The organism is Streptomyces sp. NPDC051051, assembly GCF_040682975.1.
Lineage (GTDB): Bacteria > Actinomycetota > Actinomycetes > Streptomycetales > Streptomycetaceae > Streptomyces.
In genome coordinates, this window is sequence record NZ_JBFBCB010000008.1 from 56,885 (window position 1) to 113,674 (window position 56,790).

Here is a 56,790-nt window from a genome sequence, read left to right on the forward strand (position 1 = left end):
TCGACCCCCCACACCCCGGCCACGTGCCGGCGGGCCGCCGGGTCGTCCAGCTTGCGGTAGCCGGGCAACTGGTCGGCCTTCTGGCCGTGTTCGCGCCCGCCCTGCCCGTTGCCCTGACCGGTGAGACAGCCGTACCCGGACAGCGGGCGCCCCGCCCGGCCGGTCGCCAGGCACAGGTTGATCCACGCGCCGACCGTGTCGGTGCCCTTGGACTGCTGCTCGGGCCCGCGTGCGGTGAGCACCATCGCGGCCTCCGGCTCGCAGAACATCCGCACGGTCTCCCGGAGCTGCGGAACGGACACCCCCGTGATCCGTTCCACGTGCTCCGGCCAGTGCGCCATCGCCGCCGCCCGCGCCTCCTCCCAGCCGGACGTCCGCTCCCGCACGTACTCCTCGTCGACCCGTCCCTCGGCGACGACCAGGTGCAGCAGTCCGAGCGCCAGCGCGAGATCGGTGCCGGGCCGGGGCATCAGGTGCAGGTCGGCCTGCTCGGCGGTCTTCGTGCGGCGCGGGTCGACGACGATCAACGTGCCGCCGTTCTCCCGCAGTTCGCTGAAGAAGCGCAGCGACGGCGGCATGGTCTCCGCGAGGTTGGACCCGACGAGGATCACGCAGCCGGTCCTCGGGATGTCCTCCAGCGGAAACGGCAGCCCCCGGTCCAGGCCGAAGGCCTTGATACCGCCGGCCGCGGCGGACGACATGCAGAAGCGGCCGTTGTAGTCGATCTGCGAGGTGCCGAGCACCACCCGCGCGAACTTGCCGAGGGCGTACGCCTTCTCGTTCGTCAACCCGCCCCCGCCGAACACCCCGAGCGCGTCGGGACCGTGCTCCGCCCGGATCCTGCCCAGCTCACCGGCGATCCGGTCGAGTGCCTCGTCCCAGGTGGCGGGCACGAGCGTGCCGCCGGAGCGCACCAGCGGCGAGGTCAGCCGCACCCGGGACGAGAGCACCGCCGGCGCCGTGCGGCCCTTGCCGCACAGCGCCCCCCGGTTCACGGGGAAGTCCGCGCGCTCGGTCACCTCGACGCCCCCCTCCGGCGTGGGCGACAGGTTCATCCCGCACTGCAGGGCGCAGTACGGGCAGTGGGTGGGCGTCGAGGTGGTCTCCATGCGGTTCAGCGTGCTTCGGCCGTGTTACGCGCCGTGCGGCGTCCTGTTACGGCGGTGTGGTGGTGCCCTCCCGGCGGACGCCCGTCCGGCGTGAGGCGGCACACCCGGCAGGCCGGGGACGTGCGGGCGCGGGGGCAGGCGCGTGGGCCCGCACCGGTATCGGAGCCGTCATCCGCCCTGTCCGGCCGACGCCAGCGCCCGGGTCACCCCGGGCTCCTCGGGCCCGAGGAACCGCGGATCCGGCTCGAACACCGCGTCCAGCGCCGCCTTGCCGGCCGCGAGGATCTCCCGCGCGCCCCCGTAGTACCAGGTCACGTCGTGCTCGGCGGCGACGCCGACGCCGTACGAATCGACCCCCGCCGCCTCGCACAGCGCGACCGCCCGCCGGATGTGGAAGCCCTGGCTGATCAGGACCGCCCGGTCGACCCCGAAGATCTTCTTGGCGCGCACGCAGGAGTCCCAGGTGTCGAACCCGGCGTAGTCGCTGACGATCCGCGCGTCCGGGACGCCGTGCTTCGTCAGGTAGGTGCGCATGGCGTCGGGCTCGTCGTAGTCCTCACGGCTGTTGTCCCCGGTGACCAGCACCACCCTGACGCGCCCCTCCCGGTACAGCGCCGCCGCCGCGTCCAGCCGGTGCGCGAGGTACGGCGACGGCTCCCCGGCCCACAGCCCGGCACCGAACACCACCGCGACGTCCGTGCGCGGCGCCTCGGCCGTCGTGCCCAGCCGGTCCGCGGTGGAGACGTACAGCCAGGTGGCCGGAAGCAGCCCGAGCACACAGGCGGCCATCACCCCCTGCACCAGCCGCCGCCACCCGGTACGGGTGCGCGGCAGCCGCGGTCGGCGGATCTTCATGCGGTGCCCCCTGCCGGCCGTCCGGACCGTCCTTCCGGCTTCGACCGGGTAAGACGCGACCGGCCGGGATCCGGTTCGGCCCGCCGCGCGTCGCGCCGGTCACACCGCCCGCCGCTCACACCGCACCTCGCCGCACCGCGCACCGCACCTCACACCGCGGCCGCGCGCGCCGTGAACCCCCGGAAAACACTCGTGACGGCCGTGCAACGGGGGTGCAACCTCGTGCCGCCACGATCGGTCCATGACGGCGTCGCCCCCGTGTATGACGAGATGTACGAAGAGACGCACGACGAGTCCCACCACCGCCCCGGCAGCCCGCTGCCCGGTGGCGCCCACCTCGACAGTACGGCGCACACCATGAACCTGATCAGTTCCCAGCCCGCCGGCCGGCCCGGCCCCGTCCCGCTCGACGGTCGCCGGCGCCCCTGCCCGCCCGCGCTGGTGGTCGTCGCCCACGGCAGCCGCGACCCGCGCGCCCTGAGGACCGTCGGCACGCTCCTGGACGGCGTCCGCGACCTGCGCCCGGGCCTGCCCGTGCACCTCGGGCACATCGAGCTGAACGAGCCGCTGCTGTCGGACACCCTCGCCGGCCTCGACGCGGCGGACACGGCGCACGCCGAGGGCGCCGTCCTCGTACCGCTGCTCCTGAGCCGCGGCTACCACGTGCGCCGGGACATCCCCGAGACGGCCGCCGCGGCGCGGGTCCACACGCGCGTGGCCGCACCGCTCGGCCCGCACCCCCTCCTCGTGGAGACGCTGCACGCGCGTCTCGTCGAGGCCGGCTGGCGCACCCGGATGACGGACGCCGAGCGCCGCACCAGTGCGGTGGTCCTCGCGGCGGCGGGCTCCCGCGACCCGGACTCGGCCGTCGACACCGGCCGTACGGCCCGGCTCCTCGCGGACCGCCTCGGCGTCCCCGTGGTCCCGGCGTACGCCTCCACGGCCGCACCCACCGTCCCCGCCGCCGTCCGCGCGCTCGCCGCCAGGGGCCGCCACCGGGTGGCCGTCGCCTCCTGCTTCACCGCTCCCGGCCGTTTCGCCACCGAGTGCGCGCAGGCCGCGCCCTGGATCGCCTCGGCCCCCCTCGGCACCCACGAGGCGATGGCCCGCCTGGTCCTGCACCGCTACGACCAGGCACGCGCGGCGACCGTCGGCAGCAACGCCGCCTGAGGCGGTGCGCGACGGTGACGCCACGCACCTCCACGGGACCCGGCAGCCGCGTGGCGCCCCGATTGTCACCGCCGCCGCTTACTGTCGAGACATGCCCTACGACGAGCCGTCAACAGAACGCTGGGCGGCGGAGCCCGACAAGCGCCCCGGCCGCACCGCCTTCCAGCGCGACCGCGCCCGTGTCCTGCACTCCTCGGCGCTCAGAAGGCTCGCCGGCAAGACCCAGGTGGTGACCCCGGGCACCCGCACCGAGGTTTGGGACGCCACCCCCCGCACGCGCCTCACCCACTCCCTGGAGTGCGCCCAGGTCGGCCGGGAGCTGGGCGCGGCCCTCGGCTGCGACCCCGACCTGGTCGAGGCGGCCTGCCTCTCCCACGACCTCGGCCACCCCCCGTTCGGGCACAACGGCGAACAGGCGCTGAACGACTTCGCCCGCGACTGCGGCGGCTTCGAGGGCAACGCCCAGTCGCTGCGCCTCCTCACCCGCATCGAGCCCAAGCGCTTCACCCCCGAGGGCTCCGTCGGCCTCAACCTCACCCGCGCCGCCCTCGACGCCGCCACCAAGTACCCCTGGCCGCGCGGCGCCCACCCCACCGACCCGGCGTCCCCCAAGTTCGGTGTCTACGACGACGACCGCCCCGTCTTCGACTGGGTCCGCAAGGAGGCCCCCGGCACGCGCACGTGCTTCGAGGCGCAGGTCATGGACTGGTCGGACGACGTCGCCTACTCGGTGCACGACGTGGAGGACGGCCTGCACGCCGGCCACATCGACCCGAACTGCCTGCACGCCGAACCGGAGCGCGCGGAGGTCTTCCGCGTCGCCGTCGGCCGCTACGTGCCCGCGGACACCGACCCGGCGGAACTCGACGCCGCCCTCGACCGCCTCCAGGACCAGCAGTGGTGGCCGCACGGCTACGACGGCACGGCCGTCGCCCAGGCCCGCCTGAAGGACGCCACCAGCCAGCTCATCGGCCGCTTCTGCCTGGCCGCCGAGGCCGCCACGCGCGCGCGGTGGGGCACCGGGCGCCTCACCCGCTACGGCGCCGAACTCGTCGTACCGCGCGAGACGCGCCTGGAGTGCGCGGTCCTCAAGGCCGTCGCCGACTGGTACGTCATGCAGCGCGCCGAGCAGGAGCTGCTGCGCGCCGACCAGCGCGTGGTCATCGGCGAGCTGGCCGAGGCGCTCACCGCCCGCGCCCCCGACGGGCTGGAGCCCCAGTTCCGCGCCCTGTTCGACCGGGCCGGGGACGACCGCGCCCGCAAGCGGGTGATCGTCGACCAGATCGCCTCGCTCACCGACGCCTCGGCCCGCTCGCTGCACGCCCGCCTGACCACCGGGCCGTGAACCGGACGGGCGGGGCGGCCGGACGGGCCCGAAGGTGACACTCCGTGGCCTGATCGGGTCACCCCCCCTTCCCCCGGCCTGCCGCGTGCGGGACGCTCGGGTGGCGGCACTGTTACGAGGAGGCATCACGTGGTCGACGCGGATCAGACATTCGTCATCGTCGGAGGAGGCCTGGCCGGCGCCAAGGCGGCCGAGACGCTCAGAGCCGAGGGCTTCACCGGCCGCGTGATACTGATCTGCGACGAACGGGACCACCCCTACGAGCGCCCGCCGCTCTCCAAAGGCTTCCTGCTCGGCAAGGAGAGCCGCGACAGCGTCTTCGTGCACGAGCCCGCCTGGTACGCGCGCAACGACGTCGAGCTGCACCTGGGCCAGACCGTCGACGCCATCGACCGCACGGCCAGGACCGTCCGCTTCGGCGACGACGGCACCCTCGTCCACTACGACAAGCTGCTGCTGGCCACCGGCTCCGAACCCCGCCGCCTCGACATCCCCGGCACGGACCTCGCGGGCGTCCACCACCTGCGCCGCCTCGCGCACGCCGAGCGCCTCAAGGGCGTCCTCGCCGCACTCGGCCGTGACAACGGCCACATCGTGATCGCCGGCGCCGGCTGGATCGGCCTGGAGATCGCGGCGGCGGCCCGCGAGTACGGGGCGGAGGTCACCGTCGTCGAACCGGAGCCGACCCCGCTGTACGGCGTCCTCGGCCCCGAGCTGGGCAACGTCTTCGCCGAACTGCACCGCGAGCACGGCGTCCGCTTCCACTTCGGCGTCCGGCTCACCGAGATCGTCGGCCAGGACGGCATGGTCCTAGCCGCCCGCACCGACGACGGCGAGGAACACCCGGCGCACGACGTGCTCGCCGCGATCGGCGCCGCCCCGCGGACCGCCCTCGCCGAGGCCGCCGGACTGGAGCTGGCCGACCGTGTCCACGGCGGCGGCATCGCGGTGGACACCCGGCTGCGCACCTCCGACCCCGACATCCACGCCGCCGGCGACGTGGCGTCCTTCCCGCACGGCCTGTTCGACACCACCCTGCGCGTCGAGCACTGGGCCAACGCCCTGAACGGCGGACCGACCGCCGCCCGCGCCATGCTCGGCAGGGACGCCACCTACGACCGGGTGCCCTACTTCTTCTCCGACCAGTACGACCTGGGGATGGAGTACAGCGGGTGGGCGCCGCCGGGGACGTACGACGAGGTGGTGATCCGCGGGGACGCGGGGAAGCGGGAGTTCATCGCGTTCTGGGTGAAGGAGGGACGGGTGCTGGCGGGAATGAACGTGAACGTGTGGGACGTCACAGAGCAGATCCAGCGGCTCGTCCGCTCACGCGTGCGGGTCGATACGGAGGCGCTGGCCGATCCGCGCGTGCCCTTGGACACTCTCGGCTAGGGCGTGTTTCGAAAGTAGCGTCGTCTGCCCGAAGGGCAGACGGGACTTTCGAAACACGCCCTAGGCCCGTCGTCCCGCGGCGTCGTTCACGCGGCTGCCGGGTTCCGCGGCTTCACGCGCGCTGTGGTCCCCGGCCGCCCGTGCGGTGCCGGGCGCCCGGGGTTGTCGGCGCACCCCCGTAGAATCAGCACGTGGCAGGACGGATCAACGACGAGGACGTGAAGGCGGTTCGGGACGCGGTTCCGATCGACGCCGTGGTGTCCGAGTACCTCCAGCTGCGAGGCGCGGGCGGCGGCAACCTCAAGGGTCTGTGCCCCTTCCACGACGAGAAGTCACCGTCCTTCCAGGTCAGCCCCAGCAAGGGCCTCTTCCACTGCTTCGGCTGCCAGGAGGGCGGCGACACCATCACGTTCGTGATGAAGGTCGACCACCTCACCTTCTCCGAGGCCGTCGAGCGCCTCGCCGCCCAGGCAGGCATCACCCTGCGCTACGAGGAGGGCGGCTACAACCCCTCCCACCAGCGCGGCGAACGCATCCGCCTGGTCGAGGCCCACAAGATCGCCGCCGAGTGGTACGCCGAACAGCTCGCCGTCAGCCCCGAGGCCGACGCCGGCCGGATCTTCCTCGCCGAGCGCGGCTTCGACCAGGCCGCCGCCGTCCACTTCGGCGTCGGCTACAGCCCCCAGGGCTGGGACCACCTCACCCGCTTCCTGCGCGGCAAGGGCTTCAGCGACAAGGAACTGATCCTCTCCGGCCTCGCCCAGGACGGCCGCCGCGGCCCCATCGACCGCTTCCGCGGCCGGCTGATGTGGCCCATCCGCGACATCGGCGGCGAGGTCGTCGGCTTCGGCGCCCGCAAGCTCTACGAGACCGACAACGGCCCCAAGTACCTCAACACGCCCGACACGGCCATCTACCGCAAGTCACAGGTCCTCTACGGCATCGACCTCGCCAAGAAGGACATCGCCAAGTCCTCCCGCGCGGTCGTCGTCGAGGGCTACACCGACGTCATGGCCTGCCACCTGGCCGGCGTCACCACCGCCATCGCGACCTGCGGCACGGCCTTCGGCACCGACCACATCAAGATCCTCCGCCGGCTGCTGATGGACAACGGCTCCGCGCGCGTGATCTTCACCTTCGACGGCGACGCGGCCGGCCAGAAGGCGGCCCTGCGCGCCTTCGAGGACGACCAGAAGTTCGCCGCCGAGACGTACATCGCCATCGCGCCGGACAACATGGACCCCTGCGACCTGCGGCTGGCCAAGGGCGACGAGGCGGTCGCCGACCTCGTCGAACCCCGCACCCCGCTGTTCGAGTTCGCCCTGCGCCAGATCGTCGCGCGCTACGACCTGGAGACCCCGGGCGGGCGGGCCGCCGCCCTCGACGAGGCCGCCCCGGTCGTCGCCCGCATCAAGAACAGCGGCGCCCAGCACGAGGTCGCCGTCCAGCTGGCCGGCATGCTCGGCATCCTCGACACCCAGTTCGTCGTCAAACGCGTGGCACAGCTGGCCCGTTGGGCCCGCGACCGCGGCGGCAGGGGCCCGGCGCCGGCCCGCGGCGGCTCCGCCCCGTCCTACGAGGCCGCCCCGCGCCCCGCCGTCACCGGTCCCGCCCTCACCCTGCGCAATCCCGTCTACGCCACCGAGCGCGAGCTGCTCAAACTCGCCCTCCAGCGCCCCGAGCTGGTCTCCCCGGCCTTCGACGCGTACGGCGTCGACGAGTTCACCGCCGCCCCCTACGCCGCCGTCCGCGCGGCGATCCAGGACGCGGGCGGCGCCGAGTACGGCACGCAGGACCCGCAGGACTACCTCGTCCGCGTCCGCGAGGCCGCCCCCGACGACACCGTCCGCGCGATGGTGACGGAGCTGGCGGTCGAGGCGATCCTGCGCAAGACGGTGGACGAGGTGTACGCCGGTGCCCAGCTGGTCACCGTCCGCCGCCGCGCCGTCGAACGGCGCATCCGCGACGTCCAGTCCCAGCTGGCCCGGCTGTCCGCCGGCGGCGACCCGGCCCAACTGGCCGCAGTCCAGAACGAACTGTGGGTCCTTCAGCAGTACGACCAGGCACTGCGCGGACACGGAGCCGCGGCTCTGTGAGCACATCCTGACCTCCGCGGTCAGCAGGCGGTCACGGCCCGGACGCAAAAAGTCATCGCACGCCCCTCGTGGCGGTGATGTGTCGTACCCCACACTGGGTGGCGGTGCCTGAGCCCTCGGAGCGTGGCCGATCCGTCCCCGGCGGGTCCCACACCCCCGCGGTTCCGCTCATCGCGTACGGGACGGACAGCGGCGAGGCCGCCGACTCCGCCCTCGAAGCAGCGCTGCCGCGCCTCTCGGCAGCGATCACCCTGGAGGTCGCCCCCGTGCAGACCCGGACCCTCACCCAGACCGACACGCGCACCCACGGCCCGGAACCGGACGGCGGGACGGGCGTCCTGGTCGCGGTCCCGCCGCAGAACCGTGTCGTGCGCCCCCCGGAGACGGCCATGGAAGCGGAGCCCGAGCCGGCCGACCCGGCACCCGAGGACCCGCCCGCCGGGGCGCTCACCGAGCCCCCCGAGCAGGCACTCGACCAGGCCCTCGAACCCGTCGAGACGCCCGCTCCGCGCTTCGTCGACACCTCCGGCCCCTCCTCGGACCTGTTCCGCCAGTACCTGCGCGAGATCGGCCGGATCCCGCTGCTCACCGCCGCCGAGGAGGTCGAACTGGCCCGCCGGGTGGAGGCCGGCCTGTTCGCCGAGGCGAAGCTGAGCGGCACCCCCGACGTGGACGGCGACCTCGCCCTCGACCTGGACCGGCTGGTCGTCATGGGCCGGATGGCCAAGCGCCGCCTCATCGAGTCGAACCTGCGCCTCGTCGTGTCGGTCGCCAAGCGCTACGTCGGCCGCGGCCTGACCATGCTGGACCTCGTCCAGGAGGGAAACCTGGGTCTGATCAGGGCGGTCGAGAAGTTCGACTACGCCCGCGGCTACAAGTTCTCCACGTACGCCACCTGGTGGATCCGCCAGGCCATGTCCCGCGCGCTCGCCGACCAGGCCCGCACCATACGCGTCCCCGTGCACGTGGTGGAGCTGATCAACCGCGTGGTCCGCGTCCAGCGCCGGCTGCTGCAGGAACGCGGCTACGAGCCCACCGCCGAGGAGGTCGCCGTCCAGCTCGACCTCGCCCCCGAGCGGGTCGGGGAGGTGCTGCGACTGGCCCAGGAACCGGTCTCCCTGCACGCCCCGGTGGGCGAGGAGGACGATGTGGCCCTCGGCGACCTCATCGAGGACGGCGACGCCGCCAGCCCCGTGGAGTCGGCGGCGTTCCTGCTGCTCAGGGAGCACCTGGAGGCGGTGCTGTCGACGCTCGGCGAGCGCGAGCGCAAGGTCGTCCAGCTCCGCTACGGCCTGGCCGACGGCCGTCCCCGCACCCTGGAGGAGATAGGCCGCATCTTCGGCGTCACCCGGGAGCGGATCCGCCAGATCGAGTCCAAGACCCTCGGCAGACTCCGCGACCACGCCTTCGCGGACCAGCTCAGGGGCTACCTGGACTGAGAGGGGGGCCGCCCGCCGGGCGGCCCCCCTCCTGCCTTCGGCGGACCCTAGTCCACCTCCGCGACCGCCTCGGCGAACTGCGCCTTGTACAGCCGCGCGTACGCCCCGTCCACCGCCAGCAGATCCGTGTGCGTGCCCTGCTCGACGATCGCCCCGTTCTCCATCACCAGGATGGTGTCGGCGTCCCGGATCGTCGACAGCCGGTGCGCGATGACGAACGACGTCCGCCCGTGCGCCAGCTTCGCCATCGCCTTCTGGATCAGCACCTCGGTACGCGTGTCGACGGAACTCGTCGCCTCGTCGAGCACCAGGATCACCGGGTCGGACAGGAACGCCCGGGCGATGGTGATCAGCTGCTTCTCGCCGGCGCTGACCCCGCTGCCCTCACCGTCGATCACCGTGTCGTAGCCGTCGGGGAGCGTGCGGATGAACCGGTCGGCGTGGGCCGCCCGCGCCGCCTCCTCGATCTCCCCGCGCGTGACCTCGCGCGAGGCGCCGTACGCGATGTTCTCCGCGATGGTGCCGCCGAACAGCCAGGTGTCCTGGAGCACCATGCCGATCCCGGCGCGCAGTTCGTCGCGGGACATCCGCGTGATGTCGACGCCGTCGAGGGTGATGCGCCCGCCGGTGACGTCGTAGAACCGCATGAGGAGGTTGACCAGGGTGGTCTTGCCGGCGCCGGTGGGACCGACGATGGCGACCGTGTGTCCGGGTTCGACGACCAGCGAGAGGTCCTCGATCAGCGGCTTGTCGGGGTCGTAGCGGAAGGACACGTGCTCCAGCGCCACCCGCCCGCGCAGTACCTCGGGCCGCACGCCCGGCACCGGATCGGCCTGCTGCTCCTCCGCGTCCAGCAGTTCGAAGATCCGCTCGGCCGAGGCGACGCCCGACTGGATCAGGTTCGCCATCGACGCGACCTGCGTCAGCGGCATCGAGAACTGGCGCGAGTACTGGATGAACGCCTGCACGTCACCGATCGACAGGGAGCCGGTGGCGACCCGCAGCCCGCCGACCACGGCCACCAGCACGTAGTTGAGGTTCGACACGAAGAACATCAGCGGCTGCATGATCCCGCTGTTGAACTGCGCCTTGAACCCGGCCTCGTACAGCGCCTCGTTCTGCTCGGCGAACTGCCGCGCCGACTCCTCCTGCCGGCCGAACACCTTCACCAGCGTGTGGCCGGTGTACATCTCCTCGACGTGCGCGTTCAGCCGGCCCGTGGTGCGCCACTGCTGCACGAAGTGCGGCTGCGACCGCTTGCCCACGCGCGCGGCGACGACCGCCGACAGCGGCACGGTGACCAGCGCGACCAGGGCGAGGATCCACGACACCCAGAACATCATCGCCAGCACACCGACGATGGTGAGCAGCGAGTTCACGAGCTGGCCCAGCGACTGCTGGAGCGTCTGCCCCATGTTGTCGATGTCGTTGGTCGCCCGGGACAGCACCTCGCCGCGCTGCCGCTTGTCGAAGTACGACAGCGGAAGCCGCGCCAGCTTCGTCTGCACGTCCTCGCGCATCCGGTACACCGTGCGGTTGACCGCCCGGTTGACCAGCCGTGTCGCCACCGCCATCAGCAGGCCGGCGACCGCGAACACCGCGAGCGCGAACAGCAGCACCCGGCCGACGGCGTCGAAGTCGATGCCCTGGCCGGGGGTGAAGTCGGTGCCGCGCAGCATGTCGGCGACATCGCCGTCACCGCGCTCGCGCATCGAGTCGAGGACCTCGTCCTTCGACGCCCCGGCCGGCATCTGCCGCCCGACGATGCCGGCGAAGACCAGGTCGGTGGCCCGGCCGAGGATCTTCGGCCCGACCACGCTGAGGCCCACGCTCAGCACGACGCAGCACAGCATCGCGTAGAGGGTGAGCCGCTCCGGCTTGAAGTGGGCGAGCAGCCGCCGGCCGGACGCCTTGAAGTCCAGCGTGCGGCTCTCCGGTCCCGTCCCGGCCATCATGCGCCCCATGGGCCCGGCCATCAGGCAGCCTCCGCTTCCGTGAGCTGGGAGAGCACGATCTCCCGGTAGGTCTCGTTGTCCGCCATCAGTTCCTGATGGGTGCCCTCGCCGACGACCCGGCCCTCGTCCAGCACGATGATCCGGTCGGCGTCACGGATGGTGGCCACCCGCTGGGCGACGATGACGACGGTCGCCTCGGCGGTCTCCCGGCCGAGGGCCGCCCGCAGCGCCGCGTCGGTGGCGTAGTCGAGGGCGGAGAAGGAGTCGTCGAAGAGGTAGATCTCCGGGCGCTGCACGAGCGTGCGGGCGATGGCGAGCCGCTGCCGCTGACCGCCGGACACGTTGGTCCCGCCCTGCGCGACGGGGGCGTTCAGCCCGCCGCCCAGCTCGCGCACGAACGCCGCGGCCTGGGCCACCTCCAGCGCGTGCCACAGCTCCTCGTCCGTCGCGTCCGGGTTGCCGTACCTGAGGTTGGTCGCGACCGTGCCGGCGAACAGGTACGGCTTCTGCGGCACCAGCCCGACCGTCCTGGCGAGCAGCGCCGCGTCCAGGTCCGCGACCTCGACGCCGTCGACGAGGACCTGCCCGTCGGTGGCGTCGAACAGCCGGGGGACCAGCCCGAGCAGCGTGGACTTGCCGCTGCCCGTCGAGCCGATGACGGCGGTGGTCTCCCCGGGCCGCGCCACCAGGTCGACGCCCTTGAGCACGGGCTCCTCGGCGCCGGGGTAGCCGAAGCCGGCGCCCCGGATCTCCAGGTGGCCGTGGCGCCGCAGGTCACGCACCGGCGCCTTCGGCAGGACGACGCTGGACTCGGTGTCCAGGACCTCCTGCACGCGCTCGGCGCACACCTCGGCGCGCGGCACCATCATGAACATGAAGGTGGCCATCATCACGGACATGACGATCTGCAGGAGATAGGCGAGGAAGGCGGTCAGATCACCGATCTGCATCCCGCCGCTGTCGATCCGGTGGGCGCCGAACCACACCACCGCGATCGACGACAGGTTCACCGTGGTCATGACCACCGGGAACATCAGCGCGAGCAGGTTGCCGGCCTTCAGCGAGATGCCGGTGAGGTCGGCGTTGGCCTTGCGGAAACGCTGCTCCTCGTAGTCGTCGCGGACGAAGGCGCGGATGACGCGGTTGCCGGTGATCTGCTCGCGCAGCACCCGGTTCACCGTGTCCAGCCGCGTCTGCATGGACCGGAACAGCGGCCTGAGCCGCCGCACGATCAGCGTCACGCAGATGCCCAGCAGCGGCACCACGGCGACCAGGATCGCCGACAGCGGCACGTCCAGGCCGAGGGCCATGACGATGCCGCCCACGCACATGATCGGCGCGGACACCATCAGCGTGAACGACATCAGGACCAGCATCTGGATCTGCTGGACGTCGTTCGTGGTCCGGGTGATCAGGGAGGGCGCGCCGAACTGGCCGAGTTCGCGGGCGGAGAAGGCCTGCACCCGGTCGAAGACGGCGGCCCGCACGTCCCGCCCGAGCGCCGACGCCGTCCGCGCGCCGTAGTACACGGCACCGATGTTGCAGACCACCTGCACCAGCGAGACGCCGATCATCAGGGCGCCGTAGGAAAGGATGTAATCGGTGTCGCCGTTGACCACGCCGTCGTCGATGATGTCGGCGTTGAGCGTGGGCAGGTAGAGCGTGGCGCAGGTCTGGAGGAACTGGAGCAGCACCAGCAGGACGATGGGTTTCTTGTAGGGCCTGAGATAGGTCCGCAGAAGTCGTATGAGCACGCTACGTCTCTCGGAGTCGGCGGGGCGCGGGGCACTGGTTGCCCCTGGCCCCTATCGTCCGGCACTCCACCGGTGTTACCTCAACCGATTAAGCCGACAGCGTTGTGCTATGAGGCCGCCCCGGTCCCGGCCCTACGAGCGGAACGCGGTGGGATGCGTCTGCTCCCGCACCGACACGTACTGCTGCCGCACGGCCTGCCCCACGGCCAGTTCCTCGCCCGGGTCCAGCACCTGCGCCGCCGGACCGGGCCAGGCCGGCGGAGTGCGCGGATCGAGCGTGCCCTGCGACACCCCGAGCGCCCAGGCGGCCTGCCGCGCCGCCCCGATCGCCGCGTAGTCCGCGGGCTGCGGTACGACGACCTGCGCCCCGAAGAGTGCGGGCGCCGCCGCCTGCACGGCCGGCAGCTCGGCCGCCGCACCGAGCAGGAAGACCCGCCGCACCTCGACGCCCCGGCCGCGCAGCACGTCCAGCGCGTCCGCGAGCCCGCACAGCATGCCCTCGAACGCCGCCCGCGCGAAGTGCTCCGGCTTCATCGACTCGCGCCGCAGACCCGTCAGGGTGCCCGCGGCGTGCGGCAGGCTCGGCGTCCGCTCACCCTCCAGGTAGGGCAGCAGCACCAGCCCGTGCGATCCCGGGGTCGACTTCATCGCCAGATCGGACAGCGTCTCCAGATCGGCCACGCCGAGCAGCTCGGTGGCCCCGCGCAGGGTCCGTACGGCGTTCAGGGTGGTGACGACCGGCAGGTGCATGCCGGTGGCGTCCGCCAGCGAGGTGATCATGCCGCTCTGGTCGACGAGGGCCGCGGGGTGCACGGCCATCACGGACCCGGAGGCGCCCAGCGACACGACCGCGTCCCCGAGGCCGATGCCCAGCCCGAACGCGGCGGCCATGGTCTCGCCGGTGCCGGCCGAGATCAGCAGGCCCTCCGGGGTCGTGCCCGCCGCGTCGGAGGGGCCGATCACCTCGGGCAGCATGGCCTGGTGACCGAGCGCCAGCTCCACCAGCTCGGGCCGGTAGCCGCCGATGGCCGCCGACCAGTACCCGGTCCCGGAGGCACCGCCGCGGTCGGTGGTGCGGCGCACCGGCCGCCCGAGGAGCTGCCACACGAGCCAGTCGTGCGCCTGGAGCAGCACGGCGGTGCGCAGCGCGGCGTCCGGCTCGTTCTTCGCCAGCCAGCGCAGTTTGGTCACCGGCTGCGCGGCCTGCGGCACGCAGCCGACCGCCTGCGCCCACGCCTCCCGGCCGCCGAGCGCGTCGATCAGATCGGCCGCCGCGACCTGCGCGCGCTTGTCGCCGCCGACCATCGCCGGACGCACGGTGCCGCCCTGCGCGTCGAGCGGCACGACCGCGTTCTGCTGCGCGGACACGCCGATCGCCTGCACGCCCTCGAGCAGCCCGCCGCCGGCCGCCTCCCCGAGGGAGAGCAGCCAGGCCTGCGGATCGACGTCGGAGGGACGGCCGGCACCGTCGGGACCCTCCACCGGGTGCGGTGCGTAGCCCTGCCTGAGCACGGCCCCTGTGTCCGCGTCGCAGACGACGATGCGAGTGAAATCGGGCGAACTGTCCAACCCGGCGACTATCCCCATGCGCAAAATTCTGCCGCACCGCGGGGGGTGACCGCGTCGGCTCGACACGCACGGGGGACTTTCGTCCGGCCGGGGCCCGCGAGCCCCGGCCGGTCCGAACGGGAGGCCCTAGGGATGACTGGTGCCCCAGTCGTCCGATCCGTCACTGTGCGCGTTCCGGTCCCGCAGGGAACGGACCCGGCCCGCGACCGACTCGGGCATCCGGTCCCCGACCTTGTCGCTGACCGCGTGGTACGCCTTGCCCGCGAACTGGCGGCCCTGCTGGGCCGCCGACTCCGCCGTGTTGCGCACGGCGGGGTTCTGCGCGACCTGCCGCGCGGACTTCTTCAGCTGTTCGTAGCGCTCCCGCCCGGCCTTCGTGCCGAGCACGTAACCCAGGGCGAGTCCGACGACGAACGTGAGCCGGTAGCGCATGACGGCCACCCTTTCCTCGTGTAGGTCTGCGGTGCGACATCGGTGCCGGAGGGAACCGATTGGCGGAGCACCCCCCTGCTTGCGCTAATGTATGTGTCGCAGCGAGCGTCCGCCCCCTGGCGAATACCCAGGTAGGGGCGTTCGATGCGAACGAGGCATTCCTCCGTAGCTCAATTGGCAGAGCAGCCGGCTGTTAACCGGCAGGTTACTGGTTCGAGTCCAGTCGGGGGAGCTCGGTCCTCCGTAGCTCAATTGGCAGAGCAGCCGGCTGTTAACCGGCAGGTTACTGGTTCGAGTCCAGTCGGGGGAGCATCGTGATCGAGGACCCTTAGGGGTCCTTTTTCATGTCGCCGGGAACCGGGCAGGTGACAGCGCGGCCCTCATGGTCATGCGGCATCGGACCAGGCGGAGCGTGAGATCGTATGAGCGGCTATGCTGCGGCAGACGGCGCGCACACGTGTACGCGACACGCCGCCATGGGGCGGTAGCTCAGCCGGTTAGAGCAGCGGACTCATAATCCGCCGGCCGTGGGTTCGAGTCCCACCCGCCCCACCATGCACTCCTGTGACCTGCGGAAACGTCTCATCTGGGGTGCGGATTCAGGGCGTTGGTCCACGGGGCTGAATCCGTTGCTCGTGAGTTCGACTCCGTTGCCATCGGCGTTAGTTGAGGTCACTCTGACCTGCGCAGACGTATCGGCCCATGGCTGGAGGATGGCGTCGTGGGTGGGCTGTGCGAGCGTCTGGACGTCGGATTCTGGACGCTGGCTGGACACGAGGATCCGGAAGTGCTGCCCAGGGACCTTCGAGTGGGCGGCCTGCCGGGCCGGCGGGGCACGGACGCAGCCCGAATGGGGTGCGGTCCGAGTTGGGACGCGAAAGCAGCCCGTACTGGAAACGGCCCAGAGAGGACCGACAGCGGGGCGGGAGCGGCCGGGCTGGGCGGCTCCCGTACATACAGCCGCCGGTCTTCTTGCTCATACCGCTGCTCCCGGGGCAGCGACGCCTACCGCTGAGGCGGCACGCGGTCCGCTGCCCAGGGCCGCCGAGCGCGTGCTGCGGGTGATCGCCGACGACGTGACGTGGCTCGACGAGGCCGACGCGGCCGTCCTCGGGTTCGTCGTACGGCGCGTCGCGGACGCTCCGATGTCGAGCACGACCTTGCCCGACAGTGCGGCGGCGGGAAAGCTCCCGGTAGGGAGCCAGCGGGATGCTCATCACGACCCGGTCACTGGCGCGGGCCGCCTTCTCGGGTGTCTCGGCGCGGGCTCGCTGGACGAGCTCGGCGGCCGTCTCTGCCAGGGTCTGGGTACCGCGGGATTTGGACAGGAGGACGTCGGCCGACCGCGATCGCGAGCCGGGCGAGGCTCGTGACGAACGACGGCCTGCTGTGCCCCGATCTCACCGCCGAGGTCTGGTTCTGTTCAGCAGCTCCCTGAGCCAGGCCGCCCTGACGACCGGTGAGAGCTATCCGGGCCAGGGGCGCCGCCTCCTGCGCATCTCCCTCGACCGCCTCAGCAGCCGCAACACCGCACCCCTACGGGTCTCGGTGGCAGGGAGTACAGGTCTCACCGCAGCGGGCGCTGTTCGCGCGAAGACGTCGGATCAAGAAGAAGAGACCGACCTCTTGCGGGAGGTCAGGGCTGGCCCGTTGGCCAACGATCCGGCCGTCGGCCATGTAGGAGAAGCTCATGGCCTGCACCGAGATCTTGTTGCCGAAGTGTCACCTGATGACCACCGGGTGACCGCCACCCGCCGGGCGTTTTGCCGGATCCCTGGAAACGATGGGAGACGTCACCGCGAGCAACCAGCCCCGAAGCATCGCGCGAACACCCGAACCGCGCTGGAAGGACGTGCAATGACCGCTACCGCTCCCAAGGCTCCGACTGCACCAGGGGTGCGGTCCTGGTGGGGGATCCCATACGCCACCGCCGAGCGGTATCGCCGCCCCGTGGTCGCGGACTTCGATCCAGACCGACCCTATGACCGCAAGGGCGTCGTCTCTGTCCAGCCTGACAGCGGCGACTGGCTCGAAGCGGACAGCGGGATGGGCGAGGACTGCCTGAACCTGAACGTGTGGGCCCCTGAGCAGCCGGCCGACAAGGCGCTCCCGGTGACCGTGTACATCCACGGCGGCGGATTCGAGTACGGCGCGAACACCCAGATCACCTCCAACGCCTCCGGTCTCGCCGCGACGGGGCGAGTGGTGGGCGTGTCGGTCAACTACCGGCTCGCCGAAGCCAGCAACCTCTGTCTGCAGGACGTCATCGCCGCGCTGACCTGGATCAAGCAGAACATCGCCCACTTCGGCGGCGACCCCGACAACGTCACCGTCTACGGCCACAGCGGCGGCGCCTATGCCACCTTCGGGCTCCCCGCAGCCCGCGGCGCCCTGGCGCACACCGCGGCGGGCGGCAACGCCCATCTCCTTCTGATCGGGCCCGCCGAGGGCGCGCCCGCCGTGCACGGCACCGAGATGGACGCCCTGGTCGGCCAGGAAAAGCCGGGCCGCAGCCCGGAACAGGCCGAGCGTGACACGCGTATCCGCGACATCGTGCTCGACTTCGCTACCGGTGAGCAGGTCCGTCTGTGGCCCGCTGTCGCGGACCGGCTCACTTCGGGGAGCGTCGGCAATCTGCCCTTCGAGGCCGGCGACCACTATCAGGCGGCCCTCGGCCTCTGGGAGAACATCGACCGTCCCTGACGGATACCAGGCGATACCGAGATATGCGACGGCGTAGGGCCACCACGGGCTGATCCCCCGGGTACCTGCGCCCGGAGCCTCGGCTCCGCCTTCACATCCGGGGGCGAATACGACAAGGAGCTCGGAATGAGCCGACCGACAGCAGCCGATGGCGCCGCACCGGCGACGATGCGGGCCGTCGTCGTCACCCGGCCCGGCGGCCTCGACGCACTGGAGATCCAGGATGTGCCGGTGCCCGCACGCAAGCCCGGCTGGGTGCGGATCAGGGTGAAGGCGTTCGGCGTCAACGAGTCCGAGGTCACCACCCGCAAGGGCGAGTCGGATGCGGAGGTCAGCTACCCGCGTGTGCCCGGCATCGAGGGCGTCGGCGTGGTCGATGAGGCCGATGAGGACAGCGGGCTGCGGCCGGGACAGCAGGTGGCCACGATGATGGGCGGCATGGGCCGCTCCTACGACGGCACGTACGCCCAGTACGTGAGCGTCCCAGCCGGGCAGGTCATCCCGTTCGAGTCCGGTCTGCCGTGGGAGGTCGTCGGTGCGCTGCCGGAGATGTTCCAGACCGCCTACGGATCGCTGACCACCGGCCTGGACCTCAAGGCCGGGCAGACGCTGCTGATCCGCGGCGGCACCTCCACGGTCGGGCTGAGCGCGGCCACGATCGCGAAGGACCTCGGAGCCACCGTCCTGTCCACCACCCGCAGCCCCGGTCGGGCCGGGGAATTGCGGGCCGCAGGCGTCGACCATCCCCTCGTCGACAGCGGCACGATCGCCGACCAGGTGCGCGAGCTGATGCCGGAGGGTGTCGACGCCGTACTGGAGCTGGTGGGCTGCTCGGTCCTCGCCGACACCCTCCGCACCGTTCGTCGGCACGGCACTGCCTGCTTCACCGGAGCCCTGGCGGGCCAGTGGACGATCCCCGATTTCAGCCCGTTCATGATCCCGGGCGGGGTGCGGCTGACGTCCTATGGCGGTCAGGCAGCCGACCTCCCGGCCGACGTCTTCGCCCACCAGCTCCAGGCCATCGCCGCAGGACGCCTCAACGTCCCGGTCGCGAAGGTCTACCACGGCCTGGAGCAGGTCCGTGACGCCCAGGCCGACGTCGAGTCCGGCACCACGCCGGGCAAGCACGTCGTCGTCCTGGGCGACTGAGACCTGGGCAACCGAGAAACGACAACCAACCACTCCCGATGTGCGAGGGCCGACAACGTAAGCGCCGGTGAGCACGAAATCCTGACACCGCGTGAGGCGCAAGGGGCGCCCGTGCCTGCCCCACCAGGCACCTGTTCCCCTGGCCAGGAGCTCTGATTCGTCAGCAGGATGCGCCCATGGGCAGCGGCAACGGCGGCCGGCACCGTTTCGGTAATGTTCGAGCAGGCTGCCGCCGGTCCGGGCGACCTCAGCGTGCTCGAGGGAAAAGCCGCTCGACAGCGGTCACCACCGCGGCGCGGCGGGCGGCGGTGGTGGGGTCCACGGCGTGTGCGGCGGCGGCCTCGCTGAGTTCGGGTTGTGACGCCCAGGTCGTGGCGATCTGGTTGACCAGGGCGAGGACGTCGGCCGGGTCCCAGGCGGGGTCGAGCTGTCCGGCCTGCTGCACCTGGCGGAGCAGGTCGATTTTGCGGGTGATCGCTGCCTGGGTGGGATCGGCGGCACCGGTAGCGGTGCCCGGTAGTTCGAGGCGGCCCCAGGTGATCAGGCGGTGGTGGTCTGGACGGGCGACGAAGTAGTCGAACAGGCGGCCCGCGTAGCCAGGGAGGTCGGTCGGGTCTATCTGGGTGGCCTCGGCGATGACGACATACTCCCGTGCAGCGACAGCGGCATAGAGCGCGTCTTTGCTGCGGAAGTAGGCGTAGACGCGTTCTTTGCTGGTCTTGGCGAGCTTGGCGATGCGGTCCACGCGGGCGCCGGCGATGCCGTGGCGGGCGAACTCCTCCATGGCAGCGGCAAGGATGCGCTCGCGCGTGGTGTCGCCGGCGGCGGCGGGAGCTGCGGTCTGGCCGGAGTCGCGGGACTGGGACATGGGCCCAGGATAGAGCACCGAACCGTTTGGTTTGGCATCCGGATGATTGGCGCGTAGGGTCAAACGGAACAGTTCGGTTTGGCCTCTGCGGGTGAAGCCGGCGAACCACTGAGGGAGTGAACTCATGCAGCACCGCAATCTGGGCTCTCAGGGCCTGCGCGTCTCGGCGCTCGGCCTGGGGACCATGGGCATGTCCATGGCCTACGGCGCCTCGAACGACGACGAAAGCCTCGCGACCATTCGCCGCGCCCACGAACTCGGGATCGACTTCTTCGACACCGCCGAGCTGTACGGCGCCGGTGCCGGCAGCAACGAGATCCTCCTGGGCAAGGCGGTCAAAGACTTCCGCGACGAGGTGGTCCTCGCGACCAAGTTCGGCTTCGACATGACCGCCCCGGCGCTCAGCCCCGGCTTCAACAGCCGCCCGGAAAACATCCGCAAGGTCGCCGAGAACAGCCTGCGCCACCTGCAGAGCGACCGCATCGACCTCTTCTACCAGCACATCTCCGACCCGGACGTTCCGGTCGAGGAGGTCGCCGGCGTGGTCGGCGAACTGATCATCGAAGGCAAGGTGAAGTACTTCGGCCTGAGCAACGTCGGCCCCCAGTACATCCGCCGCGCCCACGCCGTCACCCCGGTCTCCGTGCTCCAGTACGAGTACTCGCTCTTCGAGCGGGAGGTCGAGGAGGAGATCCTTCCCGTTCTGCGGGAACTCGGCGTCGGCCTGGTGCCCTACTCCCCGCTCGGTCGCGGCTTCCTCACCGGCCAGGTCAAGCCCGCCGGCGAATACCCCGCGGACGACATGCGCAGCTGGGACGAGCGTTGGCAGGGCGAGAACTACACGTACAACCTGCACGCCACCGAGCAGCTCAAGGACCTGGCCGGCACCGCGGGTATCACCGTCGCCCAGCTCGCGCTGGCCTGGCTGCTCGCCCAGGGCGAGGACGTCGCGCCCATTCCCGGCACCCGCAGCACCAAGCGCCTTGAGGAGAACGCCGGCGCCACCGACGTCCAGCTCTCCGCCACCGATCTGGCCCGCATCGCCGAGATCCTTCCCCACGGCTCGGCAGGCAGCCGCCTCCCGGCCGCGATGCTGTCCAGCTTCACCACCGACTGAACCGCCCCTCCACGCGGCCCGCACGGGCCAGTCGACAGCAGCCGGTGACGCCGCACAGGTGACGTGCGGGTCATCATCGTCAACCGGCCCGGCGGCCGAGAATGGTAATTCAACCGACTTGCCATCGCGGTGACGTCGAAGTTGCCTTCACGCGGTCCGTGCCGAAGTGAAGCTCGTACCCGATGAACGCGGCGTCCGAGTCGGCCTGACGATTACTGCAACTACACCCCGAAGAGCGGAACCCCTATGAGAATCCGACTGACCGCCGGAGCGACCGTCCTCAACGCAACCCTCGACGACAACGCGACGGCACGCGACTTCGCCTCGCTGCTTCCGCTGACTCTGCGGATGGATGACCTGTTCAAGCGCGAGAAGCACGGTCACCTGTCCCGGTCTCTCGCCGTGGGAGGCGAGCCGCGGTTCAGCTACGAGATCGGCGACATCGCCTACTGGTCACCTGGTCCCGACATCGCCGTCTTCTATGACCACGACGGCGAGTCCATCCCCGACCCCGGCATCGTGATCCTCGGGAAAATCGACCACTTGGGGGCCGATGCCCTCAAGAAGTACGACGGCGCGGTCGTCGCCATCGAGGCCATCGACTGAGACCCAGCCGGAAACCACCGAGATCTCGTCAACAAAGGGAGCGAGGGGGGAGAATCGGGGATTCGCCGCCCGCGAAGGCGGACGGGGTGAGGCCGGTGCGGTCGCGGAAGAAGCGGCCGAAGTTCGCGGGATCGGTGAAGCCGAGGTGCACGGCCACGGTCCGGGCATCCCATTGGGCGCCTCTCAGCAGGCGCCGGGCTTCGACGAGGCGCCGCTCGTCGATGAGTTCACGTACTCCCTTGCCGGTGGCGTCTTGGGCGGCGCGGCTGAGGGTGCGGACCGAGCAGCCGAGCAACTCGGCGTAGTCTGCGGCTTGGTGGAGTTCGCGGAAGTGCAGCTCCAAGGCGTCCAGGAAGCGCCGGTACCGGTCGGCGCGGCCCGCGTGGGCCGTGGCCGTGCCGATGGGGGCGATGCCCGGGGAGTCGGCCAGGCGCAGCAGCAGTGATTCGAGCAGGCTGCGCCGCAGGGCGTGGTGGATGGCGAGGGGGCGGCGCCCCAGTGCGCGGTGTTCGTCCAGGAGCTGGAGTGCCGTCTGCTGGAGCCAGGCGGTGTCGTCGGGGCGCGGGCTCAGCACGGCAGGGGCCTCGTGCGCGGTGAGCGGGGCCAGGAGACGGGCGAGGTCGGGCCGCAGCACGTCCGGTTCGAACAGGATGAACGGGCCGCGGGCCGCGCCGGGCGGATGCCAGCACTGGGCATGCCCCGGACGCACCCACAGCCACTGACCGGGCGCGACGGTCCACGTCACGTAGTCGACGTCGTGTAGCAGCTCACCCTCGGTGACCGCGATGAGGTAGTGGAAGGTGGCACGGCCCGGCCGGGGCGGGTTCCACGGCCAGTCGTCGTGCTGGGCGAAGAAATCCTCGACGGTACTCACTTCAAGACCGTAGGGAGTACCGACCGGGGGCTGGAAATCGTACAGCTGAACCGCAGCTGGTCCGGCCGTGCTTCCGCTCGGGTCGGGGTGTCGCTTGTCGACCATCACGTGTCCGCAGCCTACCGCCCTTCCGGTCGGCTGCGGCGGAAGGATGGGACGTGCCGGCGCGCCCGCGCGGCGCGCTCCGCGCCTTCTGCGATGCCGCAGCCCGTCACCACCTGAGGAGGCTCACCACCCATGAATGGATCGGCCTTGCACAAGACCGCCGCCGACTGCGCGGAGGAACTCCCCGGGGCCCAGCTGGAGCACCCCTTCGGCCCCGACTGGGAGGTCTACAAGGTGCGCGGCAAGGTGTTCATGCTGATGACCGACGTCCCGGGGCGGCCTGTCGTGATCCTCAAGGCGGACCCCGGAGAGGCCTACGCCCTGCGGGAGCAGTACAGCCACATCTCCCCCGGCTACCACATGAACAAGAAGCACTGGATCACCCTGGAGAGCGGAGAAGGCGTCGACGAGGAACTCGTCAGGGAGCTCGTCACCGACTCCTATCGTCTCGTTGTCGCTCACCTGCCCAAGGCCGAGCGGCCTGTCGACCCGCACACCTACGGCACCGGCACGCGGGGGGCCCGGTGAGCGCGGCGGGTGAGCGGCTCCAGGGCACCGCCCGCCGGGCGGCCCTGGCCCTCCCCGACGTCAGCCACGGCTACCCCTTCACCCCGGGACTCGACGTGTACAAGGTCGCGGGGAAAGTGTTCCTGATCGTCACCGACGACCCGGACGAACAGATCATCACGGTCAAGTGCGAACCCGAACACGCCCGCGCGCATGTAAGCGGCTACCCCTCGATCTCACCGGGCCGCTACCTCGACAAACGCCACTGGATCTCGCTCGGGCCTGGCCCCGGCATCACCGAGCGGCTGGTCACCGACGCGGTCGAAGATTCCTACGACCTGGTCGCCGAGCGGCTGCCGCGACGCGACCGCCCCAGTGCCCGATGAGCACCGCGAGCTTCCCCACGAGCGGCTGAGCCACACCTGTCAGTGCCCAGTGCCCAGTGCACGGCTCACCCCGTCCGCTTCCGCATGGTTTCGAGAGCCTCTCCTCGGCTGGGAAGAGGGTCCGTGAACCGGGTGAGCGTGCCCATCCGGGACGCGTTCTGGACGCAGGTTGGACACAAGGATCGGAAAAGACTGACAAGGGCCGAGAAGCACTGAGGCGCCATACCGCGTCTGAGCTGGGGAAACGGCCAAGATTGGCATTGATCGACAAGGGCCGCCAAGATCCTCAAAGGACTCATAATCCGCCGGCCGTGGGTTCGAGTCCCACCCGCCCCACTCTGCACGGCCCCCGGCCAGAGGAAACGTTCCCTTGTCGCGGGCGGAGCACCGACGTGGGCCGAGCGTCCCGGCGGCCGGCCCGAGCAGCCGTCAGCGCTGTCGGTCTTCCTCGCTCGGGCCGTCGGTGGCGGACGCGACACGGGGCCGTACCCCCGCCGGGCAAGGGCCGAACGGCCCAGTGACCCTGGACCGTCCGGCCCCGGCCCCGCCGCCCCGGCCGGAGGGACCATGTCGGTGAAGGCGAGAAGTCCCGGGGGCCGTCCGGCCCTCCGATCGCCGGCACGCCGAAGCAGGTGAGTGGCGATGATGTTCTGGTACGACCACGACGTCGGCGGGTGGGGCTGGTTCGCGATGTCCACCGGCATGATCCTGTTCTGGGCCTTGGTCATCACGGTCGTCGTGCTGTGCATCCGCGCCCTCGACAGCCCGCGGCAACACACCCGCACCCCGGCCCCGCCCACCCCGGACGACATCCTCCGGGAGCGGCTGGCCCGCGGGGAGATCGACGAGGAGGAGTACCGGCGCCGCCTGAGCGCGTTGCACGCCGGCCCCCTCACCAAACCCTGAGACCCGGGCCCGCGCGGACGCGGGCCCGGACCCCGCACGGTGGTGTCGTCAGCTCTTGCCGAGGAGCTTGTTCATCTCCTCGATCTCGGCGTTCTGCGCGGTGATGATGTCCGCGGCCATCTCCTTGGCCGGCGCGTACCGGCCCTTCTCCTTCTCCGTGGTGGCCATCTCCACGGCCCCCTCGTGGTGCTCGACCATCATGGTGAGGAACATCGAGTCGAAGCCCTTGCCGGACTCCCTCATCAGCTCGTCCATGTCCTCGGTGTCCATCATCCCGGGCATGCCCGGGTCCGAGGACCCGTCCGTGCCGTGCATCGAGTGGTCCATGCCGGGCATGGAGGTGGGCACGTCCTCACCCCACGCCTTCAGCCACCCGGACATGGTCGTGATCTCCGGGTCCTGCGCCTTCTCGATGCGTGCGGCGAGGTCCTTCACCTTGCTGGAGGAGGCGCGGCTCTCCGCCATGCGGGCCATCTGAACGGCCTGCTCGTGGTGCGGGATCATGCCCTGCGCGAAGGACACGTCCTGGTCGTTGTGCGCTTCGGCGGTGGTCGCGGCGCTCGCCGGGGCCGACTCCCCGGCCGCGGAGCCGGCGCCGGCTCCGGAGTCGGAACCGCCGTCGTCGCTGCCGCAGGCGGCGAGGACGAGGGCGGCGGTGACGGCCACCGTGCCGAGCGCGGCGCGGCGGATCAGGGAACGAGTGCTGGTCATGCGGGAACTCCTGCGGTGTGCGAAGGGGCGCGCGAAGGGCGCGGGACACGGCGGAGAGCCGTACGCCTGCCCGCCGCGATACGCGCGGCGGCGGCGACACGGCTCGGAACCGGCCTATATCCGCAGGAGTTGCAGCTCGGCGAGGGACGGAGGCGCGCGAGCGCCCTCCGGTCCGGTCGTCGTGGACGAGCGGCCGCCCACCGGTTCCCCCGCCCGACCGGTGGGGTCGAGGGCCGGCACGGGAAGGAGCGGGCCCGCGCCGACGGCGCCCGAGGAACACGTCGGATCGGCATGCTCCGCGTGCCCGCGGCCGTCACCGCCGCCGTGGCAGAGGTGTGCGGCACTCACCACCGTCGGCTCCGCGTGCTGCGCGGCGGCGGAGTGGGGGGAGCCCCAGGGGGGCCGGGAGTGGGAGGAGGACGAGGAGTGGTGGCCGGTGCCGGTGGATCCGCCCGGTGCGAGGCCGTGCATGCCGATCAGGCCGACCAGCAGCCCGAGCACCAGCAGCGCCGGCCACCACCCCGCGGGTGATGACGCTCGGAGGTGCTCTGCACGGGCTGTCACAGCCCTCATGCTACGCAGGCCCGCCGGCTCCGCCGCCGCAGGAGCGGTCCGTTGGGCCGACTGCGCGACTCCGGGCCGCCGGAGCCCTTCGCCGTCGGTTCCCCCTCGTCGACCCCGCAGCCGTTCGGGTCGGCGACCGGAGAGGCGGCCGCACCCAGGCGACGGGCGCTCGGACGGGACAGGAGCCCGGGCCCGGCGACGTCGGGGGGATGGGCGTCCGGTTTCGTCAACACGGCCGGTGGCGGGGGTGGTTCACTTGCGGTCGGTGCCCGTGACCGGTCCGTCTCCCCGTATGCCGAAGGAAGCCGTTTCGATGACTGCCCCTGCGCCCGTACCGCCTCCCCCCGCCACCCCGCCGGCTCCGGCCGCCGGCGCCCGTGCCCCCTCCCGGTGGGTCGCGCCGCTGGTGGCCGCCCTCGTCGCCGCCGGTGCGGGCCTCGGTATCGGCTGGCTCCTGTGGGTCGGCCCGGGCGGCGCGGCGTCCGGCACCGGGCTCGACGACGCGGCGGCCGATGCGGCGGGCGCCTGCGAGGCATGGGAACGGGTCCCCGCGTTGAGCAAGGTGTTCGGTGACGACGACAACGCCTCCGAGGCCTTCTACAACCGTGCCGGCGGTGCTGCCGCCCTGGCCCACTCCGCAGCCAAGTCGGACAGCCGCTACGAGGCTCTGGACAAGGCTCTGCAGGACATCACGAGACGTCTGCAGACCTTCGACGTGAAGGGTGCCGGGGCGGTGGCCGCCCACGAGAAGGTGAGCACCCTCTGCGCCGGGCTGGACAGCTGAGAGGAACCTCCTCCCCTTCGGCCCGAGTGGCGTTCGGGATCAGGGCCCCGCGGCCGGTGACCCGGTCGGTTCCTCGGTGCGGTGCGGGGCCGTCGGCGAAGTCGGGCTCCAGGCCGAGTCCGGACTGCCGGAGCAGGTTCGGAGGGCGTCGTGACGGTGGACCGCGGATCCGCGGGCGGCACGACGGCACCTGTTCGGGCCATCCGCGCGAACCCCGGGGAGGACGTCGGGGCCGGGTCCGCGGCCGTGCGGTCAGGGGCAGGCCGGAAGCCAGCCCTGCTGGACGGCCCGGACGCCGGCCTCGAAGCGGCTGCGGGCGGCGAGGCGGTCCATCAGTTCGGAGGCGATCCGCCGGGCCGTGCGGTGGGAGACCCCGAGCCGCTTGGCGATCGTCTCGTCGGTGTGGCCCTCGGCCAGCAGTCTCAGGGCGGTCGCCTGCTGGCCGGTGAGGCCGTGGGGATCGGTGGGGACGACCTCGCCGAGCGGCTGGGCGGCCTCCCAGGTGGTCTCGAAGAGCGCGCACAGCGCGGTGAGCGTGCCCTGCCCGGTCAGCAGGACCGCTCCGGCGGCGGTGTCGTCGCTGCTGACCGGGATCATGGCGATCCGCCGGTCCATGAGGATCATGCGGGTCGGCAGGGAGGGGACCGTGCGGACCCGGCCGCCCAGCCCGGAGAGCCAGGTGGCGTGTTCGACGGTCGGCCGGTGGGTGCGGACGCTGTCGAGGTAGATCGTCCGCATGCGGACCCCGCGGCCGAGGAGGTCCTGGTTCAGCGGCCGGGACGCGGCCATGTTCTCGGCGGTCTGCGGCCCGCCCGGCGCGAAGGCCAGGAACTCCTCCGTCACCTCACGGGTGAGCACCGCCAGCCGGTCGCGGATCTGGTCGAGTCCGACGAGCTGTTCCACCCCCGGGTGACTGGCGTCCGGTCGGAGTTCGGCGTACTCGGATATGAGCTGGGCCGCGGCCGCCCGGGAGGCCTCCAGACGCTGCTGGTGAGCCGCCAGTTGCGCTTGCTGGCGGGCCATCAGGATCTCCATGCCGATGTCGGGGGAGACCGCGCGGAGCCGGCCCGCGTCCCCGGCGGCGGGACGCACCAGAGCCAGTTCGCTCAGCGTGTCGAGGGCGTCGCGCACCTCCTCCTCGGGCAACCCCACCTCGGCGGTCAGCGCCGTGACGCCGGCCGCCGGCTCTCTGAGCATGGCGCGGTACACCGTCTCCGCGACGGTGTCGAGTCCGAGTGCGGTCAACATGTGGCCCCCATTTTCTGCACGACACGTCCCTGATTCGAACAAGATCTTCGCAGACAGGTGAGGCTCCGTCACGGGGAGAGAGCGGGAGGCCGGAACGGGCCCCGGCCTCAACCGGCCACGCCGGAGGGGCCCCTGGGGGTTCTCCGCTTGCGACCCTGGAGCGCATGTACCTTGTGCACACGCATCTGGAACTGCCGTACGGAGAACGACTCCCGCACGACGTCAAGGTCCTGGTGCGATCAGCAATTCTCCCCGGTGACCGTGTCGAGCACGTCGCCGTGCACCCCCGCTCCTCGTCCACGCTCACGCTCGGCTTCTACGTCGTGGCCGGTGCGCTCGACGAGGCGGAGGAGCGGGCCGTCCGGGTCTGCGGCCGACTGCGTGACGCCGTACCGCAGTTGGCGGCGGCACGGCTGACCGGCGCGGGGGTACCGCTGCTGCCGTTGGCGTTCGTGCCGCAGCCGGTGGACTGAAACGGCCGCCGTGGACGCATGAGTCCAAGGCCCCTTCCGTCCACCCGTGGGCCCTTCTCACGGCCTTGAGCTGCGACGAAGCTATTGATCACCGGCCAGGGCGAGCGTCACCGCGGGACGCGGCCACCGGACCGGGACACCGCAATCGATTCAGAAACGGGACCAGTCATGCTTCGCACTCGGATCGTCAAGGCCGCCGTGGTCGCCTCCCTCGTCATCGCCGCCTCCGTCGCCGCCCCGGCCGTCGCGTCCCCGTCCGAAGCCGACACGTCCTCCTCCGTCGTCGCCGACGCCGGCTGGCAGGTCGCCCCGGCCGATGCTGGCTGGCAGTAGACCGGCCGCCGCCTCCACCCGGCGGCACGCACCTTGCGCACGGGTCGCACCGCCGACCGCCTTCCGATGCCCGACCGACCGATCGCACCTGCCCCAGGGGGGACCGAAAAGTGAAGAACATCCGCACGAACGGCCGTAGAATCGCGGGCCTGCTGACCGCCGGCGTCCTCACCACCGGACTCCTGACGGTCACCGCCTCCACCGCCGAAGCGGCCACCACCTGTTCGGGCGGGGTCAACATCTACGGTGTGCTCGACGACGGCAGGCTGACCTTCAGCAGCATCAACCCGGCCACCGGCGACCTCGCCAAGGTGCTCGTCGGCCCCGACCTCGGCTTCGAGCCGAAGGCGATGGCGACCCTCAACTTCAACACCGTGCTGATGACGTCGACCTCCGGCGCCCTCTACCGCGTCGACGTCAAGACCAACAACACCAGCCTGGCCCTGCTCAACGCACCGGTGAAGATCGCCGACAGCGGCTGGACCCACGACAAGCTCACCTACGACGGCCACGGCCACCTCTACGGCACCACGGCCGCGGGCCTGCTGCTGCGCTACAACGTGACCGAGGACAAGCCCGCGGGCTCCCAGCACATCGGGGTGCGCACCGAGATCGACACCGGGTTCGTCCTGAAGACGCTCACCGCCACCGGCGACGACCGGCTCAGCGCCACCACCGAGGACGGGCGCCTGCTCGACTACTCGATCGCCGGCGCCGGCTCCTGGAAGAGCAACGCCCTGAAGACGTCCGGCTGGTCCGGCTTCAACCAGCTCGTCTCGCCCGGCGGCGGCCTCTACTACGGTCGGCTCTCGACCGGCGCCATGTACTGGTACAAGGACGCCAACCCCACCGACGGCTCCGGTTCCGACATCTCGTACCACCTGGACGACCCGGTCAACACCAGCGGCTGGACGCAGAAGCTGCTGTCCGCCCAGCCGGGCACCTACACCTGCACCACCACCACGGACACGGTCGACCGGGACGACAGCACCGAGGTCAAGGCCGCCGGCCGGCAGATGATGAACAACAAGGACGCCGCCTGGGCCACTTCCGCCCAGTGGTCCTGCCTGGAGCAGCTCTGGGACCACGAGAGCAACTGGCGCTGGAACGCCACCAACCCGTCCTCCGGCGCCTACGGCATCCCGCAGTCGCTGCCCGCCTCCAAGATGGATGTCGCGGGCGACGACTGGAAGGAGAACCCCCTCACCCAGATCAAGTGGGGGCTGAGCTACATCGACGGCCGCTACGGCTCGCCGTGCGGCGCGTGGGACTTCTGGCGGGCCAACAACTGGTACTGATCACCTGGACACAGGAAAGGGCGGCGCCCCCTCGGACCGAGGGGGCGCCGCCCTTTCGCGTGAGCCGTCCGGGCCCGGGGCCGCCGGGGCCGCGGTGTCTCGGACGGGGATGCAGCCGGTCCTCGGTGAACTGGTCGATCCGGTCACGCCGTTCACGGTGAGCCGGGCGGTTCCGCCGTACGTCTGGTCGTCGGGGTCGGGGTGGCCGGCGCCGTCCAGGCAGTCCGGCACGTGCGCGGTCGTGCCGAAGCAGCCCCGGCGCTCTCCGGCCGTCAGGGTGTACGTCGAGCAGCCGGCGGAGGCCGCGAAGTCCGAGGTGACGGTCACCGAGAGCGTCACGGCCGAGCCGGGGCCGTCGACGACCACCAGGACGGTCTGCGCGTCGTCGCTCGCGTCGCGCACGAGACAGGCCTGGAAACCCGCACCCGCCCTGGCGGTGTGGACGACGGTGGGGGCGCAGCTCCAGGTGGGGCCGGTGGAGACCGTCTGCCGGTTCGGCGCCGCCCCGGCGGGTGCCGAGGCAAGGAGCAGGCCAGCCGCCACGGCTGCTGCGGTGGCTGTCGCGGCGGTGAGGAATCTGCCGGTCTGCTGCACGGTGAGGGCTCCTGCGGTCACGCGGGTCCGATCGGCTCCACGGAGCGTAGGTGATCTTGAAAGGGGGACGGCAGGGTTCCGGGACGGCCGTTTCGGGGCAGCCGACCGGAACGCGGAAGGCCCCGCCGGAATCGGCGGGGCCTTCGGGGCGTCGGGCGGTGTGTCAGGCGATCTTGTCGTAGCGCAGGGCGACGTACGACGAGGCCGGGTGGCTGTCGATGGTGCCGCTGTAGACGTTGGCGGTCGAGTAGTTCATGTCGGAACTCGGGCTGCCCTCGGAGTAGTAGTAGAAGGAGCCCGCGTCCTGGTCCTTCCAGCCCGCGAAGAGGACCACGTGCCCCTCGCTGCTGGAGTTCAGCGCGTCACCGGGCCGGAGGTCGGCCTTGGAGATCTGCGTGCCCGCGCCGGGGAGGGTCGAAGTCGTCAGCGAAGTGGTGAGGTGCCAGGTCATGGAGACGAAGCCGGAGCAGTCGGTGCGGTAGGAGTGGTCGCCGTCGACGTCGGTGGCGTAGGCGCTCTGGCTGTACTGGACGTTGCGGTTGTACCAGTCCTTGGCCCGGGCGATGACCTCGTTGCGGTAGATCGTGCCGCCCTGTACGGACTTCGGAGGGGCCGGCGGCACGTAGGCGCAGTTGTCCGCGTAGGCCGACAGCAGGCTCTGGGTCCAGCCGGACGCGTCCACCGGGTCGTTGGAGTGGTACGCGATGTCGCTGCCGTCACCGTCGGTCGGGTCCACGTCGTGGTACCAGTACATGCCGCCGTTGGTACGGCCGTAGTAGAGGCCGCCGCCCGGCGAGGAGAGCGAGTCCACCCCCGACCAGCCGCTCGATTTCAGGACCGCGCGGTCCCAGTCGTTCACGCCGTTGATCTTGTAGCTGAGCAGACGGCCGTCCGCGGTCGAGGCGATGATGCGGTCGTCGCCGGCCGCGGCCAGCGTCTTCAGGATGAAGCCGGTGTCGATGACGACGTGCTGGCCTATGTGCGCGGAGCCCTGGGGCTTGTCCTGCGACACGAGGTACTGGTGGAGCTGGCCCTCGACCGTTCCGTAGAGGTGACCGGCACCGTCGTAGACCATCTTGTCGAAGGTCCAGCCGCCGTCCCAGATCTTCTCGACCCCGGCGAGGGTGAGCGAGGTGTTGTTCGTCTGCACGTCCACCCGGTAGAGGTCGCCGGCGGTCGAGGTGACCAGGACGGTGTTGAAGTTGAGGGTCGCCATCGCCTTGGGCGTGAAGCCGAGGGCCGGTCCGATCAGCGTCTTGACCCGGTCGCCGGTGTTCGGCGCGATCTGCGTGTACGTCAGCTTGCCGTCCGACAGCGTGCCGTAGATCGACACGTCACCGGTGCACGAGGCGGCGGCCTGCGCGGCTCCGCCGGTGACCGTGACCAGTCCGAGGGACATGGCGCCGACGGCGAGGGCGGCGGAGGCGCGACGAACGGTGTTGCCCAGCTTCATGGTGTTCTCCTGCGGCGTGGAAGTCGAGCGGGCGATGGCACGTCACTCCCCGGACAACTGCCCTGCAGGTGCAGCTGTGGGGGTTCGCAGCGGGTGGTGCGCCCGGTGGCAGGAACTACTCTCGCCGCAGGTCACGGGGGTGAGAAGGGAGATCGGGTGGACGCAACCGGCCCTGGCCCGTTGCGTCCTGAGTGGGCGTCGGACCGTCAGTTCCCGGCGCGCAGGGCCGTCCAGGTGTCGTGGTCGACGATGCCGTCGGCGGTCAGTCCCCGGTCGTTCTGGAAATCGCGTACGGCGGTTTCCGTGCCGGAACCGAAGTCGCCGTCGGCGTCGCCGCCGACGAGGCCGTAGCCGCGCTCCGTCAGCATGCACTGCACCTGCAGGACGCGTTTGCCGGTGTCGCCCCGGCGGGTGCGGCCGCTGCCGAGGTAGTGGGTGCAGTCGGTGTTCCAGGGCGCGGTCACGGGGTCCGCGGCGGGGCTGCTCGGGACCGGGGCGGGGTCGGTGGAGGCGCCGGGGCCGGCCGGTGGGGCGGCGGGAGCGGGCGTACGGCCGTCGGAGGAGGACGGGGAGGCGGTGGCGAAGGGGCCGGAGCTCTCGTCGGTGGAGCCGTCGGGGCGGGCCGCGCTGCCGCCCCGGGTGGACGTGCCGCTGAGGGCGTCGCGCGAGAGGGGGGAGGCGGTGCCGCCGCCACCCGCACCGGGCCCGGCGGGGGCGGTCGCGGCCGGTCCGGGGGAGTCGGCCGTGGCGGGGCCGTCCCGGCCGGTCAGGGCGTAGAGGCCCGCGGCGGTCAGACAGAGGACGACGCCGGCGGCGCCGGCCAGCAGCGGCTTGCGGCGCCGGTCGCCGCGAGGGACGCCGGGCGCAGGCGTCGCCGCGGGAGAGGGCGCCGGTTCCGCGGGCGGCGGGGGCGGCGCCGGGGTCGGGCGGCCTAAGCGGGCCCTGCGGTCGACCGGGAGGCGGAACAGCACCTCGTACGCCCGCTGCCGGGCCAGGACCCTGCCGCCCAGCGGGTCGGGCCAGCCGGGCGGACCGGCGTGCCGCGCGGCCGTCCGCAGGAGTTCCGCCGGGGTGGGGCGCCGGCCGGGCTCCTTGGCCAGGCAGGCCGACAGCAGCGAGCCGAGTGCCGGGTCCGCCGACGAGATCTCGCCGAGCAGTTCCCGGTCGGGCTCCTCGAAGGCCACCCGGTGCATGACGTCGACGCCGGTGCCGTCGCCGAACGGGGCCCGTCCGGACGCCGCGAAGACCAGCGTCCCCGCCAGCGAGAACACGTCCGACGCCGTGTCGGAGCGGCCCGTCCTGAGGTGCTCCGGCGACATGTAGGCGGGCGTGCCGACCCGGTTGCCCGTGCCGGTGATCGAACTCGCCTCCGCCGCCCTGGAGATCCCGAAGTCGATGACGTGCGCGCCGCGGAGGGTGAGCAGGACGTTGGACGGCTTGAGGTCGCGGTGGACGATGTCCGCGGCGGCGAGTTCGCACAGGGCCCGCGCGAGGTGCTCCGCCACCTGCCAGACCGTGGTGGTGGCGAGCGCGCCGTCCTCCCGTACGGCCTGCGCGAGGTCCGGTCCGGGGAGGTACTCGGTGGCCATCCACAGCAGTTCGTCCCGGAAACCGGTGCCGCACAGCTTCGGCGCGTGCGGGGTGCGCAGCCTGGCGTGCACGGCCGCCTCCCGTTCGAACCGACGCCGGAACCGGGGGTCCTCCGCGTACTCCGGCCGGATCACCTTCAGGGCGACCAGGCCGGGGCTGTCGTCGACGGGGCGCGCCAGGTAGACGCGTCCCATGCCGCCGCTGCCCAGCCGGGCCGACGGCACGTAGGGGCCGACCTGTTCGGGGTCGTCCGGACGCAGGGGGGAGGCGCCTGCCTGCCGCAGCGCGGCGGCCTCGCTCGTCGCCGGGTCCGATGGCGACGGCCGCTGATCTGACACGGGTGTTCCCCTAAACGGTGTTCGACGTAAGTCAGTTCGCCTTCGTGGAGTGTGAAGAGGCTAGTGCAGCATCGGGCGGCGTTCGCCCCGTCGGGCACGGTTCGCAGCCGCTTGTCGTCGGCGGGGCGGTCGCGCCGGACGGTGCGGCGGCTCGGGCCGACGCCGGCCAGGGCGGACGGGGCGCCGGTGTCGTGCGCGGACGGGCCGGTGCGGACCGGGCGGCCGCCCGCACCCCCGGCGGCACCGCGTGTCACCCGCACGGCGCCATCTGGCACCGCGTGCACCTCCCCGCGCGGTGTTCCGGTGGGGGTTGCAGCGCGTGCGGGACGGGCGTTCCCTGGAAGTACCAGTGGGAGCCAGAGCGCTCGAGGCTGCGAAACGGACCGAGGGGCCGTCGCCGCGTGCCGGCGAGGACCTCGGTCGGGGCGGTCCGTCGTCACCCGGCGTTCGACGCGGAGGTGAGCCAGGTGAAAGCCGTCGTCTACGAGAAGCCTTTCAGTGTCACCATCAGGGATGTCGACGATCCACAGATCCAACACCCGAACGACGTGCTGGTGCGCGTCACGTCGTCCGCCATCTGCGGCTCCGACCTGCACATGTACGAGGGCCGGACCGCGGCCCCGGCGGGCATCGTGTTCGGGCACGAGAACCTCGGCATCGTCGAGGAGGTCGGCTCGGGCGTGACCTCCCTGTCCGAGGGCGACCGGGTCGTCATGCCGTTCAACGTCGCCTGCGGATTCTGCAAGAACTGCCTCGCCGGGAAGACCGGCTTCTGTCTCACGGTCAATCCCGGCTTCGCCGGCGGCGCCTACGGCTACGTGGCCATGGGGCCGTTCATCGGCGGGCAGGCCGAGCGGCTGCGGGTGCCCTACGCCGACTTCAACTGTCTGAAGCTGCCGCCGGGCGACGAGTTCGAGACCGACTTCGTGCTGCTCGCCGACATCTTCCCGACCGGCTACCACGGGTGCGAACTCGCCCAGGTGACCCCCGGCGAGAGCGTGGCCGTCTTCGGTGCCGGCCCGGTCGGGCTGATGGCCGCGTACTCCGCGATGCTGCGCGGCGCGGCGAAGGTGTTCTGCGTGGACCGGGTGCCCGAGCGGCTCGCCAAGGCCGAGGAGATCGGAGTCGTCCCGATCGACTTCACCCAGGGCGATCCGGCCGAGCAGATCAAGGAGCAGACCGGCGGCGAGGGCACCGACAAGGGCGTCGACGCCGTCGGCTACCAGGCCCAGGCGCACGACGACGCGAGCCACGAGGAACCCGCCGTCGTCCTCAACACCCTCGTCGAGACGGTCCGGCCGACCGGCATGCTCGGCATACCGGGCCTGTACGTGCCGTCCGACCCGGGCGGACCCGACGAGCACGCCAAGCACGGCCAGCTGCTGGTCTCCATCGGCAGGATGTTCGAGAAGGGCCAGCAGATGGGCACCGGCCAGTGCAACGTCAAGCGGTACAACCGCCAGCTGCGCGACATGATCATCGCGGGGCGTGCGGAGCCCAGCTTCGTGGTCTCCCACGAGATGTCGCTGGAGGAGGCGCCGATGGCGTACGAGAAGTTCGACCAGCGGATCGAGGGCTACACCAAGGTCGTCCTGCACCCCGGTCACGCGCTCGCGGCGTAGGACCGGGCAGGACGCCACACGCGCTCGCGGAGTGGGGCCGTGCGGCGCACCGTATGGCTGACGCACGGCTGCCGGCCGACCGGGAACGGGGTCGCGCCGGGGGCCGTGCGTCGGTCGCGGACCCGCCCCGGAAGGCCCGTGACACACCCCGTACGTGCCTGACGCCCCGTCAGGCCGTCGCGATGGGCCGCAGCGTGAGGGGCGCGATCCTGCCCTCCAGCATCGCGCCCAGACCCTGGGCGGCGCAGATGTCGGGCCGTTCGGCGATGTGCACCGGCATGCCGGTGGCCTCACGGAGCATCTGGTCGAAGCCGGGCAGCAGGGCGGAGCCGCCGACCATCATGATCCCGCGGTCGCCCAGGTCGGCCACCAGGTCCGGAGGGCAGTCCCGCAGCACCCGTCCGATGCCGTCCAGGACGGCGGTCAGCGGAGTCTCGATGGCGTCCCGCACGGCCGCGGTGTCGACCTGCACGGACCGGGCCAGGCCAGTGGCCACGTCCCGGCCGTGGATCTCCGTGGAGGCCGGGCCCTCCGGGGTGAGGCCGTTGCCGGACAGGGCCAGCTGGAGCGGCCGTACGGACTGGCTCGGGAGCATCAACTCGTGTTCGTGGCGCAGGTGCTGGACGATCGCGTGGTCCACGGCCTCGCCGCCGACGGGGATGCGTTCGGCGGTCACGATCGAGCCGAGGGAGAGGACGGCGACCTGGGTGGCGGCCGCCCCGCACACCATGATCATGGTGGCTTCGGGCCGCTCCACGGGCAGCCCGCAGCCGACGGCGGCGGCGATGAGGGTGTCGACGAGTTCGACGCGCCGGGCGCCGAGCCCGACGAGCGTCTCGACGGCCGCGCGCCGGGCCAGCGGGTCGGCGTCGTGCGGGGTGCAGGCGGCGGCCCGCAGGAACGGCTTGCGGCGCAGCTGGCGGCGGATCTTGTCGCCGATCAGGTGCCGCAGCATGCGCTGTGCCATCTCGATGTCGACGACCGTGCCGCCGGAGACCGGGCGGATGACGCGGATGTGGTGCGGGGTGCGGCCGGTCATCTTCTCGGCGAACTCGCCGACCGCGATCAGCGCGCCGGTGCGGGTGTTCATGGCGGCGACGGACGGCTGGTCGACGACGAGGCCGGCCCCCTTGACGTACACCCGCGTCCGCGCCGCGCCGAGGTCGACGGCGAAGTGGCAGCGGCGCAGCTGCTCCAGGCTGGTGGTCATGGAAGGTCCTCCCGAGAGCACAGGCCGTGGCGGCCGCCGGGCCTTCGTGAGCGGGCCGCCGGGTGGTGACCCTCCTTCGCATCGTGCGGGTGCGGGAGGCCGGGCGCCCGCTGGAGGGGGCCGGGCGGGGAGCCGCCGAACGGGGGGCGCGCCGTCCGTCACCGTTTCGACCGCCGCCCCGGGCCCGGGGCCTACCGGGCGCGCGCCGCCTCCAGCACCTCCGTCAGTGACCGGACGGTCATCCGGCACCCGGCGGCCCGCAGCTCCTGCTCCACGGTGGGACTGCGCGCGAGGCCGACGAACCGCAGGCCCGCCCGCTGGGCGGCGGTCAGCTCCGCCACCGTGGCCCCGATCAGCACGCCGGCCGCCGCCCCGACGTCCAGGGACCGCAGCGCCCCCAGCAGACACTCGGGGTCCGGCATCAGCGGCGCCGGATGCGGACCGCGCCCGTGGACGCCGTCCAGCGGCAGCCGGTACGGCTCCACGTAGCGGCGTACGGCCTCCTCGCACACGTCCGTCACCACGGCCACCCGCCGGCCCGACTCGTGCAGCGCGCGCACCAGGGCGACGCAGTGGTGGGTGGTCGGCGCGTGCGGGACCGCCGCCAGTTCCAGTTCGTCCAGGCGGGCCCGCAGCAGGGGCCCGAGCGGGTCGCGGGCGTACACGCGCAGCACGTCCAGCGGATGCGCCGGCGCGTCCCGTGCCGCCGGGGCGGACGGCGGAAGGCCCGCCGACGCGTTTCCCGGGCCGCGCTCGGCGGCGACCGCCAGCAGGTCCAGCGCGGCCCGACGCGCCGTCGTCGCCGTGAACAGCCGGGCCACCGGACCGTCGAAGCCGAGCAGCACGGCGTCGGCGCCCGCGAGGAGGCCGGTCGGTGAGGACGCGCCGGCCGGGGCCGGCCGCGGTGGCGCGGGCGGCGGCGCCCACTCCGGGGCCAGCCGCACCGTGCAGTGCACCGCGAGCCCCGGCACCGGCCACCCGCCCAGCTGTGTGCCGAGCGCGCGCTGCGCCCCGGCCGCCCGGCGCGGCGAGTGGTGACGGGTGACGCGCGGCGCGGCCTGGAGCAGATGGGCGAGGAGCCGGTCCGCGACCCCCGTGGTCTCCGCCCGCACGAAGGCGACCGGGTCCTCCACCCGCCAGGTCAGCTCGGCGGTCCCCACGAAGTCGCCCTTGCCGGAACTGGGCAGCGTCACCGTACGGGTGGCCTGCCGCGGCGTGAGGTCGACCTCGTAGTACGTCAACGGCCGCGGCAGGCGCCCGGCGTGCGGGTCGGCCGGGTCGAGGAGGGCGGGCGGGCGTCCGGACGACAGGTGCACGACGGCGGACCGGCCCGGCACGGGTGTGCTCGGCTGGTCGGGGCCCCTGGCGATGAGGGGGCCGCGCACCAGGTCCCGCTCCTCCTCGGCGCGCGGCGCGGGCAGCGGGCAGTACCAGGCGAGCGGCGGGGCGTCGGGGGCGTCCCCGTACAGCGGGCGGAAGCGGTGCGGTCCGGCGGCGGCGGAGCTGTCGGCGAACGCCTCGTAGAGGGCGGGCGGGACGAGCACCAGCACCGGGGCGGCCCCCTGTGGCGGCGGGGGCGGGGGCGCGGTCGGCCGCCCGTCCTGGAAGGTCACCCGCAGCCGCGGCGCCGCCGCCCGGTCGGTCAGGGGCCCCGGCAGCCAGCGCAGGGCCGCCGCCAGCACCGGCAGCAGGAAGACGCCGGGGTCGACGCGGACGCGGTACCCGTCGGGCCGCACCAGCACCTCGTACTGCTGCGGGGCCAGACCGCCGCGGGACAGGACCTGGTGCACGGCGTACTCGAGGCTGATCCGCGCCTCGGGGCGGGTGCCGAGGTCGGTGCCGGTCTCGAACAGCAGGGTGGGGCGGGCCGTGGCGTCCCGGTCGCCGTCCGGTCCGGAACCGGCGGGCTCCGGCCGTACGGCGTCACCGGTGCCCGCGCCCAGTCGCCGTACGGTCTCCTCGGTGACCGTCGCGAACGCCGCCCCCGCGTCCCCGGTGCCGGTCCGCGCGCGGAACTCGCCCGCCGTGCGGCCCGCCCGGTCGTCGATGAGGCGGCCCATCCGTTCCAGGAGGTCGCGGGTGCGGCCGCGCGCGGTGCGGGGGAGGGTCCGTACGAGCAGTTCGCCGACGCCGGGCCGGAAGGCGTACGAGCCGGGCGGGCCCGGCACCGCCGTGAGCATGCCGCTGAGGATCACCTCGGCGAGGTGCTGCGGGCGCGGGTCGCGCTCCACCGCGCGCTGCACCAGGCGCATCACCGGCACGGACGGGTCGGCCAGGGCCAGGTGGCCGGCGAGGCGGAAGGCCTCCGGGGAGGCGGTGGCGCGGAACCGCAGGACCAGGTCCTGCGCGGGCAGGCCCGCCGGGTCGGCCGCCTGGTCCCGCTCGGGCGGCGCCGGGGTCAGCCAGGCCGCCGCGCCCGGGGTGCGCGCGCCGCCCGGGCCGGCCACCAGCGCCGCCCAGTGGGCGAGCCAGGGGGCGCCCGGTTCCAGGACGGGCAGCGGGACGGCGGCGGGGTGCGGGCGGCCGGCCTCGGGGTCGTACGGGGTGAAGGCCAGGGCGGTGGCCGGGGCCGCCGCGCCGGGGGCGGACAGCACCCCCGGCTCGGCCGGGAGGGCCGTGGTCGGCCACAGCCGCTCCGGCAGCGGCTGTACGACGGCCAGCGGCATCCGGGACGCCCAGTGCCGCAGCGTGGCGTACCAGCGGGTGCCCGCCGGGCCGGGCCGCCACTGCGGGCCCATGCAGTCGCTGACGACCAGGGTGAGCGTCCGCCCGTCCGCCGGGTCGGGCACGTGCCGGGCCCGGCCGTCGGGACCGGCGGGGTGGAGCGTGACGGTGCGGAAGACGCCCGACTGGGCCAGCACGGTGTGCAGTTCCCGCACGAGAGGGCGCCAGACCGGCATGGTCGGACCGGTGTCGTGCACGAGGGCGAGGCGCAGCCAGCGCTCGCGCGCCGGGCGCAGCACGGGGAGCCAGACGTCCGGGTGCGCGCCGAGCCGGGCGATGCGGTCGGCCGTCGCCCGCTCGTCCAGGATCCGGGCGCGGGCCGCCGGCACCGTGCGTTTCAGCGGGCGCAGGGCGCGTTGGAGGGCGAGGGGGCGGGGGAGCATCGCCGGCGCGGGGGCGAGCAGGGGAGCGCCGCCGTCCTGCTCACCGGGGGGCGGCGGGGCCGGGTCCGGCAGGTGCAGGGGGACGCGGGAGGCCCCGGCGGGGGGACGTGGCGGGGGCGGCGGTGCGGCCGGGGGCGGGGGCGGGGCGGGCGCGGTGGTCTCGTCCCGGCGCGGCGGCGCGGGAGCGGGCGGCACGCGCCCCTCGGGCCGCTCCCCGGCCGGCGGGCCGCCCTCGGACCGTGCGGCCAGCCACAGCAGTTCCGCCAGCTCGCGCGGGGTCGGCGGGGTCCCGGTGGCCGCCGTCAGGAGCGCGGCGAGCCTGCCGACGGCCGTGTCCCCGCGCTCCCGCGGTGTCCCGCCGGACGCCGTCGGCGGGTCCTCAGAAGCCATCGCCGTCCGCCGTCGCGCTCAGATACGGCATCAGCTCGTCCGCGAGGGCGTCGCGGGAGTCCGCGTCCAGACCGGCGACGCCCGTGAGGTAGAGGGCGTTCAGCAGCTGGTCGGTGGCGAGTTCGCCGTCGGCGGCGCGGGCCAGGAAGCGGTTGATGAGGTGTTCCGCCTCGCCCGCCGGGGTGTCGAGGTGGGCGCGGACGATCTCGGTGAGCTGCTCGTGGTCCGGGCGCCGCAGCCGCAGCCGGACACAGCGGCGCAGGAAGGCGGGCGGGAACTCGCGCTCGCCGTTGCTCGTCAGCACCACGAACGGGAAGGCCCGGCAGCGCACCCGGCCACGGGTGACCGCGACCGGCGCGTCCGTGCCGTCGGCGAGGACCTCGGCGGTGGTGCCGGGGCCGGAGCGGCGTGCGGCGCGCATCAGTTCGGGGATCTCGTACTGCCCCTCCTCCAGCACGTTCAGCAGGTCGTTGGGCAGGTCCAGGTCGCTCTTGTCGATCTCGTCGACGAGGAGCACGCGGGGGCGGCCGTAGGGGAGCAGGGCCGTGCCGAGCGGGCCGAGGCGCAGGTGCTCCTCGACGTCGGTGCCCGCGGGCGGGCCGTCGTCCGGCCGGCCGGTACCGGACGCCTTCGCCCCGGCCGTCCCGTCCCCCGCCCGCCACGCCGCCCGCCGCGCCGCGTACAGCCGGGACAGCGGGTCGTACTGGTAGAGGCCGTCGGACAGGGCGGAGCGGCTGGTGATGTTCCAGCGCAGGACCGGACCGAGCCGCAGTTCCCGCGCCACCGCGTAGGCCAGCGAGGACTTGCCGGTGCCGGGCGGTCCGGTGACCAGCAGCGGCCGGCGCAGCACCAGCGCGGCGTTGACGAGCTGGACGGTCTCGGGGGCGGCCACGTAGGTGCGGGCCCGGTGCGCGCGGTCGGGGGAGACGGCCGCCTCGTCGTCGGTGTCCCGCGGCGGAGGCAGGACGGGTTCGCCGTCGAACGCCCGCCAGGGCGGCGGGGCGGGCAGGTCGTCGATGCCGTCGTGCGGCTCGCTGTTGCCGGTGTAGACGGACCAGTGGGGCATGCGGGATCTCTCCGTGCGGTGGACTCGGCGTGGGGCGGGCGGGTCAGGCCACGGGCGATCGGACGTGCGCCCCCGTCTCGCCGTGCGGGTCGGTGAAGACGCGCGGGTCGTCCCACAGCAACTGGATGTCACGCGCCCAGTGCTCGTCCTCGGCGTCGGCCTCCTCCCGCAACTGAAGGATCCGGCGCGGCAGTTCTGCGGGCGGGACGCCGGACACGCAGTCGTCGAGCTGGTCCAGGAAGGTCTTGCCCGTGCAGTCGACGCCGCCCGCGCAGGGCTCCTCGGGGTCGCTGTCGCAGCCCTCCCGGGACCACACGACCAGCGGGGCGGGCGCGGTGAGCGTGGTGTCGAAGTGGGCTCGGGTGCGGGGCGCGGCCGGCGCGGTGGCGAACCCGGCGAGACAGGCTTCGGACTGCCGCAGCCGTACCCGCAGCCGGCGCGGCTCCTCGGGCGTGCCGCACTCCACCCGGTGCAGTCGGGCGCCGGGCGCGGAGTCGAGCCGGTTCCAGGCGCGGGTCAGCTGGTGCCGGGTGCCCGCCCGCCGCCGCGCCTGGTCGGTGACCACGACGGGGTGCACGCAGCCGAGCGGGGTGTCGTCGTCGGGCGCGCTCGCCCAGCGGTCCACGGGCAGGTCGATCCAGTCGCGGGGCAGCGCGAACGCGATCAACTCGTCGCAGCCCGGCGTCAGGTACCCGAACGCCGCCTCGATCCGGTCCTGGACGTAGGCGGGCAGCCGGGACTGCGGGACGGTGTCGGACCCGACCGGGTGCCGGCGGCCCCCGCTGTACGCCGACACCTCGACGCGGACCTGGCCGTCGCCCGCGCCGCTGTGCCGCAGGTCGACCAGGATGGGCGACCACCGCGGCGCGGCGGGCGCCTCCGCGGGGGCCCGGAACAGCGCCTCCACGTGCCCGGTGAAACGGGCGACGGTGCCGGCCGCGTCCTCGCCGTCGATCTCGCACAGCACGAACAGCGCGGCCGAACGCAGCGAGTCGAAGCCCTCGCGCGGCGGCTCGGGGTCCAGCGGTCCGGCGGCGGCCCGGTAGAGCCGTACGGGGTCGCAGTCCAGGCCAGCGCGGACGGCCCGCTCGACCAGTTCCCGCAGCCGGGCGCGGTCGGCGGTGCGGTGGTCGGAGGTGGGGACGAGCCCGGCGAGACCGGGCCAGTAGCGGGCCATCACCTCGGTGGGCATCATCCGCCCGTTGCGCACACCCTGCGCCCCGGCCGCCGCCGTGACCATGCCCACCACCTCACCGGTGTCGACGAGGGTGACCGCGGCACCGCTGAACCCCGGTTCGAGCGGCTGCCCGTCCGGCTGCCAGGCCTCCAGCTGCATCCACTCCCGGTTGAGCAACTGCGGTGCGGTGACCCGGTACTCGGCCAGCGTGCCCTCGTCGAAGCCGAGCGGGAAGCCGTACACGACGAGCTTGCGCGGCTGCCGGCCGTACGCGCTGTCCACGGGCGCGAGCGCCGCCGGGGCGATGTCCACCTCGTGGGCCAGCTCCAGCACGGCGAGGTCGCCGAGGTCGGTGCCGCCGCCGCCCCAGCCGCCCTCGGCCACGACCCGGGCCGCGACGGGCGCGGAGCCTGGCCGCTCCGTGAAGGTCACCGCCAGCGCCCCGGCCGGCCCCTCGTGGACGACGTGGGCGCAGGTCAGGACCGTGCGCGGGGTGACCAGGAAGCCCGCTCCGACGACCTGTCCGGCGCACTCGACCCGGGCCTGCCACTCGGCGCTCCTCATGACAGGGGGGAGGACTCCGGCCGTGCGGCCGCCGGTACGGCCTCCCGCGGCCGGTCCGCCGACGGGGACCAGGTCAGCCTGACGACCAGGTGCCCCTCCGTCGTGCCCTTGGCGATGATCGCGCCCGTCTCGGCCGCCAGCTTCACCCCGAACTCGATCTCCACGCCGTCGGGCCGCAGCGCGCCGTCGCGGAAGACCCGCAGCGCGGACTCCGCGGCCGAGCGCACGCCCTCCAGGGCGCCCTCGAAGGTGCGGGCCGCCCGCACGGTGCCGTCGCCGCGGGCCACCAGCCGGGAACCGGGCCGCTGTTCCTCCACGGCCTCGACGGCGACCACGGCGCCGTCGTCCGTCGTGAACTCCACCACTGCTGCCATGACGCCCCCGTCGTACTTCTCGAACCGCGGCTCCGTGCGCCGCCATTGTCACGGACGGTACGGGAGGTTGTCCTGTTCCCGCTCCCGCCGCCCGCCGCCGCCGACGGAAATCCGCCACGACGCCCTCCCGTCCCCTCCCCGGAACGCCGGCACCCTCACGGCAGATCCGTGCGGACCACCCCCAGCTCCGCCAAGTCCTGCGGACGGATGCGGAGTCGGCCGGCCGTCGCCTCGACCTCGCCGGGCGGCCGCTTCAGGATCGCGGCGGCCGCCTCCGGCGCGATGACCGAGAAGTAGCTGTCCGGGGTGGCCCAGGTGCGGCCGGGCGCGGCCAGTGCCAGCGCGCCCCCGGACCCGCCCTCGCCGATCACCAGCGTGGTGACGGGCGTCCGCGCGGTGGCCACCGCGCCGAACAGCTCGGCGATCGCCGCGCCCGCGCCCTGCCGCTCCGCCTCGGCGTCGTTGGCCGCGCCCGGCGTGTCCACCAGGGTCAGCACCGGGATGCCGAGCCGGCCCGCGAGCCGGATCAGCCGGGTGGCGGTGCGGTAGCCGGCGGGCCGGGTCGCGGTTCCGGTCTGGGCGGCGTAGGCGACGGTACGGCCCCGGTGCTCGCCGAAGCCGCACCGCATGCCGTCCGGATCGGTGCCGCCGCAGCGGTCGCCGCCGATCGCGGCGCGCACCGTGAAGTAGGCGTCCAGGTAGGCGTCGGCACGCGGGCGCCGGGGCGACCGGGCGCGCAGCACGGCGTCCCAGCCGGTGGCCGGAAGGTCCTGTGCACCCAGGGCGCGGGGGACCGGTGCGGGCTCCTGCGACGGGCGGGTCAGCAGCCGCAGCCACCGCCCCAGCGTCTCCCGCAGCGCCCCCGGCTCCACGACGGCGTCCGCGGAACCCGCCGCTACCTGCGCCTCGGCGGTGTACGCGGCGGGATCGGCGTCCGGCGGCCGCACCCGCGACCCGGCGAAGCCGACCTGGGCGCCCGGCAGGGCGAGCACCACGTCGGCGCCCGCGCCCAGGGTGGCCCAGCCGCCACCGGTCGTCGGATCGCGCAGCACGGCGATCTGCGCCAGCCCGGCCTGCCGGGTCAGCGCCGACTGCCGTGCCACACGCTGGAGTTGGGTGAGGGCGACCATGCCCTCCTGCATCCGTGAGCCACCGGTGGCGACCAGCGCGACGACCGGCAGCCGGTGGTCACGGGCGTGGCGGTACGCCGCCTCCAGCCGGTCGCCGGTGCGTTCGCCCAGCGAGCCGCCCAGGAAACCGAACTCGAAGGCGATCAGCACGGCCCGGGTGCCCTCGACGCGGCCGACGCCGCAGACCACGGACTCCGCCTCCCCGGTCCGCTCGGCGGCACGGGCCCGCGAGGCGTCGTAGCCGGGCCAGGCCAGCGGGCCGTCGGGGGCGGACTCGCGCGCCGGGCGGGGGAGTTCGTCGAAGGAGCCGGAGGAGCCGGAGGAGCCGGGGGGGCCGGGGACGTCGAGGACGAGGGCGAGGATCTCGCGCGCGGAGAGCCGCAGCGGGCCGCTCATGACGGCAGCGCCCGCTTCATGATCTTCCCCATGTCGTTGCGGGGCAGCACGTCGAGGTACCGCACCGTGCGGGGCCGCTTGTGCGGGGCGAGCCGCCGCGCCACATGGCCGGCCAACTCCTCCTCGGCAGGCGGCGAGTGCCGGTCGGCGGGCACGATCCACGCCACGATCCGCTCCCCGAGGTCGGCGTCCGGCTCCCCGGTGACGGCGGCCTCCCGCACGCCCGGATGCTCCAGCAGCGCGTTCTCGATCTCGCCGGCGCCGATCTTGTAACCGCCGCTCTTGATCAGGTCGGTGGCCTTGCGCCCCACGATCCGGACGTACCCGTCGGCGTCCCGCACCGCCATGTCCCCGGTCCGGAACCAGCCGTCGGAGGTGAACGCCCCGGCCGTGGCGTCCGGCCGGTTCAGGTAGCCGGTGAACAGGTTCGGCCCGCGCACCTCGATCTCCCCGACGCTCTCCCCGTCGTACGACGTGAGGGGCGTCCCGTCCTCCTCCACCAGCCGCAGTTCCACGCCCGGCAGCGGCACCCCGACCGTGCCCGCGCGGGGCTCGCCGTCGGCGCGCACGGAGGTGTTCATCAGCGTCTCCGTCATGCCGTACCGCTCGACGACCCGCTGCCCGGTCGCGGCCGTGATGCGTTCGTGGTCGTGCACCGGCAGCGCGGCGGAGCCGGAGACGAGCAGCCGGGCCCGGCCGAGCGCCGCGGCGAGGCCGGGGTCGCCGGGGAGGGCCTCGGCGAGCCGGTGGTACATGGTCGGCACCCCGAACAGCATGGTGGCGCCGCCGTTCAGCTCCCGGGCCACCCCCTCGGGGGAGAACCGGCCCAGGTGCCGCACCGAGCCCCCGCGCCGCAGCGGCCCCAGGACGCCCAGCACCAGCCCGTGCACGTGGAACAGCGGCAGCCCGTGCACCAGCACGTCCTCGCCGGTCCACCGCCAGGCGTCGGCGAGCGCGTCCAGCGTCGCCGCGACCGCCCGCCGGGGAATGACCGCGCCCTTGGGCGGGCCGGTGGTGCCGGAGGTGTAGACGACGAGCGCGGGGTCCTCGCCGCCCACCGGCACGTGGTCGGGGAGCCGTCCGCCGGTGGTCCGCACGTCCACGTCCAGACGCGGCAAGTCCTTTGTCACGGAAGGCAGATCGTCTCCGGGGCCGGCCAGGAGGAGCGCGGGCGCGCTGTCGGCCAGGATGTGCCCGAGTTCCTTCTCCCCGGACTTCGGGTTGAGCGGCACCACCGGCACCCCGGCCTCCAGCGCCGCCACGACGGCCACCGCCGTCTCCGCCGAGGGCGTCGCCCACACGGCGACCCGCGCCCCGTCGCCCGGCAGCCAGGCCGCCAGGGCGCCCGCCGCACCGGCGAGTTCCGCGTACGTCAGGGACCGGTCGCCGAACCGCAGGGCCACACGGTCGGACGGCGGGCCGGTCAGGGCCGGGAAGAGAGAGGACACCGGAACACTCCTCGGGCAGGGGACGACACCGACGTTCCTACCTCATGACCGGCGCGGTCAGTCGCTCCCGGAGGGCGACGCCGGTCACGTCCGCCGCCCGGCGAGCGGCACCGGCGGGTCCCCGCGTGGATCGGAACGCGTCCGGAGCGCGGGCCGGAGTCCGGGTCAGGCCGCCTCCACCACGTCGGCCACGACACAGCTGACGTTGTCCGGGCCGCCCGCGCCGTTCGCCTCGGCGAGCAGGGCGCGGACCGTGTCGGCGGGTGAGGGGATCCGGGTGAGCAGGGCGCGGATCCGGGCCTCGGGGACCACCGTCGACAGGCCGTCGGAGCACAGGAGGTAGCGGTCGCCGGGGTGGGCGTCGTGCAGGCGCAGTTCCGCGCGCGGGGGCGCGGCGCCGGTCAGGGCCTTCAGCAGGAGGGCGCGCCGCGGGTGGGTGGTGGCCTCCTCGGCGGTCAGCCGGCCCTCGTCGATCATCGACTGGACGACCGTGTGGTCGTGGGTGACGAGGAAGAGGGCGCCGTCGCGCAGGAGGTAGGCGCGGGAGTCCCCGATGTGGACCAGGGCGAGGCGGGAGCCCGTCCGCACCAGGGCCGTCAGGGTCGTACCGGCGTCGTCCGCGCCGTCCGCCGCGTCCCGCACCGCGTCGTTCGCGCCGCGCACGGCGTCCTCCAGGACGTCGAGGACGTCTCCCGCCGGCACCTCCTCGGTGTCCAGGAACCGCAGGGCCGCCACGGCCGCCCCGCTGGCGGGGGCGCCCGCCGGTCCGAAGCCGTCCGCGACCGCGAGCAGCCGGCCGCCCGCGTACGCCGTGTCCTGGTTCTCCGGGCGGATCAGGCCCCGGTCCGAGCCGGCCGAGTGACGAAGTTCCAGCATGGTGGTGTCCTTCCTCGATGTCTGTGGTGTCCGTGACGCATGCGACAACTGGTCCACGAGGAACGCCGCGAGGTCACGCCGTACGGCCGTCTCCGCCTCGACCCGGGCCCAGTAGGCGCGGATCTCCCCGGCGGCGGCCGCCGGGTCGAGCGCGCACACCTCGCGGATCCGCGCGAGCGGCATCCCGATCCGCCGCAGCCACGCCACCAGCCGCGCCCGCTCCAGCTGGCCGGCCGTGTAATAGCGGTAACCGGTGGCGGGGTCGACCCGCGCGGGGCGCAGCAGTTCCAGCTCGTCGTAGAGCCGCAGTGCCTTCGGCGACAGCCGGGAGGCCTTCGCGAAGGCCCCGATCGTCAGCATGTGCATGCGCACCCCGTTCCTGTTCCCGTGTCCGTTCCGCCACCGATGCTGGGGCTTCACCGAAGGGGAGGGTCAAGCGGGTTGCGGCGGTTGCGGGGGCGGCGGTCGGGGTCTTTCGTTTGGATCAGGCCGGATCAGGGAGCGGGGTCTGGTGCCGTGCATCGCAAGGCGGAGGAGGGCGCCATGGCGGCGCCATGGCAACCGACGACAACGCGGCGAGGCATGGTGCCAGACCCCGCGAGTCCGGCATGATCCAAACGAAAGGCCCTAGCCTGCGGGTCCGTGCCCGCCAGGAGAACGGAGTCCCGCCGTGCCCCGAGTCGCCCTCGTCACCTACGACCCCCGGCCCGACCCCAGCAAGGACCGTGACCTGCCGGTCCTGGTGCGGGCCCTGGCGGAGGCGGGGGCCGAGGCGCACGCCGTGTGCTGGGACGACGCCGGCGCCGACTGGGCCTCCTACGACCTCGCCCTGATCCGCTCCACCTGGGACTACAGCTGGCGCGCGGCCGAGTTCACGGCGTGGGCGGAGCGCTGCGCCGGGGCGACCCGGCTGGCCAACCCGGCCCCCGTCGTGCGCTGGAACACCGACAAGCGCTACCTCGGCGAACTCGCGGCGGCGGGAATACCCGTCGTCCCCACCCGCTACCTCGCCCCCGGCGACCCGGCCGACCTCCCCGGCGACCACGAGTACGTCGTCAAGCCCACCTCGGGCGCCGGCGCCCGTTACGCCGCCCGCTACACCCCCGACCAGCACGACACCGCCGTGCGCCAGCTCGCGCGCATGCACGAGGAGGGGCTGACGGCGATGGTCCAGCCGTATGCGCGGAGCATCGACACGGCGGGGGAGCGGGCCCTGCAGTTCTTCGGGGGCTCTCTGCTGCACGCCAGCCGCAAGCGCGCCGTGCTCGCTCCCGGGACCGCGTTCGACGCGGCCAAGGTCGCTCATCCGGGGCTGGAGCCCTGGACCCCGACGGCGGCCGAACTCGACGTGGCCGAGCGGGCGCTGGCCGCCGTACCGGGCGCACCGGAGCTGCTGTACGCGCGGGTCGACCTGGTGGACGGTGACGACGGCCGGCCGCGGGTGATGGAGCTGGAACTGGTGGAACCGAACCTCTTCCTGTTCCTGCACCCGGAGTCGGTGCCGCGGGTGGTGGAGGTGATCCTCGAGGCGGCCGCCACCGGCCGGGGCCCTTCCGGGGCTACCCCCGCACCGCCGTCCGCTGCAACAGCCCCCAGGTGAACTCGGCGACCACCTCCCGCCGCACCCCTTCCCCGTCCGGTGCCGTGAAGGCCAGGCCCCGGCGGGTGGGGGCCGATCCCTCCAGGGGGCGCGCGGGGGCGAAGGCACGGGCGGCCTCGTCGACCGTGCAGGACCAGGGGGTGAGGTCGTCGAGGGTGCGCAGGACGGGGGCGGGCGCGCCGGGCGCGCGGACGAGCCACTCGTTCCAGACCGCGCCGCCGGGGGCGAGGAGCACCTCGAAGCGGAGGGCGGGCCACAGGGGCAGCGGCCACCGCCACGCCTCGCAGTCCAGGTCGCCGATCCGGCGCGCCGACCGCGACGCGGGGGTGCCGAGGACGGAGCGGTACCGGGAGGCGGCGCCCCTGCCGCGCGGCGAACGCACCATCGCCTGCCAACGCTTGTTGGCATCCCGCATGTCGGCCGGGGAGGCGCCCAGCTCACGGCGGGCGTCCTCCACCAGCCCGGGGTTGTGGTCGGCCATGCGGCGCAGCAGCACCAGCTGGAAGTCGACGGGCGTGAAGGGGCGGCCCGCGGGGGGCGTGTCGGACGGCATGCGATCCATCGTCGCCCACCGGGCCGCAGGGCCGCCCGCGCGCCGGGCGACGCACCCTCCCGCGCCGGGTGGCAGGTCGACGGTGTTCGGTATCCCGTCCCCGGCCATTGCCCGGTGCCGCGTTGTGTGACTAGCCTGTGTTCGTCATGCCGATCGTCTGTTGAAATTTCGAACACAGGCCTGAGACGAACCAAGGGAGGGGGCCGGCCGTGGGACGACTGGTACCTGCCGTTACCCGGGCTCTCGACATCCTCGAGCTCTTCCTCGACGGGGACGGCACGCTCTCCGCCCCCGACATCGTGCGCCGGCTCCAACTGCCGCGCACCACCGTGCACGAGCTGGTCACCACGCTCGCCGCCCGGTCGTACATCGTCACCGTCCCCGGACAGCCCGGACGCTACCGCCTCGGCGTGCGGCCGTACCAGCTCGGCAGCCGGTACGCCGAGCAGCTCGACCTGGCCGCCGAGGGCCAGCAGGTGGCCCGCACCGTCGCCGAGACCTGCGACGAGACGGTCCACGTGGCGATCCTGGAGGGCACGGACGTCATCTACATCGCCAAGGTCGACTCCACCCACGCCGTGCGCATGGTGTCGGCGGCGGGCCGGCGCCTGCCCGCGCACTGCACCTCCGTCGGCAAGATGCTGCTCGCCTCCCTCCCCGACGCCGAGCTGACCGCACGGATCCCCGACGACGCCGACCTGGTCGCCATGACGCCCAACAGCATCACCGAACCGGGCGCCCTGCGGGAGGCCTTGGCGGAGATCCGGGAGCGGGGCATCGCGGTCGAGAGCCGCGAGTCGAACCCGGACGTCAGCTGTGTGGCGGCCCCGGTGCGCGACCGCACCGGCCGGGTCGTGGCCGCGCTGTCGATCTCCGTCCCCATGATCCGCTGGAGCGACGAGCGCCGCATCGAGCTGGAGCAGCTCGCCGCCAAGGGCGCGGCCGAACTGTCCGAGCAGCTGGGCTACCGGAGCGCGGCATGACCGACACCTTCGACGTCGCCGTCCGCGCGGAGGCCGCCCTCGGCGAGGGCCCCACCTGGGACCCGGCCGGCGGCCGCCTCCTCTGGCTGGACATCCTCGGCTCGCGCCTGCACACCTACGACCCGTCGACGGGCCGCCGCACGGTGCGCGTCACCGACCAGCACGTGGGCGCGGCCAAGCCCCGCGCGGGCGGCGGTCTGGTCCTCAACCTCCGGGACGGCGTGGGCCTCCTGGACGAGGACGGCGGCTTCCGCTGGCTCCACCACGAGCCGGTCCCCGGCCGCCGCGCCAACGACGCGGCCGTCGCGCCGGACGGCTCGCTCTGGGCCGGCACGATGCGCTACGACGAGGCGCCGGGCGGGGGGTCCCTGTCCCGCGTCACCGGGGACGGCTCGGTCCGCGTGGTCCTCGACGACGTCGCGGTGAGCAACGGGACGGGCTGGAGCCCCTGCGGCACGCTGATGTACTACATCGACTCCCCGACCCGGCGCGTCGACGTCCTCGACCACGCCGACGGCCGGGTGACGAACCGTCGCCCCTTCGTCACGGTCGAGGAGGGCGCCGGCTTCCCCGACGGGCTGACGGTCGACGCGGACGGATGCGTGTGGGTGGCCCTGTGGGACGGCGGAGCGGTGCGCCGGTACACCCCGGCGGGCGCGCTGGACCGGGAGATCCGCTTCCCGGCCCCCCGCGTGACGGCCTGCGCGTTCGGCGGGCCCGGCCTGACCGACCTGTACGTCACGACGGCCCGCGTGGGCCTGACGTCGCCCCATCCCCTGGCGGGTTCGCTCCTGGTCGTCCCCGACGCGGGCGAGGGCCTGCCCCAGCCGGCGTTCGACGGCTGAGGGCGCGCGGCGGGGCCGGGCCCGCCCCCGCCGGGCCGCCCGGGGTCACCCCGCCGCGGTACCGGCGGCCTCCAGCTCCCGCAGGATCCCCCGCTCCGCGTCGGTCAGCGGCGGACCCGCCGCCGCCCGCAGCGCCGGACCGCTCAGGGTCGCCAGCAGCGCCGACGGGCGCAGCAGCCGTTCCGGCCCCGCCGTCAGGCTCGTGACGTCCCACAGCGCCGCCGCCGCGTCGTACGACCCCGTGGCCGTCCGCATCACCCGCCGGGTGAACCGGGTGACCAGCCGGTCCGCGACGGTGGGGGCCCCGCCCCGCGTTCCGGGGAACCAGACGTCCTGGCTCACGGCCATCGTCCAGGCCGCCTCGACCGATGACGCGGCCCCCCGCTGCACCCGCCGCGCGAGCCCCGGCGTGTTGGTCCCGCCGTCCTGCCGCAGCTCCCGGCTCAGCACCCGCGCGCCGAGCGCGGCCACGGACATGCCCTGCCCGTAGGCGGGGTTGAAGGTGGCCAGCGCGTCGCCGAGGACGACGAACCGCTCGGGCCACTCCCGCGCCTTCTCCAGGTAGCGCCGGTGGTTGCTGGTGCTGCGGCTGACGTGGATGTCGGTGAGCGGCTCGGCGCCCGAGATCAGCCGTCCCACCAGGGGGTGCGGCAGATCGAGCGTGTACCGGAGGAATCCGTCGGGGTCGGACGGCGGTTCGCCGCCGCCCCGCGTCCCGGCGAGGCTGACCATCCACCGGTCGCCCTCGATGGGCAGCACCATGCCGCTGCGTCCGGGCAGCCCCTGATAGGGGTTGGCCTGGATGATGGTGAGCGGGAACCGCCCGGCCCCTTCGGGGGTGCGGTAGATCCGCGTGGCGTTGACGAGGCCCGCGTCGACCGTCTTCTCCCGGATGCCGGAGATCCCCAGCTCCCACAGCCAGTTGACGACCCGCGAACCGCGCCCGCTCGCCTCGACCACGAAGTCGGCGTCGATCACCTCGTCCCCCTCGGGGGTGGAGACCCGCACGCCGGTGACGCGCCGCGCGTCACCGGTCAGATCGAGCACCTGGCCCTTGCGGATCCGGGCCCCGGTGTGGGCCAGTACGGCGTCCCGGACCGCCCAGTCGAGCAGCGCCCGGCTGCAGGTCATCATCCGGGGCCCCTCGTGGCGCCAGCGCCGGAACCAGCCTTCGGGCGTGAGGGCGATCATGCCGGAGCTGAGGGATATCTCGCGGGCCCCGGCGGCGAGCAGGTGCTTGCGCATGTCGACGCCCGGCACGAGGTCCTCCATGGCGGCGAGTCCGCCGGCCATGAGGAGGTGGGCGTGCCGGCCCTGCGGCAGGCCCTTGCGGTGTTCGGGTTCGTCGGGCAGGTCGTCCCGTTCCAGCACGGTCACCTCGTCCACGACGGTGGACAGGGCCGCCGCGGCCAGCATGCCGGCCAGACCGGCACCGATGACGACAGCTCTACTGGACATGGGGCTCCTCGTACTCGGCCATGAAGGCACACAGGGCAGGCGGGGCGGACGGGGCCGACGTGGCGGGCACGACGGACACGGCGGGCACAACGGGCACGGCAGGCACGGCGGGTTTCTCGGGTGGGACAGGCCTCATGAAGGCGGGCATTCGGCCACCGCGGGACCGGCCGCACGGCCCGTGCGCCGCGAGGGGACCCGCCCACCAGGCCGTTCGGCCGTGAGGGCTCGCCGCCGCACCCGACAATCAGCCATGGAAGGCTTTCACCGTACCTTCACCCGCCGTGTCCGGCACCGGAGTTCGGGCCAGTTCCCGCGCCAGCTCCACCAGCCCGGCGGCGCCGGAGACCTCGGTGGCGTGCAGCCGGTGGGTGCTCGGTGTCCCGCACGGCGCCTCGCGCGCGGCGGCCCGTCGGGCGGCCTCGGCGAGCATGGCCGCCTCCGAGGCGATCCGCGCCTCGTGCGCGCCGCGGCCCTCGCCGAGGGCGGCGGCGAGGGCCCGTGCCCGGACCCGGTCGTCGAAGTAGGGGGCGAGGGCGAGGAGCGCGTCGTGGATGGCGACCTCCCGCCAGTGCAGCCGCTCCTCGGGCAGCCGCCACCAGGACACGGGCGGCTTGGGGGCCACCGACACGAACCCCACGCGCGCCCACAGCGGCCGCAGCCGCCGGTGGTCCCGCAGCCCGCGTCCGTGGGCGACGGCCGCCGGCAGCAGCCGGGGCAGGACGTAGCCGGCGGAGCAGAGCAGGGCGCCGAGGGCGGCCATCGGCGGGGCGACGCTGGTGGACAGGAAGTCGAGGTCGTGGCCGGTCCAACGGGCGACGACGGCCGTGTACTTGGTCAGCTGGAAGCCGAGCAGGTCCAGCAGCGCGCCGACGAGGATCAGCAGCAGCCCGGTGCGCAGCAGGCCGGTGACCTCCCGGGCCCACTTCACGCACACCACGGCCATCGCGACGATGGCGGCGGTGTGCCCGAGCAGGTAGAGCACGATCATCTCGCGCATGTACGGCGTGTTCGCGTAGTAGGTGTCGAGGTCGGTGAGCCGCTCGACGGGCGCGTCGGCCAGCGCGAACAGCACGATCACGGCCACGATCAGCGGCCCGTACACGGCGATGCCCCGCAGCACCTGCCGCCGTACCCGCTCGGGCGGCCCGCCCCGCCAGTGGGCGAGCAGGATCAGCAGCGAGCAGCTGTACGCCGAGAGCATGCCGTACGTCAGCGGGGCGCCGAAGTTGGGGATGCCGGTGAGGTCGTTGACGGCGGCCAGGGTGACCGGCGCGGAGCAGACGAAGACGAGCGCGCCCAGGGTGATCGCGACGCAGGTGGAGGCCGTGAGGGGGTTGGGCGCGGCCGAGCGGGGCCGGCGGAACAGTACGGCGGCGGAGAGCAGGAGGACGGCGCCGGCCAGGTAGACGACGAGACTCACGCGGTCGGCCTCCGTTCGGCGGCCACCGGCCCGGCGTTCGCCACGGCCCCCGCCACCGCCCCCGTCACGGCTTCCGGCGCGAACTCGGGCACGGCCCCCGGCACACGGTCGGCCACGGCCTCCGGTACGGCGCCACGGACTAGCGGTTCGCCGGCGAGCGCGTCGGCGATGCGCACCAGCGCGGCCGGGTCCGGCGCCCGCTCCAGGAACCAGGCGGACTCCCCGGCACCACGGTCGCCGCCGTCCGGCCCGGCGTGTGCCTCCTGCCGCACGGCCGCCGCGATGACGGTCGCCCAGGCCGTCGCGGCGGCCCGCTCGGCGTCGCCGGTACGGCGCAGGGCGGCCCGCAGCGTCGCGTCGTACAGCTCGCGGTCGACGTAGGCGTCCAGGTGGGTCAGCGCGTTGTGGATGCTGGTGCGGCGCCACACCAGCCGGGTGGCCGGCCGGGCCCAGCACGGCCGGGGCAGCCGCAGGGCGTGGCGGGTGAGGACGCCGTCCAGTTCGTGTTCCAGGGGTTCGAGGCGGGCGTAGGTGCGCCGGGTCCGCCGCCATTCCGTCAGCCGGGGCCCGGCGAGCGGGACGAGGACGCCGACGACCGTCATGACCGCGCCGAGTCCGGCCGCGGCCGGGGAGGCGTCGGTGACCAGGGCGGACCAGTCGTGGCCGGTCCAGCGGGCGGCCACGGCGGTGAGCCGGGCCAGGCTGTACACGACCCCGCACAGCGAGCCGAAGCCCAGCGTCACGAGGCCCGCCCGCAGCCAGCCCCGTACGTCGCGGGCCCAGCGCAGGGCGGACACGGTGGTGACGCCGACGGCGGCGAGATGCCCGAGCAGGTAGAGCACGATCATCTCGCGGAGGAAGGGCGTGTTCGCGTAGTAGGTGTCCAGGTCGACGCGCCGCTCCACGGGCGCGTCGCCCAGGACGAACATCGTGACGATGCCGAGGACGACCAGCGTGTACGCCAGGATCCAGCGCCGGGCCGTCCGGCGCACCCGCGGTCCGCCCCGCCAATGCACGATCAGCACCTGGGAGGCGGCGCTGTACCCGGTGATCGCGGCGTACGTCAGCGGCGCGGCCAGGTTGGGGGTCGCGCCGAGCCGGTTGACGGCGCCGACCGTGGGCGGGGCCCCGAGGAGGAAGCAGAGTCCGGCCAGGCCGAGCACCGCGCAGATGGAGCGCAGGTAGGGGTCGTGCCGGTGGCGCAGCAGGTCGGGGGCCCGTACCAGCAGGCCGAGCCAGAGGACGGCGGCGCTGACGTAGTGGGGCAGGCCGTTCATCCGCGGGTTCCGTTCATCTGCGGGTTCCGCGGTAGTTGAGGGCCGCGCCGATGCGTCCGGCGATGTCCTGGGTGTCGTCGCCGCGGTCGGCGTACACGGAGTCGGCGGACGCTTCCAGCCAGGTGCGCAGCCGACGGCCCATCAGCATGCCGAAGCGGTCGGCCTCCTGCTCGTCGGAGAGGGTGAAGTCGCTGCGGGCGGCGGCGGCCGGAGTGGCACCGGGGACGGCGTCGGCCCGGCGCCGGTGCATGTGCCACACCTCGTGGCAGAAGATCACGATCTGGTGCCAGACGGCGGCCCGTTCGTCGATGACGACGTCGTCGTGGTCCTCGCCCTCCAGCCAGAGGCCGCTGGCGGTGTGCGGCGGGAACACCGCCCGGTGCACGACGATCTCACGGCCCCGCCAGCGCGCGGCCGCCGCGACGACCGCGTCGAACAGGACCTCGGGTTCGGCCGGGACCGGCACCCGGATGGGAGCGATGAGGGTGTCGGCGAGGCGACGCATCTCCCTGTTCGTACGCACGGTTCTCCCCGTGGCTGCGCGGGCTTTCGGTCCGTGCAATATGCCAAGATCTTCGCCGTTTCAGCTACCTCCGCCTGCGCGGGCGGGGGAATTCGGCGCGAACTCGGCCGGGAGGAAGCGGCTGTAACGGATGAACGGGGTACGGCGTCCCGAGGCCGTTGGCCGAAAAGATCCGGTGCCCGGCTCTCACTGCCCGTGCCTCACCCGGGTCGGCCCGCCCCGCACCCGCCAGATCCGGCCTTTGTCGACGGGTGTGCGGGACCGGTGGACGCCGGATGGAGAAGCCGCGCCCGCCCCGCGGCCCCGGCCGCACCCGTGTCGGCCTCGCCCGCGTCGGCCTCCCTCACCGGGCGCCGCCCGCCGGGGCGTCGGGGCGGGCCCCGCCCGTCGGGGTGCCGGCCCGGTCGGCGTCCGCCGCGGCGGCGGCCCCCTCCGGCACCGCGGCCTCCTCCCGCGTCGCCGCCTCCCGTACCGCCCGCACCGCGTCCGGTTGCCGCAGCGCACGCGACACCGCGCCGATGTCCCGCAGCAGGTCGGTCGTGTCGGCCTCGCCGGCGGTGTCGCGCTCCTGTCCGCGGCTCCGGGCGTCCGCCGCGTCCAGCACGGTCACCGCGGCGGCCAGCGCCTTCGCCCGGTCCGGCGGGAAGCCGAGGGCGAGGGCGGCGTCGTGGGACCGTCGGCGCAGGTCCTCGTCGACGAACCGGGCCAGTGACAGCAGCCCGTCGCGGATGAACGTCTCCCGGCGGATCAGGCGCAGTTCGGGAGCGGAGCGCAGGACGCGGGGGACCCCGCCGCCGACGACCGTCTTCATCAGCAGGTACAGCGGCCGCAGTTCGCGCACGGCGTCCCTGACCTGCCGGCGGTCGTGCAGGTACTGGCCGGCGTGCGGAAGGATGAAGCCCACCGCGATCAGGATGGCGGACAGGCAGGCCAGCGGCGGGGCCACGGCCGTGCTCAGCCAGTCCAGGTTCCGTCCCGCCCAACGGCTCACCACGGCCGTCACCTTGGCCGCGTCGAAGACCAACTGGAGGGCGTAGCCCACGCCGAG

48 protein-coding genes and 3 tRNA genes (2 of these 51 only partly in view) are annotated in these 56,790 nt (G+C 73.4%); 23 read left to right on the forward strand and 28 right to left on the reverse strand.

Annotation, left to right across the window (positions count from 1 at the left end):
* Together AB0N31_RS08715 and AB0N31_RS08720 are read right to left on the reverse strand one after the other, a co-directional pair.
* Nucleotides 1-1,109, reverse strand: the 5' end (the start) of a protein-coding gene (locus AB0N31_RS08715) for a molybdopterin oxidoreductase family protein (protein WP_366057665.1). The gene continues 1,120 nt to the left of window position 1, outside the view; only the first 1,109 of its 2,229 coding nucleotides appear in the window; the start codon lies at nt 1,107-1,109; its stop codon lies beyond the left edge, outside the window.
* A 168-nt stretch (nt 1,110-1,277) separates the two neighbouring features.
* Nucleotides 1,278-1,964: an ElyC/SanA/YdcF family protein gene (locus AB0N31_RS08720; RefSeq protein WP_366057666.1), complete on the reverse strand. Its 687-nt coding sequence runs from the start codon at nt 1,962-1,964 to the stop codon at nt 1,278-1,280.
* A gap of 357 nt (nt 1,965-2,321) precedes the next feature.
* Here AB0N31_RS08720 and AB0N31_RS08725 point away from each other — a divergent pair, with 357 nt between their 5' ends.
* The 5 genes from AB0N31_RS08725 (at nt 2,322) to AB0N31_RS08745 (ending at nt 9,406) form a co-directional block, all read left to right on the forward strand.
* Complete coding sequence (locus AB0N31_RS08725; RefSeq protein ID WP_366057785.1) at nt 2,322-3,134, forward strand: sirohydrochlorin chelatase; 813 nt, start codon at nt 2,322-2,324, stop codon at nt 3,132-3,134.
* A 91-nt stretch (nt 3,135-3,225) separates the two neighbouring features.
* Nucleotides 3,226-4,479: a deoxyguanosinetriphosphate triphosphohydrolase gene (locus tag AB0N31_RS08730; RefSeq protein ID WP_366057667.1), complete on the forward strand. Its 1,254-nt coding sequence runs from the start codon at nt 3,226-3,228 to the stop codon at nt 4,477-4,479.
* Between the two features lie 129 nt (nt 4,480-4,608).
* On the forward strand, nt 4,609-5,871 hold the full coding sequence (locus tag AB0N31_RS08735; protein WP_366057668.1) for an FAD-dependent oxidoreductase: 1,263 nt from the start codon (nt 4,609-4,611) through the stop codon (nt 5,869-5,871).
* A gap of 191 nt (nt 5,872-6,062) precedes the next feature.
* A complete protein-coding gene (gene dnaG / locus AB0N31_RS08740) occupies nt 6,063-7,967 on the forward strand; it encodes a DNA primase (protein WP_366057669.1) in 1,905 nt (634 codons plus the stop codon).
* Nucleotides 7,968-8,071: 104 nt separating this feature from the next.
* Complete coding sequence (locus tag AB0N31_RS08745) at nt 8,072-9,406, forward strand: RNA polymerase sigma factor (protein ID WP_366057670.1); 1,335 nt, start codon at nt 8,072-8,074, stop codon at nt 9,404-9,406.
* A gap of 47 nt (nt 9,407-9,453) precedes the next feature.
* On the opposite strand, the gene AB0N31_RS08750 is transcribed toward AB0N31_RS08745, so the two are convergent.
* The 4 genes from AB0N31_RS08750 to AB0N31_RS08765 all read right to left on the reverse strand — a co-directional run bounded on the left by AB0N31_RS08750 (nt 9,454) and on the right by AB0N31_RS08765 (nt 15,116).
* Nucleotides 9,454-11,382 carry an ABC transporter ATP-binding protein gene (locus AB0N31_RS08750; RefSeq protein WP_366057671.1) on the reverse strand — a complete coding sequence of 643 codons (1,929 nt, stop codon included), beginning with the start codon at nt 11,380-11,382 and terminating at the stop codon, nt 9,454-9,456.
* A complete protein-coding gene (locus AB0N31_RS08755) occupies nt 11,382-13,115 on the reverse strand; it encodes an ABC transporter ATP-binding protein (RefSeq protein WP_366057672.1) in 1,734 nt (577 codons plus the stop codon). The genes AB0N31_RS08750 and AB0N31_RS08755 overlap by 1 nt, the downstream gene beginning before the upstream one ends.
* 132 nt (nt 13,116-13,247) lie before the next feature.
* Entirely contained in the window at nt 13,248-14,702 is a 1,455-nt protein-coding gene (locus tag AB0N31_RS08760) for an FGGY family carbohydrate kinase (RefSeq protein ID WP_366057673.1), read from the reverse strand.
* A gap of 108 nt (nt 14,703-14,810) precedes the next feature.
* Entirely contained in the window at nt 14,811-15,116 is a 306-nt protein-coding gene (locus tag AB0N31_RS08765; protein ID WP_366057674.1) for a YtxH domain-containing protein, read from the reverse strand.
* 159 nt (nt 15,117-15,275) lie between these two features.
* Here AB0N31_RS08765 and AB0N31_RS08770 point away from each other — a divergent pair.
* From AB0N31_RS08770 to AB0N31_RS08790, 5 genes are all read left to right on the forward strand, one after another.
* Nucleotides 15,276-15,348, forward strand: a tRNA-Asn gene (locus AB0N31_RS08770).
* A gap of 5 nt (nt 15,349-15,353) precedes the next feature.
* Nucleotides 15,354-15,426: transfer RNA gene (locus AB0N31_RS08775), tRNA-Asn, on the forward strand.
* Nucleotides 15,427-15,594: 168 nt separating this feature from the next.
* Nucleotides 15,595-15,671, forward strand: a tRNA-Ile gene (locus AB0N31_RS08780).
* 1,302 nt (nt 15,672-16,973) lie between these two features.
* Nucleotides 16,974-17,819 (forward strand): carboxylesterase family protein, encoded by an 846-nt coding sequence (locus tag AB0N31_RS08785; RefSeq protein ID WP_366057675.1) that lies wholly within the window; start codon nt 16,974-16,976, stop codon nt 17,817-17,819.
* A gap of 126 nt (nt 17,820-17,945) precedes the next feature.
* Nucleotides 17,946-18,968, forward strand: a complete 1,023-nt coding sequence (locus tag AB0N31_RS08790; protein WP_366057676.1) for a zinc-binding dehydrogenase — start codon at nt 17,946-17,948, stop codon at nt 18,966-18,968.
* A gap of 247 nt (nt 18,969-19,215) precedes the next feature.
* Here AB0N31_RS08790 and AB0N31_RS08795 read toward each other — a convergent pair whose 3' ends face one another.
* On the reverse strand, nt 19,216-19,836 hold the full coding sequence (locus AB0N31_RS08795) for a TetR family transcriptional regulator (protein WP_366057677.1): 621 nt from the start codon (nt 19,834-19,836) through the stop codon (nt 19,216-19,218).
* A gap of 124 nt (nt 19,837-19,960) precedes the next feature.
* Between AB0N31_RS08795 and AB0N31_RS08800 the strand changes: the two genes are divergently transcribed.
* Together AB0N31_RS08800 and AB0N31_RS08805 are read left to right on the forward strand one after the other, a co-directional pair.
* Complete coding sequence (locus AB0N31_RS08800; protein ID WP_366057678.1) at nt 19,961-20,953, forward strand: aldo/keto reductase; 993 nt, start codon at nt 19,961-19,963, stop codon at nt 20,951-20,953.
* Nucleotides 20,954-21,199: 246 nt separating this feature from the next.
* Complete coding sequence (locus AB0N31_RS08805) at nt 21,200-21,559, forward strand: cyclophilin-like fold protein (protein WP_366057679.1); 360 nt, start codon at nt 21,200-21,202, stop codon at nt 21,557-21,559.
* Between the two features lie 28 nt (nt 21,560-21,587).
* Here the strand turns inward: AB0N31_RS08805 and AB0N31_RS08810 are convergent, their stop codons facing one another.
* Nucleotides 21,588-22,433 carry an AraC family transcriptional regulator gene (locus AB0N31_RS08810; RefSeq protein WP_366057680.1) on the reverse strand — a complete coding sequence of 282 codons (846 nt, stop codon included), beginning with the start codon at nt 22,431-22,433 and terminating at the stop codon, nt 21,588-21,590.
* A gap of 237 nt (nt 22,434-22,670) precedes the next feature.
* Between AB0N31_RS08810 and AB0N31_RS08815 the strand changes: the two genes are divergently transcribed.
* From AB0N31_RS08815 to AB0N31_RS08825, 3 genes are all read left to right on the forward strand, one after another.
* Nucleotides 22,671-23,066, forward strand: a complete 396-nt coding sequence (locus tag AB0N31_RS08815; protein ID WP_267020049.1) for an MmcQ/YjbR family DNA-binding protein — start codon at nt 22,671-22,673, stop codon at nt 23,064-23,066.
* Nucleotides 23,063-23,431 carry an MmcQ/YjbR family DNA-binding protein gene (locus AB0N31_RS08820; protein ID WP_354735551.1) on the forward strand — a complete coding sequence of 123 codons (369 nt, stop codon included), beginning with the start codon at nt 23,063-23,065 and terminating at the stop codon, nt 23,429-23,431. The genes AB0N31_RS08815 and AB0N31_RS08820 overlap by 4 nt, the downstream gene beginning before the upstream one ends.
* Before the next feature lie 642 nt (nt 23,432-24,073).
* Nucleotides 24,074-24,337 (forward strand): SHOCT domain-containing protein, encoded by a 264-nt coding sequence (locus AB0N31_RS08825; RefSeq protein ID WP_366057681.1) that lies wholly within the window; start codon nt 24,074-24,076, stop codon nt 24,335-24,337.
* Between the two features lie 48 nt (nt 24,338-24,385).
* Here the strand turns inward: AB0N31_RS08825 and AB0N31_RS08830 are convergent, their stop codons facing one another.
* Together AB0N31_RS08830 and AB0N31_RS08835 are read right to left on the reverse strand one after the other, a co-directional pair.
* On the reverse strand, nt 24,386-25,048 hold the full coding sequence (locus tag AB0N31_RS08830) for a DUF305 domain-containing protein (protein ID WP_366057682.1): 663 nt from the start codon (nt 25,046-25,048) through the stop codon (nt 24,386-24,388).
* Between the two features lie 114 nt (nt 25,049-25,162).
* Nucleotides 25,163-25,612 (reverse strand): DUF6153 family protein, encoded by a 450-nt coding sequence (locus AB0N31_RS08835; protein WP_366057683.1) that lies wholly within the window; start codon nt 25,610-25,612, stop codon nt 25,163-25,165.
* 313 nt (nt 25,613-25,925) lie between these two features.
* Between AB0N31_RS08835 and AB0N31_RS08840 the strand changes: the two genes are divergently transcribed.
* Nucleotides 25,926-26,396, forward strand: a complete 471-nt coding sequence (locus AB0N31_RS08840) for a hypothetical protein (protein WP_366057684.1) — start codon at nt 25,926-25,928, stop codon at nt 26,394-26,396.
* 252 nt (nt 26,397-26,648) lie between these two features.
* Here AB0N31_RS08840 and AB0N31_RS08845 read toward each other — a convergent pair whose 3' ends face one another.
* Complete coding sequence (locus AB0N31_RS08845) at nt 26,649-27,644, reverse strand: helix-turn-helix transcriptional regulator (protein ID WP_366057685.1); 996 nt, start codon at nt 27,642-27,644, stop codon at nt 26,649-26,651.
* 164 nt (nt 27,645-27,808) lie between these two features.
* Between AB0N31_RS08845 and AB0N31_RS08850 the strand changes: the two genes are divergently transcribed.
* From AB0N31_RS08850 to AB0N31_RS08860, 3 genes are all read left to right on the forward strand, one after another.
* On the forward strand, nt 27,809-28,117 hold the full coding sequence (locus AB0N31_RS08850; RefSeq protein WP_366057686.1) for a hypothetical protein: 309 nt from the start codon (nt 27,809-27,811) through the stop codon (nt 28,115-28,117).
* Nucleotides 28,118-28,285: 168 nt separating this feature from the next.
* Complete coding sequence (locus AB0N31_RS08855; protein WP_366057687.1) at nt 28,286-28,450, forward strand: hypothetical protein; 165 nt, start codon at nt 28,286-28,288, stop codon at nt 28,448-28,450.
* A 110-nt stretch (nt 28,451-28,560) separates the two neighbouring features.
* Nucleotides 28,561-29,748: a tachylectin-related carbohydrate-binding protein gene (locus tag AB0N31_RS08860; RefSeq protein WP_366057688.1), complete on the forward strand. Its 1,188-nt coding sequence runs from the start codon at nt 28,561-28,563 to the stop codon at nt 29,746-29,748.
* On the opposite strand, the gene AB0N31_RS08865 is transcribed toward AB0N31_RS08860, so the two are convergent.
* The 3 genes from AB0N31_RS08865 to AB0N31_RS08875 all read right to left on the reverse strand — a co-directional run bounded on the left by AB0N31_RS08865 (nt 29,749) and on the right by AB0N31_RS08875 (nt 33,723).
* Entirely contained in the window at nt 29,749-30,363 is a 615-nt protein-coding gene (locus AB0N31_RS08865; protein ID WP_366057689.1) for a hypothetical protein, read from the reverse strand.
* A 142-nt stretch (nt 30,364-30,505) separates the two neighbouring features.
* Nucleotides 30,506-31,795 carry a hypothetical protein gene (locus tag AB0N31_RS08870; protein WP_366057690.1) on the reverse strand — a complete coding sequence of 430 codons (1,290 nt, stop codon included), beginning with the start codon at nt 31,793-31,795 and terminating at the stop codon, nt 30,506-30,508.
* Nucleotides 31,796-32,001: 206 nt separating this feature from the next.
* Nucleotides 32,002-33,723, reverse strand: a complete 1,722-nt coding sequence (locus AB0N31_RS08875) for a serine/threonine-protein kinase (RefSeq protein ID WP_366057691.1) — start codon at nt 33,721-33,723, stop codon at nt 32,002-32,004.
* Between the two features lie 467 nt (nt 33,724-34,190).
* Here AB0N31_RS08875 and AB0N31_RS08880 point away from each other — a divergent pair, with 467 nt between their 5' ends.
* The gene (locus AB0N31_RS08880) at nt 34,191-35,345 is read left to right on the forward strand and encodes a glutathione-independent formaldehyde dehydrogenase (RefSeq protein ID WP_366057786.1); all 1,155 of its coding nucleotides are present in this window, start codon (nt 34,191-34,193) and stop codon (nt 35,343-35,345) included.
* Nucleotides 35,346-35,514: 169 nt separating this feature from the next.
* Here the strand turns inward: AB0N31_RS08880 and AB0N31_RS08885 are convergent, their stop codons facing one another.
* The 8 genes from AB0N31_RS08885 to AB0N31_RS08920 form a co-directional block, all read right to left on the reverse strand.
* Entirely contained in the window at nt 35,515-36,555 is a 1,041-nt protein-coding gene (locus AB0N31_RS08885) for a rod shape-determining protein (protein WP_366057692.1), read from the reverse strand.
* A gap of 191 nt (nt 36,556-36,746) precedes the next feature.
* Nucleotides 36,747-40,052 (reverse strand): SAV_2336 N-terminal domain-related protein, encoded by a 3,306-nt coding sequence (locus AB0N31_RS08890; RefSeq protein ID WP_366057693.1) that lies wholly within the window; start codon nt 40,050-40,052, stop codon nt 36,747-36,749.
* A complete protein-coding gene (locus AB0N31_RS08895; RefSeq protein WP_366057694.1) occupies nt 40,042-41,118 on the reverse strand; it encodes a MoxR family ATPase in 1,077 nt (358 codons plus the stop codon). The genes AB0N31_RS08890 and AB0N31_RS08895 overlap by 11 nt, the downstream gene beginning before the upstream one ends.
* Before the next feature lie 43 nt (nt 41,119-41,161).
* A complete protein-coding gene (locus AB0N31_RS08900; protein WP_366057695.1) occupies nt 41,162-42,859 on the reverse strand; it encodes a trypsin-like peptidase domain-containing protein in 1,698 nt (565 codons plus the stop codon).
* Nucleotides 42,856-43,233, reverse strand: a complete 378-nt coding sequence (locus AB0N31_RS08905) for a CU044_2847 family protein (protein WP_366057696.1) — start codon at nt 43,231-43,233, stop codon at nt 42,856-42,858. Before AB0N31_RS08905 ends, AB0N31_RS08900 begins: the two co-directional genes overlap by 4 nt.
* A gap of 155 nt (nt 43,234-43,388) precedes the next feature.
* Nucleotides 43,389-44,759, reverse strand: a complete 1,371-nt coding sequence (locus AB0N31_RS08910; protein ID WP_366057697.1) for a carboxyl transferase domain-containing protein — start codon at nt 44,757-44,759, stop codon at nt 43,389-43,391.
* Nucleotides 44,756-46,207 carry an acyl-CoA synthetase gene (locus AB0N31_RS08915; RefSeq protein WP_366057698.1) on the reverse strand — a complete coding sequence of 484 codons (1,452 nt, stop codon included), beginning with the start codon at nt 46,205-46,207 and terminating at the stop codon, nt 44,756-44,758. Before AB0N31_RS08915 ends, AB0N31_RS08910 begins: the two co-directional genes overlap by 4 nt.
* 165 nt (nt 46,208-46,372) lie before the next feature.
* Entirely contained in the window at nt 46,373-47,449 is a 1,077-nt protein-coding gene (locus AB0N31_RS08920) for a MerR family transcriptional regulator (protein ID WP_366057699.1), read from the reverse strand.
* 304 nt (nt 47,450-47,753) lie between these two features.
* Between AB0N31_RS08920 and AB0N31_RS08925 the strand changes: the two genes are divergently transcribed.
* Nucleotides 47,754-48,683, forward strand: a complete 930-nt coding sequence (locus AB0N31_RS08925; protein WP_366057701.1) for a hypothetical protein — start codon at nt 47,754-47,756, stop codon at nt 48,681-48,683.
* Here AB0N31_RS08925 and AB0N31_RS08930 read toward each other — a convergent pair.
* Nucleotides 48,643-49,236 (reverse strand): hypothetical protein, encoded by a 594-nt coding sequence (locus AB0N31_RS08930; RefSeq protein ID WP_366057702.1) that lies wholly within the window; start codon nt 49,234-49,236, stop codon nt 48,643-48,645. The genes AB0N31_RS08925 and AB0N31_RS08930 overlap by 41 nt on opposite strands.
* A gap of 209 nt (nt 49,237-49,445) precedes the next feature.
* On the opposite strand from AB0N31_RS08930, the gene AB0N31_RS08935 reads away from it, so the two are divergent.
* Together AB0N31_RS08935 and AB0N31_RS08940 are read left to right on the forward strand one after the other, a co-directional pair.
* The gene (locus AB0N31_RS08935) at nt 49,446-50,219 is read left to right on the forward strand and encodes an IclR family transcriptional regulator (RefSeq protein WP_366057703.1); all 774 of its coding nucleotides are present in this window, start codon (nt 49,446-49,448) and stop codon (nt 50,217-50,219) included.
* Nucleotides 50,216-51,064, forward strand: a complete 849-nt coding sequence (locus tag AB0N31_RS08940; protein WP_366057704.1) for an SMP-30/gluconolactonase/LRE family protein — start codon at nt 50,216-50,218, stop codon at nt 51,062-51,064. Before AB0N31_RS08935 ends, AB0N31_RS08940 begins: the two co-directional genes overlap by 4 nt.
* Nucleotides 51,065-51,109: 45 nt before the next feature.
* On the opposite strand, the gene AB0N31_RS08945 is transcribed toward AB0N31_RS08940, so the two are convergent.
* From AB0N31_RS08945 to AB0N31_RS08965, 5 genes are all read right to left on the reverse strand, one after another.
* Nucleotides 51,110-52,522 (reverse strand): FAD-dependent monooxygenase, encoded by a 1,413-nt coding sequence (locus AB0N31_RS08945; RefSeq protein ID WP_366057706.1) that lies wholly within the window; start codon nt 52,520-52,522, stop codon nt 51,110-51,112.
* Between the two features lie 244 nt (nt 52,523-52,766).
* A complete protein-coding gene (locus tag AB0N31_RS08950) occupies nt 52,767-53,942 on the reverse strand; it encodes an MAB_1171c family putative transporter (protein WP_366057707.1) in 1,176 nt (391 codons plus the stop codon).
* Complete coding sequence (locus AB0N31_RS08955) at nt 53,939-55,219, reverse strand: MAB_1171c family putative transporter (protein WP_366057708.1); 1,281 nt, start codon at nt 55,217-55,219, stop codon at nt 53,939-53,941. The genes AB0N31_RS08950 and AB0N31_RS08955 overlap by 4 nt, the downstream gene beginning before the upstream one ends.
* Nucleotides 55,220-55,232: 13 nt before the next feature.
* A complete protein-coding gene (locus AB0N31_RS08960) occupies nt 55,233-55,742 on the reverse strand; it encodes a toxin (protein ID WP_366057709.1) in 510 nt (169 codons plus the stop codon).
* A gap of 343 nt (nt 55,743-56,085) precedes the next feature.
* Nucleotides 56,086-56,790 carry the 3' portion of an MAB_1171c family putative transporter gene (locus tag AB0N31_RS08965; RefSeq protein ID WP_366057787.1) on the reverse strand. Its footprint extends 588 nt past the window's final position, so only the last 705 of its 1,293 coding nucleotides appear in the window; its start codon lies off the right edge, out of view; its stop codon occupies nt 56,086-56,088.

What these genes read in the sequence shown, in the direction of transcription:
- AB0N31_RS08790 (WP_366057676.1), top strand. Translation starts at nt 17,946, where the DNA reads ATGAGCCGACCGACAGCAGCCGATGGCGCCGCACCGGCGACGATGCGG.
- AB0N31_RS08825 (WP_366057681.1), top strand. Translation starts at nt 24,074, where the DNA reads ATGATGTTCTGGTACGACCACGACGTCGGCGGGTGGGGCTGGTTCGCG.
- AB0N31_RS08805 (WP_366057679.1), top strand. Translation starts at nt 21,200, where the DNA reads ATGAGAATCCGACTGACCGCCGGAGCGACCGTCCTCAACGCAACCCTC.
- AB0N31_RS08850 (WP_366057686.1), top strand. Translation starts at nt 27,809, where the DNA reads ATGTACCTTGTGCACACGCATCTGGAACTGCCGTACGGAGAACGACTC.
- AB0N31_RS08930 (WP_366057702.1), bottom strand. Translation starts at nt 49,236, where the DNA reads ATGCCGTCCGACACGCCCCCCGCGGGCCGCCCCTTCACGCCCGTCGAC.
- AB0N31_RS08720 (WP_366057666.1), bottom strand. Translation starts at nt 1,964, where the DNA reads ATGAAGATCCGCCGACCGCGGCTGCCGCGCACCCGTACCGGGTGGCGG.
- AB0N31_RS08940 (WP_366057704.1), top strand. Translation starts at nt 50,216, where the DNA reads ATGACCGACACCTTCGACGTCGCCGTCCGCGCGGAGGCCGCCCTCGGC.
- AB0N31_RS08750 (WP_366057671.1), bottom strand. Translation starts at nt 11,382, where the DNA reads ATGGCCGGGCCCATGGGGCGCATGATGGCCGGGACGGGACCGGAGAGC.
- AB0N31_RS08855 (WP_366057687.1), top strand. Translation starts at nt 28,286, where the DNA reads ATGCTTCGCACTCGGATCGTCAAGGCCGCCGTGGTCGCCTCCCTCGTC.
- AB0N31_RS08785 (WP_366057675.1), top strand. Translation starts at nt 16,974, where the DNA reads ATGACCGCTACCGCTCCCAAGGCTCCGACTGCACCAGGGGTGCGGTCC.
- AB0N31_RS08725 (WP_366057785.1), top strand. Translation starts at nt 2,322, where the DNA reads ATGAACCTGATCAGTTCCCAGCCCGCCGGCCGGCCCGGCCCCGTCCCG.
- AB0N31_RS08815 (WP_267020049.1), top strand. Translation starts at nt 22,671, where the DNA reads ATGAATGGATCGGCCTTGCACAAGACCGCCGCCGACTGCGCGGAGGAA.
- AB0N31_RS08830 (WP_366057682.1), bottom strand. Translation starts at nt 25,048, where the DNA reads ATGACCAGCACTCGTTCCCTGATCCGCCGCGCCGCGCTCGGCACGGTG.
- AB0N31_RS08765 (WP_366057674.1), bottom strand. Translation starts at nt 15,116, where the DNA reads ATGCGCTACCGGCTCACGTTCGTCGTCGGACTCGCCCTGGGTTACGTG.
- AB0N31_RS08840 (WP_366057684.1), top strand. Translation starts at nt 25,926, where the DNA reads ATGACTGCCCCTGCGCCCGTACCGCCTCCCCCCGCCACCCCGCCGGCT.
- AB0N31_RS08910 (WP_366057697.1), bottom strand. Translation starts at nt 44,759, where the DNA reads ATGAGCGGCCCGCTGCGGCTCTCCGCGCGCGAGATCCTCGCCCTCGTC.
- AB0N31_RS08955 (WP_366057708.1), bottom strand. Translation starts at nt 55,219, where the DNA reads ATGAACGGCCTGCCCCACTACGTCAGCGCCGCCGTCCTCTGGCTCGGC.
- AB0N31_RS08795 (WP_366057677.1), bottom strand. Translation starts at nt 19,836, where the DNA reads ATGTCCCAGTCCCGCGACTCCGGCCAGACCGCAGCTCCCGCCGCCGCC.
- AB0N31_RS08870 (WP_366057690.1), bottom strand. Translation starts at nt 31,795, where the DNA reads ATGAAGCTGGGCAACACCGTTCGTCGCGCCTCCGCCGCCCTCGCCGTC.
- AB0N31_RS08900 (WP_366057695.1), bottom strand. Translation starts at nt 42,859, where the DNA reads ATGAGGAGCGCCGAGTGGCAGGCCCGGGTCGAGTGCGCCGGACAGGTC.
- AB0N31_RS08945 (WP_366057706.1), bottom strand. Translation starts at nt 52,522, where the DNA reads ATGTCCAGTAGAGCTGTCGTCATCGGTGCCGGTCTGGCCGGCATGCTG.
- AB0N31_RS08730 (WP_366057667.1), top strand. Translation starts at nt 3,226, where the DNA reads ATGCCCTACGACGAGCCGTCAACAGAACGCTGGGCGGCGGAGCCCGAC.
- AB0N31_RS08760 (WP_366057673.1), bottom strand. Translation starts at nt 14,702, where the DNA reads ATGGGGATAGTCGCCGGGTTGGACAGTTCGCCCGATTTCACTCGCATC.
- AB0N31_RS08895 (WP_366057694.1), bottom strand. Translation starts at nt 41,118, where the DNA reads ATGCCCCACTGGTCCGTCTACACCGGCAACAGCGAGCCGCACGACGGC.
- AB0N31_RS08890 (WP_366057693.1), bottom strand. Translation starts at nt 40,052, where the DNA reads ATGGCTTCTGAGGACCCGCCGACGGCGTCCGGCGGGACACCGCGGGAG.
- AB0N31_RS08885 (WP_366057692.1), bottom strand. Translation starts at nt 36,555, where the DNA reads ATGACCACCAGCCTGGAGCAGCTGCGCCGCTGCCACTTCGCCGTCGAC.
- AB0N31_RS08920 (WP_366057699.1), bottom strand. Translation starts at nt 47,449, where the DNA reads ATGCACATGCTGACGATCGGGGCCTTCGCGAAGGCCTCCCGGCTGTCG.
- AB0N31_RS08845 (WP_366057685.1), bottom strand. Translation starts at nt 27,644, where the DNA reads ATGTTGACCGCACTCGGACTCGACACCGTCGCGGAGACGGTGTACCGC.
- AB0N31_RS08800 (WP_366057678.1), top strand. Translation starts at nt 19,961, where the DNA reads ATGCAGCACCGCAATCTGGGCTCTCAGGGCCTGCGCGTCTCGGCGCTC.
- AB0N31_RS08905 (WP_366057696.1), bottom strand. Translation starts at nt 43,233, where the DNA reads ATGGCAGCAGTGGTGGAGTTCACGACGGACGACGGCGCCGTGGTCGCC.